Below are 55929 nucleotides of genomic sequence, written 5' to 3' on the forward strand. Positions count from 1 at the left end.
AGGAAGCTCCTGGTCGTCCTCAACGCTATCATTCGCGACAAAACCGCATTCGCGTGAACACAGTTGCCATTCCGTGAGATTGATGCTTCGCTACGGTGCGGAACAAGGCTTCTAAAAGCCCCTCTGCCCCCTCTGCGGCGTCGCATTCTTCGGCAGAGGTAACGGAATGGATCCTAGGGTCTTCGCTCCGCTTCGCGGAGCTTCGCCCTAGGATGACGACATTGGCCTATAGCGGCACGACCTTACCCTCGGCCAACGTCACGCGCCGGTCCATGCGCGAGGCCAGCTCGTGGTTGTGGGTGGCGATCAGCGCCGCGAGGCCCGATTGCCTGACCAGCGCCTCCAGCGCATCGAACACATAGGAGGCGGTGACCGGATCGAGATTGCCGGTCGGCTCGTCGGCCAGCAGCACCAGCGGCGCGTTGGCGACCGCGCGGGCAATGGCGACGCGCTGCTGCTCGCCGCCGGAAAGCTCGGCCGGCCGGTGCTGCGCGCGCTTGCCGATCTGCATGTAGTCGAGGAGCTGCGCCGCGCGCTCGGATGCTTCCTTGCGGCCGAGCCCCTTGATCAGTTGCGGCATCATGATGTTCTCGAGCGCGGAGAACTCCGGCAGCAAATGATGGAACTGATAGACGAACCCGACATCGTTGCGGCGGATCGCAGTGCGCTCCTCGTCCGACAGCCGTCCGCACGCACGGCCGGCGAGGATCACGTCGCCGGCGTCGGGCCGCTCCAATAGCCCCGCCGTGTGCAAAAGCGTCGACTTGCCGGTGCCCGACGGCGCCACCAGCGCCACCATCTCGCCGCGCCTGAGCGAAAAGTCGGCGCCGTTCAAAATGGTGAGCTTGCGCGGCCCCTGGACGTAGTGCCGCTCGACGCCCTTCAACTCGATAATGGCCTCGGCCATCATTCGTACCTCAAGGCTTCGACGGGATCGAGCCGGGCGGCCCGCCAGGCCGGGAACACCGTCGCGAGGAACGACAGGCCAAGCGCCATGATGACGACATAGGTCGTCTCGCGCGGATCCATCTTCGCCGGCAGCTGGCTGAGGAAATAGAGCTCGGGATTGAACAGGATCCTGCCGGTCATCCAGGAGAAGAACTGGCGGATCGATTCGATGTTGAGGCAGATGACGACGCCAAGCAGCACGCCGGCGATCGTCCCGGTGACGCCGATCGCCGCGCCAGTCATCAGGAAGATGCGCAGAATAGCGCCGCGCGAGGCGCCCATCGTGCGCAGGATGGCGATGTCGTGGCCCTTGTCCTTCACCAGCATGATGAGGCCGGAAATGATGTTGAGCGCCGCCACCAGCACGATCAGCGTGAGAATCATGAACATGACGTTGCGCTCGACCTGCAGCGCCGAGAAGAAGGTCTCGTTGCGCTGGCGCCAGTCGACGAGGTCGACCGGCCGCTGCGCCGCCTGCTCGACCAGCGGCTTCAGCGCGTCGACATTGTCGGGATTGTCGACATAGATCTCGATGGTCTGGGCTCGCCCGTCCATGTTGAAATAGAGCTGCGCTTCCGAGAACGGCATGTAGACGATCGAGCTGTCATATTCCGACATGCCGACCTCGAAGATTGCCGCCACCTTGTAGCCCTTCATGCGCGGCGTGGTGCCGAGCGGCGTCACATCGCCGTCCGGCGAGATCAGCGTGATGGTGTCGCCGAGCACTAGCCCGAGGCTTTCGGCCATGCGCTTGCCGATCGCCACGCCGTCGCCGGTGTCGAAGCCGTCGAGCGTGCCCTGCTTGATGTTGCTGGCGACGATCGAAATCTTGCCGAGATCCTCGCCGCGGATGCCGCGCACCAGGGCGCCCGTGCCGCCGCCGACATTGCCTTGCGCCAGGACCTGGCCGTCGATCAGCGGGATGGCGTATTTGACGCCCGAAACACCGTTGATGCGGCTCGCCACCTGGGCGTAATCCTCCAGCGGCGAATCGAGCGGCTGCACGATGAGATGGCCGTTGACGCCGAGGATGCGGGTCAGCAATTCGGCGCGGAAACCGTTCATCACGGCCATGACGACGATCAACGTCGCGACGCCGAGCATGATGCCGAGAAAGGAGATCGAGGCGATGACCGAGATCACCGTCTCCTTGCGGCGCGATCGCAGATAGCGCCACGCCACCATGCGCTCGAAGCCGGAGAAAGCGCCCGCCGCTGACCTGGCCGCAGCCGCCGCCTCGTTCATGCGGCGATACCCAGGCGTTTCTTGGCCTCGGCGATCGGCAGCGTCTCGCGCTCGCCCGACCTGCGGTTCTTGATCTCGATCTCGCCCGTGGCCACGCCTCGCGGACCGACGATCACCTGCCACGGCAGGCCGATCAGGTCGGCGGTGGCGAACTTGCCGCCCGGCCGCTGGTCGGTGTCGTCATAAAGCACGTCCTTGCCGGCGGCAGTCAGCGCCGTGTAGAGCTCGTCGCAGACACGGTCGCATTCGCCGTCGCCGACCTTCATGTTGATCAGGCCGATATCGAAGGGCGCCACCGCTTCCGGCCAAATGATGCCGTTCTCGTCATGGCTGGCCTCGATGATCGCCGCGACCAGGCGCGATGGACCGATGCCGTAGGAGCCGCCAGAGGCGAAGTGATCCTTGCCGTCAGGGCCGGTCACCTTGGCGCCCATGGGCTTGGAGTATTTCTCGCCGAAGTGGAAGATGTGGCCGACCTCGATGCCGCGCGCCGAGACCTGCTCGCTTGGCGGAACGTTCGCCCAGGCCGCCTCGTCATGCATCTCATCGGTGGCGGCATAAGGCGTCGTCCACTTCTTCACGATATCGCCGATCTCGGCATCGTTTGAGAAGTTGGTGCCGGCGCCCGGCACGTCGAGGGTGAGATAAGCGCGGTCGCAGAACACCTGGCTCTCACCGGTCTCGGCCAGGATGATGAACTCATGGCTGAGATCGCCGCCGATCGGACCGGTGTCGGCGCGCATTGGAATGGCCTGCAGGCCCATACGTGTGAACGTCCTGAGGTAGGAGACGAACATACGGTTGTAGGCGGCCTTGGCGCCCTCGAAATCGAGGTCGAAGGAATAGGCGTCCTTCATCAGGAACTCTCTGCTGCGCATGACGCCGAAGCGAGGGCGCACCTCGTCGCGGAACTTCCATTGGATGTGGTAGAGGTTGAGCGGCAGGTCCTTGTAGGACTTCACATAGGCGCGAAAAATCTCGGTGACCATCTCTTCGTTGGTCGGCCCGTAGAGCATGTCGCGGTCCTGGCGGTCCTTGATGCGCAGCATCTCCTTGCCGTAGTCGTTGTAACGGCCGCTTTCGCGCCACAGATCCGCCGACTGGATGGTCGGCATCAGGATTTCCAGCGCGCCGGCGCGGTTCTGTTCCTCGCGGATGATCTGGCAGACCTTGTCCAGCACGCGCTTGCCCAATGGCAGCCACGAAAAGCTGCCCTGCCCCTGCTGGCGGATCATGCCTGCGCGCAGCATCAGCCGATGCGAGACGATCTCGGCCTCGCGGGGATTTTCTTTGAGAATGGGCAGGAAATAGCGCGACAAACGCATGGACTGGTCCGTGAGTGAAAATGGCGGCGCGGGAATCGGCGCAACCGAGGCTGCTTGCCCGGGCTTCATAGCCATTTCATGGCCGAATGGAAACCCGAGTGCCCCAAAGTATCGAGCCTTCTGCACCTTACCAAAAAGGCGATTTTGGCTGCAAAGTGCCGCAAATGGCTATTTGATCGATTCACAAGCAAGCCCTGCCGCACTATTGTGCAGTGCAGCACGATATTGCCTGTTTCGAGGCAAAATTCTTCGTGACATTTTCACCTGCCTTGGTCTAGTGTGCGCCGATAACCGAGAGGGCGGAGAAAAATCTGCTCTCCTACGCGGTCAAAGTCTTGGGAGGATGCGATCTAGGCGCGGTAACTCGCTGCCGCCGGACACCGGAAACGGATCGGACGCGTTTAAATTGCAAGGCCTTGTGCCTTGCATTTTTTTTGTGCAATCATCTGCTTAGCGCGATCATCTGCCAAACAGCGTCAGCCATGGTTAGCCGTCGAATTCGGAAGCCGGCTTCCGAATTCAACCTTGGCGCGCATATGCTGCTTAATACTTGCGGAGACTGTATCTTCAGCGTCAGTGATGGGCATTCGGACTAAAGTCCGGCATGATCCGCATGATATCGTCGAAGCTGAATCCCAGGCCCATCGTCAGGCCGTAGAGAATGCCCATCACGACCACCGTCACGGTCGTCGCGCGGGCGAAGGCGCGCAGCATGTGCGGGCCGCGCGGTGCGCTGGAAACGGTGCCGAGCGTGACATCCTGGTCGTCGTCCTGGGTGCGCAGGCTGAACGGCAGAACGACGAACAGCACCAGCCACCAGGTGACGAAGAACAGCGCGGCGAACAGGATCCAGTTCATGCCTGCTCCAGTTCGACCAGCGTGCCGAAGAAATCCTTGGGATGCAGGAACAGCACCGGCTTGCCATGCGCGCCGATCTTCGGATTGCCGTCGCCAAGCACACGCGCGCCGCTTTGCTTCAAATGATCGCGAGCGGCCAGGATATCGTCGACCTCATAGCAGACGTGATGCATGCCGCCCGAAGGGTTCTTCTCGAGGAACGCGGCGATGGGCGATGCCTCGCCCAGCGGTTCCAGCAACTCGATCTTGGTGTTGCCGACATCGACGAACGCCACGCTCACACCATGCTCCGGCAGCGCCTGCGGCTCGCTCAGCCGCGCGCCCAGCGTATCCCGATAGGCTGCCATTGCCGCGGCCAGATCCGGCACAGCAAGCGCGACATGGTTCAGGCGTCCAAGCATCGGCCGTTTCCTCAGGCAGTAGGCAGTAGGCAGTAGGCAGTAGAGAAGAAGCAAATTTGGCGAGCTAAAAAGCAATCGCCTTTCCTATTGCCTACTGCCTAGTCCCTACTGCCTACTCCCTCATCTCGTAACAAACACCGTCACCAGCGGCTTCTTGCCCCAGGCTTCGTTGGCGGCGCCGCGCACTGCGCGGCGCACCGCCTCCTGGACCAGGTCGAGGTCTTTTCGGCGCTGACGCGGAATGGAGTCCACCGCGCCGATTGCCGCATCGAGCATCAGATCCTCCAGCGTCTCGCCGCGGGCATCCGCTTCGGCGACGCCGATCGCCACCAGGTCGGGGTCGCCGGCAAGCTCATATTTGTCGTCGAGCACGACATTGACCGCGACATGCCCGGCGAAGGAAAGCTTGCGACGGTCGCGTATGCCCATCGCTTGGTCGGTGCCGATCAGCGAGCCATCCTTGTAGAGCCGCCCGAACGGCACCTGGTCGATGATCGTCGCCGGCCCTGGCCAGAGCCTCAGCATGTCGCCGTCGCGCACCTGCGCCACCTGGCCGATGCCCGACATCGACATCAGCGAGCCCTGCGCCACCAGATGCGCCGCCTCGCCATGCACGGGAACGCCGATCTGTGGCCGCACCCATTCATACATCTTGCGCAATTCGCTGCGGCGCGGGTGGCCGGAGACATGCACCAGCGCGTCGCCGTCCTCGATGATCTTCATGCCGAGATCGATCAGCCGGTTCTTGATCTCGAGGATTCCCTTCTCGTTGCCGGGAATGGTGCGCGAGGAAAACACCACCGTATCGCCAGCCGTCAGCGCCACCGACTTCATCTCGTCGCGCGAAAGCTTGGCAAGGGCAGCCAAGGGCTCGCCCTGGCTGCCGGTGCAGATGATCACCAGGTTCTCGCGCGGGATATAGCCATAGTCTTCCTCGGCGATGAACTCCGGCAGCCCGTCCATGTAGCCGAGCTCGCCCGCCACATCGATAACGCGCTTCAGCGATCGGCCGAGCACGAGGCATTGCCGGCCGGCATCGCGCGCCGCCTTGGCGATCGAGACGATGCGCCCGACATTGGAGGAGAAGGTCGTGACCGCGACGCGCCCCTTCGCGCTCTCGATGACGCCCTTGAGGCCTTCGCCGACAGCGACTTCCGACGGCGACTCCCCTTCCCTCAGCGCGTTGGTGGAATCGCAGATCAGCGCCAGCACGCCCTTGTCGCCATAGGCGCGGAAACGCGCCTCGTCGGTCTTCGGGCCGATCGTCGGCGCCGGGTCTATCTTCCAGTCGCCGGTGTGGATCACGGTGCCGGCGGGCGTGGTGATCGCCAGCGACATCGGCTCGGGAATCGAATGCGCCACTGGAATGGCCTCGATCTCGAAAGGTCCGATGGTGAATTTCTCGCCGGCCCGGTAGATCGACGCCGGGATCTTCGGCGCGCCCTGCTCGCCCTGTCGCTTGGCTTCGAGCAGGCCGGCGGTGAACGGCGTCATCCAGACCGGGACTTTAAGCTTCGGCCAGATATCGAGCAGCGCCCCGTAATGATCCTCATGCGCATGGGTGATGACGATGCCGCGCAGGCCGTCGATATTCTCCTCGATGAAGCGCGTGTCGGGCAGGATGAGATCAACGCCGGGATGTGCCGAGTCCGGAAAGGTGACGCCGACATCGACGATGATCCATTCGCGCGCGTCGGCAGGCCCATAGCCGTAAAGGGCGAAGTTCATGCCGATCTCGCCGACGCCGCCCAGCGGCGCGAAGACGAGCTCGGCGTTTTCTCTATTCGCCATCAATTCTTTCCTTCCTGGCCGCTTTGGCCAAGTCGTTGGCGCAAACCCGGGAAAAGCGTGTCACCGCTTTCCGTCCGGAATTGCACAGAACAAAATTATGCCCGGGCCGAGGCGACCGCGCCGAAATGCACGTCGCCGGCCGCGATCGTCAAAACCGATCCCTCATCGTCGCGGATCACAAAACGGCAGTCCTCGTCAATGGTTTCGAAGACGCCGCGCACCACATTGCCGTCAATTCTGACAGCAACTTCGCCGCCGAGCCCTGCCGCGCGGGCAAGCCAGCGCTTTCTGATAGCATCGAGCCCGCGCCCGTCATCCCATAGGCGGGCATTCTCGCTCCACGCATCCGAAAGCGCCAGGAACAGCGTTTCGGCATCGCAAGTCGCGCCCAGCGCCTGCAGCGACGTCGCCGGATAAGGCAAATCCTCAGGGTAAGCCACGACATTGACGCCGATGCCGATGGCGACGGCGAAGCGGCCGCCATCGAGCATCGCCGATTCCAACAGGATGCCGGCAAGCTTGGCGCCCGACGCCAGCACGTCGTTCGGCCATTTCAATTCGAAGCGGTTGCGGCCCTGGCTCGCGCCGTCGACGGCGACGGCGATCCGGCCCTTCGGCACGACGGCGTCGAGCGCGTCGGCCAGCGCAAGCCCGGCGACGAAGCCGAGCGTCGCGGCAAGCCGGAGCTCGCCGCCCGGAACCAGAAGCAGCGTCGCCGCGAGATTGCCCTCCGGCGTTGCCCAGGCGCGGCCACGCCGGCCGCGGCCGCTCTCCTGCTTCTTCGAAACGACCCAGAGCTTGCCGGGATCGCCGGCGCGCGCGTGTTCCAGCGCCAGCGCGTTGGTCGAGCCGACGCTGTCATGCGCCTCGAGCCGGAACCCCTCCGACGCCGCGGTTGGAGCCAGCCGAAATGCCATCCCGTCAGAAGAAGGTCTTGGCGGCGGCTTCGGCATAATTGCCGATCGGCCCGCCGATCAGCACATAGAACAGCACGAAGGCGCCGCTGACGCCGAGCACGAGGCGTAGCTCGCTGGCCATCGGCACGAAGCCGCCGACCGGCTCGTCGAACCACATGATCTTGATGATGCGCAGGTAATAGTAGGCGCCCACCACCGAGGCCAGCACGCCGATAATCGCCAGCGCGTAGAGATGCGCGTTAATGGCGGCGAGGAACACGTACCACTTCCCCCAGAAGCCGGCGAGCGGCGGAATGCCGGCCAGCGAGAACATCAGGATTGTGAGGATTGTGGCCATGATCGGGTTGGTCGAGGCGAGACCGGAAAGATCGCTGATCTGCTCGACATTGCCTTCCTTGCGCCGCATGGCGAGGATGAAGGCGAAAGTGCCGAGCGTCATCACCAGATAGATCAGCATGTAGATGGCGACGCCGCGCACGCCGGCCTGGCTGTTGGCGGCAAGGCCGACCAGCGCGTAGCCCATATGGCCGATCGAGGAATAGGCCATCAGGCGCTTGATGTTGGTCTGGCCGATGGCCGCGAAAGCGCCAAGCGCCATCGAGGCGATCGAGATGAAGACGACGATCTGCTGCCAGTCCGAGGCAATCGGCTTGAAGGCGCCCATGGTGACGCGCACGATCAGCGCCATCGCCGCCATCTTCGGGGCGGCTGCCAGGAACGCGGTGATCGGCGTCGGCGCCCCCTCATAGACATCCGGCGTCCACATATGGAACGGCACGGCCGAGATCTTGAAGGCGAGGCCTGCCAACACGAACACCAGGCCGAAGACGAGGCCGAGCTGGCGCTCGCCGCTGCCAAGCGCCGTCGCGATTTCCTGGAAGCCGGTATTGCCGGTGTAGCCGTAAACGAGGCTGATGCCGTAGAGCAGCATGCCCGACGACAGCGCTCCGAGGACGAAGTATTTCAGGCCGGCTTCGGTCGAGCGCAGATTGTCGCGGTTGATCGCCGCCAGCACATAGATCGCCAGCGACTGCAGCTCGAGCCCGAGATAAAGCCCTATCATGCCGTTGGCCGAGATCATCAACAGCATGCCGAGCGTGCAGAGCAGCACCAGCACCGGGAATTCGAACTTGTCAAAATGCTCCTGGCGCGCGAAGCGCATCGACATGATGAGCGTCACCGCCGATCCGATCAGCGCCAGCATCTTCATGAAGGCGCTGAAGGAATCCTGCACGAAGGCGCCGCCATAAGCAGCGCCTTGCGTGCCGGAGAAGCCAAGCCAGAGGCCGGTCATCACCAGCACGAGGACGGCCAGGCCGGTTACGGTCATGGTGCTGTTGGAGCGCGAATAGGCCCCGATCATCAGGAGCGCGAGCGCACCGACGGCGAGGATCAGTTCCGGCGTCGAGAGCGAAAGGCTGGAGAGAAGGTCCGGCGTCATGGTCTATTCCCCAGTCAGTTCGCCGCCGCGGTCTGCGCGGAATTGATGGATGCGGTGACGTTGGTGACGAGCGTCTTGACCGACTGGGCCGTCGCGTCGAACACCGGCGCCGGGTAGACGCCGAAGAAGATGACCAGCACCACCAGCGGGTAGACGATCGCCTTCTCACGCGGCGAAAGGTCGAGCAGGTTTTTCAGGCTGTCCTTGCTCAGCGCGCCGAAGATCACCCGGCGATAGAGCCACAGCGCGTAGGCCGCCGACAGGATGACGCCGGTGGCGGCGAAGAACGCCACCCAGGTGTTGAGCTTGAACACGCCGAGCATGGTCAGGAACTCGCCGATGAAGCCGCTGGTGCCGGGAAGGCCGACATTGGCCATGGTGAAGATCATGAACACGGTGGCGTATTTCGGCATGTTGTTGACGAGACCGCCATAGGCGTCGATCTCGCGCGTATGCATGCGGTCGTAGATGACGCCGACGCACAGGAACAGCGCGCCCGAGACGAGGCCGTGGCTGAGCATCTGGAAGATCGCGCCCTGCACGCCTTCCTGGTTCATAGCGAAGATGCCCATGGTGACGAAGCCCATATGGGCGACCGACGAATAGGCGATCAGCTTCTTCATGTCCTCCTGCATCAGCGCTACCAGCGAGGTATAGATGATGGCGACGACCGAGAGCGTGAACACCAGCGGCGCGAACATCGCCGACGCCTCCGGGAACATCGGCAGCGAGAAGCGCAGGAAGCCGTACCCGCCCATCTTCAGCAGGATGCCAGCCAGGATGACGGAGCCCGCGGTCGGCGCCTCGACGTGGGCGTCGGGCAGCCAGGTATGTACCGGCCACATCGGCATCTTCACTGCGAAGGAGGCGAAGAAGGCGAGCCACAGCCAGGTCTGCATGTTGGCCGGGAAATTATGCGTCAGGAGCGTCGGGATATCGGTGGTGCCCGATTGGAAGAACATCGCCATGATGGCGAGCAGCATCAGCACCGAGCCGGCGAGCGTGTAGAGGAAGAACTTGAACGAGGCATAGACGCGCCGCTTGCCGCCCCAGACGCCGATAATGATGAACATCGGAATCAGGCCGGCCTCGAAGAAGACGTAGAACAGGACGATGTCGAGCGCGCAGAACACGCCGATCATCAGCGTCTCGAGGATCAGGAAGGCGATCATATAGGCCTTGACCCGCTTCTCGATCGCATCCCAGGAGGCCAGTATGCAAAGCGGCATCAGGAAGGTGGTCAGGATGACGAACAGCATCGAGATGCCGTCGACGCCCATGTGGTAGGAAATGCCCGAATCCAGCCAGGCGTGCTTCTCGACAAACTGGAAGCCGGCCTGCGAATTGTCGAAGCCCGTCCAGATGAACAGCGAGATGACGAAGGTGAACGCCGTCGTGATGAATGCGATCGCGCGGATGTTGCGGCGCGCGTTTTCGCTGTCGTCGCTGATGAACAGGATGAGCAGAACACCAACCAGAGGCAGGAAGGTGACCAGCGAGAGGATTGGCCAGTCGGTCATCAGAGCATCATCCAGGTGACGAGAGCGGCCACGCCGATCAGCATGGCGAAGGCATAGTGATAGAGATAGCCGGTCTGCAGCTTGACGACCCTGTTGGTGACGTCGACGACGCGCGCCGAGATGCCGTCGGGGCCGAGGCCGTCAATGACGGCGCCGTCTCCGGTCTTCCACAGGAACCTGCCGAGGCGCTTCGCCGGCCGCACGAACAGGAAGTCGTAGAGCTCGTCGAAATACCACTTGTTGAGCAGGAACGCATAAAGCAGGCGATGATTGGCGGCGACGCTTCGGGGAAGTTCCGGCGAGCGGATATAGAATTTCCAGGCCACCGCGAGGCCGATCAGCATGGCGACGAACGGGGCGAGCTCTACCCAGAGCGGCAATTCGTGGATCTCATGCAGGATGTGGTTTTCCGGCAGCGTGAACAGCGAAGCCTTCCAGAATTCGGCGTAACCCTCGCCGATGAAGGCGCCGTGGAAGATGATACCGGCAAACAGCGCGCCGGCGGCCAGCACATAGAGCGGCACCAGCATCACCGGCGGCGATTCGTGGACATGGTGCATGACCTCGTGGCTGGCGCGCGGCTCGCCGTGGAAGGTCATGAAGATCAGCCGCCAGGAATAGAAGCTGGTGAAGCAGGCGGCGACCACCAGCAGGATAAAGGCGAAGCCGGCGACCGCATTGTGGCTGGCGAAGGAGGTCGCGATGATGGCGTCCTTGGAGAAGAAGCCGGCGGTGCCGATCACCGTTGCCGGAATGCCGACGCCGGTCAGCGCCAGCGTGCCGACGATCATCATCCAGTAGGTCGCCGGGATGAGCCTGCGCAGGCCGCCCATCTTGCGCATGTCCTGCTCGTCGGACACGGCATGGATGACCGAGCCGGAGCCGAGGAACAGCAGCGCCTTGAAGAAGGCGTGCGTGAAAAGGTGGAAGATCGCCGCGCCATAAGCGCCGACGCCTAGCGCCACGAACATGTAGCCGAGCTGCGAGCAGGTCGAATAGGCGATGACGCGCTTGATGTCGTTCTGGACGAGGCCGACGGTCGCCGCGAAGAAGGCGGTGAATGCGCCGATGAAAGTGACGACGGTCAGCGCCGAATGCGACAGCTCGAACAGCGGCGAAAGCCTCGCCAGCATGAACACGCCGGCGGTCACCATGGTCGCCGCGTGGATGAGCGCGGAGACCGGCGTCGGGCCTTCCATCGCGTCCGGCAGCCAAGTGTGCAGCGGCACCTGCGCCGACTTGCCCATGGCGCCCATGAAGAGCAGCAGGCAGACCACCGTCAGCGCCGTCTGTTTGTCGAGCGCTTGGCCGAGGAAAGTGAGCACGGCAGCACCCGCCGGCGCGCCTTCGGCCGGCAGGAAGGATGCGGCATTGGCGAACACGGTGCTCAGATTGACCGAGCCGAACAGCACGAACACGCCGAAGATGCCGAGCGCGAAGCCGAAGTCGCCGACGCGGTTGACGACGAAAGCCTTGATGGCGGCGGCATTGGCCGACGGCTTCTTGTACCAGAAGCCGATCAAGAGATAGGAGGCGAGACCGACGCCCTCCCAGCCGAAGAACATCTGGATGAGATTGTCGGCGGTCACCAGCATCAGCATCGCGAAGGTGAACAGCGACAGATAGGCGAAGAAACGCGGCCGGTTCGGATCGTAGTGCATGTAGCCGATCGAGTAGATATGGACCAGCGCCGACACGGTGTTGACGACGACCAGCATCACCACCGTCAGCGTGTCGATCCTGAGCGCCCAGGAGGCGTCGATGCCGCCCGACTGGATCCAGCGCAGCACCGGCACGGTGAACACTTCGCCATGGCCGAAGCCGACGGTGAAGAAGGCAACCCACGACAGCACCGCCGCGATCACCAGGAAGCCGGAGGTGATGTATTCGGAAGCCTTGGCGCCGAGCGAATTGCCGAACAGGCCGACGATCAGGAAGCCAAGCAGCGGAAGGAAGACGATAGCCTGATACATGATGGTTCCCGTCAACCCTTCATCGCGCTCACGTCTTCGACCGCGATCGAGCCGCGGTTGCGGAAGAAGACGACAAGAATGGCAAGACCGATCGCGGCTTCAGCGGCTGCGACCGTCAGCACGAACAGGGCAAAGACCTGTCCGACGAGGTCGTGCAGAGCCGCCGAGAAAGCGACGAAGTTGATGTTGACCGCAAGCAGGATGAGCTCGATCGACATCAGGATGACGATGATGTTGCGGCGGTTCAGGAAGATGCCGAACACGCCGAGCGTGAACAGGATCGCCGATACGGTCAGGTAATGTGCAATGCCGACGACCATCTCAGATACCCTCGCCCGATTTGACCTTGCGGATTTCCATGCCCGTCGCCGGCGTGCGGGCGACCTGCGCGGCGATCGACTGCCGCTTGACGCCTTCCTTATGGCGCAGCGTCAAGACGATGGCGCCGATCATGGCGACCAGCAGCACAAGGCCGGAAATCTGGAAATAATAGAGGTAGTCCGTGTAGAGGATGTCGCCGAGCGCCGCCGTGTTGGAGCGCGTGGCGAGATCCGGCGTTGCCTTGGCGACCGTCGAGGCGAGCTGCGGTGCGAATGTGTAGCCGCCGAGCACGACGATCAGCTCGGCCGCCAGGATCAGCCCGACCAGCGCGCCGATCGGCGCGTATTGCAGCGCGCCCTCTTTCATCTCGGCAAAGTCGACGTCGAGCATCATGACGACGAACAGGAACAGCACCATAACCGCGCCGACATAGACGACCAGCAGGATCATCGCCAGGAACTCGGCGCCGGTCAGCATGAACAGCCCCGCGGCGTTGAAGAAGGTGAGGATCAGGAACAGCACGGAATGCACGGGGTTGCGCGACGAAATGACCATGAAGGCCGACGCCACGGCGATAAAGGCGAAGAGGTAGAAAAAGGCCGCCTCTAGTCCACTCAGCATGGGTTCCCCCGGGTTCCAAATTCCGACTCCGACCCGCCTCCGGTTCGAAACCGCGTGTTCCTTAGACGGACGACGTTGCGCCGTCCACTTTCTTGTTCTTTCTCCCCGTTTACGGGGAGAAGGTGGCCCGAAGGGCCGGATGAGGGGCACGCCAAGTTTCCAGAAGCTGGCGCCGCCCCTCATCTGCCTGCCGGCATCTTCTCCCGGTTTACGAGGAGAAGCACGCTAATCACCTATACGGCGCATCCAGCGCGATGTTGCGCGCCAGCTCCCGCTCCCAGCGATCGCCGTTCGCGAGCAGCTTTTCCTTGTTGTAGTAGAGCTCCTCGCGCGTCTCGGTCGCGAATTCGAAATTCGGCCCTTCGACGATGGCGTCGACCGGGCAGGCTTCCTGGCAGAAGCCGCAATAGATGCACTTCACCATGTCGATGTCGTAGCGCACGGTGCGGCGCGTGCCGTCATTGCGGCGCGGGCCGGCCTCGATGGTGATCGCCTGCGCCGGGCAGATCGCCTCGCAGAGCTTGCAGGCGATGCAGCGTTCCTCGCCGTTCGGATAGCGGCGCAGCGCATGCTCGCCGCGGAAGCGCGGGCTGATCGGCCCCTTCTCATGCGGATAGTTGATCGTTTCCTTCGGCGCGAAGAACTGGCGCATCGACAGGAAGAAGGCGCTGACGAAATCCTTCAGCAGCAGCGATTTTGCGGCCTGGGCCAGAGCGGACATCACGCAAACCCCGTGATCTTGAGGAAGGCCGCGGTGGCCACGACCATGAACAGCGAGATCGGCAGGAAGACTTTCCAGCCCAGCCGCATCAGCTGGTCGTAGCGGTAGCGCGGCACAAACGCCTTCACCATGGAGAACATGAAGAACATCAGGCAGATCTTCAGCACGAACCAGATCACCCCAGGTATCCAGGTGAAGGGCGCGAAGTTGAACGGCGGCAGCCAGCCGCCGAGGAACAGGATGGTCGCCAGCGCGCACATCAGGACGACGGCGACATACTCGCCGAGGAAGAAGAGCAGGAACGGCGTCGACGAATATTCGACCATATGACCGGCGACGAGTTCCGATTCCGCTTCCACCAGGTCGAAGGGCGGACGGTTCGTCTCGGCAAGCGCGGAAATGAAGAACACCACGAACATCGGCAACAGCGACAGCCAGTGCCAGTCGAGGAAGGTGTTGGGCAGGCCAAGCCGCGTGCCGAGACCGTCTTGCTGCGACATGACGATGTCGGAGAGGTTGAGCGAGCCGACGGTGAGCAGCACGGTGACGATGACGAAGCCGATCGAGACTTCGTAGGACACCATCTGCGCGGCCGAGCGCAACGCGCCGAGGAACGGATATTTCGAGTTCGATGCCCAGCCGCCCATGATCACGCCATAGACCTCGAGCGAGGAGATGGCGAAGACATAAAGGATGCCGACATTGATGTTGGCGATCGCCCAGCCCTCATTGACCGGAATGACAGCCCAGGCCGAAATCGCCAGCACCGCCGAGACCAGCGGCGCCAGAAGGAACACGCCCTTGTTGGCGCCCGACGGGATCACCGGCTCCTTGAAGACGAATTTCAGAAGGTCGGCAAAGGCCTGCAGCGTTCCCCATGGACCGACGACGTTCGGCCCACGCCGCAATTGCACCGCCGCCCAGATCTTGCGGTCGGCATAAAGCAGATAGGCGACGCCGATCAGAAGCACGACGATCAGCACGACCGACTTCAACAGGATCAGCAGCGTCGGCAGCACGTAGAAGGAGAAGAAGGTGTCCATGCTTATTCCGCCGCCTGCTTGAAGCCGCTCTTGGCCAGCGCCGAGCATTCGGCCATCACGGCCGACGCCCGCGCGATCGGGTTGGTGAGATAAAAATCCTTCACCGGCGAGGTGAAGGTGCCCTTGTTAAGCCGGCCGCCGAGCTTCGCCACCTTGGCGATGTCGTCGCCGCTGCCCGCCTGCACCTGGTCGATGCGGGCGAGATGCGGGAATTCGCCATAGAGCTTGGCACGCAGCTGCGCCAGCGAATCGAAGGGCAGCTTCTTGCCGAGCACGTCGGAGAGCGCCCGCAGGATCGCCCAGTCCTCGCGCGCCTCGCCAGGGGCGAAGCCGGCGCGGTTGGTCTGCTGCACGCGGCCTTCCGTGTTGACATAGGTGCCCGACTTCTCGGTGTAGGCCGCGGCCGGCAGGATGACATTGGCGCGGTGCGCGCCGGCATCGCCATGCGTGCCGATATAGACAACGAAGGCGCCGCCGGTCTTGGCCATGTCAATCTCGTCGGCGCCGAGCAGGAAGAGCACATCGGTGTCGCCCAGCATGCCGGCGACGTTCTTGCCGCCCTCGCCCGGCACGAAACCGACATCGAGGCCGCCGACTCTTGCCGCTGCGTTGTGCAGCACCGCAAAGCCGTTCCACTCGGCTGTGACCGCGTTGACGGCGGCCGCGAGCCTGGCTGCCTGGCCGAGCACCGCCGCGCCGTCGGTGCGCGCCAGCGCGCCCTGGCCCACGATGATCAGCGGATGCGTGGCCTTGCTCAGCACCTCGAAGAACTTGCCGTTGCCGTCGGCAAGGTCCTTGAGCGATTCCGGGCCGGCGCCGATCAGCTCATAGTCGTAGCGTGTATCGCCGATCTCGCCGATGACGCCGACCGGCAGATTGCCGACGCGCCAGCGCTTGCGGATGCGGGCATTGAGCACCGAGGCCTCGAAGCGCGGATTGGCGCCGATGATCAGCACCGCATCGGCCTGCTCGATGCCTTCGATGGTCGGGTTGAAGATATAGCTGGCACGGCCGAGCGACGGGTCGAGCGCTGCTCCATCCTGGCGGCAGTCGATGTTCTTCGAGCCGAGCGCGGCCATCAGCAGCTTGAGCGCGTAGATTTCCTCGACCGCGGCGAGATCGCCGGCGATGGCGCCGATCCGCTCGGGCGCGGTCTTTGCAACCTCGTCCTTGATCGCCGCGAAGGCTTCCGCCCAGCTTGCCGAAACGAGCCTGCCATTCTTGCGCACGTAAGGGCGGTCTAGGCGCTGCGTGCGCAGGCCGTCCCAGATGAAGCGGGTCTTGTCGGAGATCCACTCCTCGTTCACCGCCTCGTTGACGCGCGGCAGGATGCGCATCACCTCGCGACCGCGGCTGTCGACGCGGATCGCCGAGCCGACTGCGTCCATGACGTCGATCGATTCCGTCTTGGTCAGTTCCCACGGCCGCGCCTGGAAGGCGAACGGCTTCGAGGTCAGTGCGCCGACCGGGCACAGATCGATGACGTTGCCCTGCAGCTCCGACGTCATCGCCTGTTCGAGATAGGTGGTGATCTCGGCATCCTCGCCGCGGCCGATCAGGCCGAGCTCGGAAATGCCGGCGACCTCGGTGGTGAAGCGGACGCAGCGCGTGCAATGGATGCAGCGGTTCATCACCGTCTTGACCAGCGGGCCGATATACTTGTCCTCGACCGCGCGCTTGTTCTCATGATAGCGCGAGGAATCGACGCCGAAGGCCATTGCCTGGTCCTGCAGGTCGCATTCGCCGCCCTGGTCGCAGATCGGGCAATCGAGCGGATGGTTGATCAACAGGAATTCCATCACGCCTTCGCGGGCCTTCTTGACCATCGGCGTGTTGGTGAAGATTTCCGGCGGCTCGCCATTCGGGCCCGGGCGCAGGTCGCGCACGCCCATGGCGCAGGAGGCCTGCGGCTTGGGCGGACCGCCCTTCACCTCGATAAGGCACATGCGGCAATTGCCAGCGATCGACAGCCGCTCGTGGAAGCAGAAGCGCGGCACTTCCGCGCCGGCGTCCTCGGCCGCCTGCAGCAGCGTGTAATGGTCGGGTACCGTGATCTCTTTCCCGTCGACCTTTAGCTTTGCCATTCGCCTCAAACCTCTGCGGATGTCCCGCAATCTATCCTTCCGGGCGCGACTGAAGCCGCGCCCGGCATTTCAATTCACTTCTTCGCGGCGAGCGCCGCGGCCTGGGCAGTCCAGTTGTCGCGGCCGATACGGCCGGCGAGCGACAGGTAATCTTCCACCCAGGCGATCTCTTCCGAGGTCCAGGCGGCGATCTGGCCATAGGTCCAGATGCCGAGACCGTTGAGCACCTTTTCCAGCTTCGGTCCGACACCCGAAATCGCCTTCAGGTCCGACGGATTCGCCGGCTTGTCGACGGCCTTAGGCTGCCTGAAATCCTCAGGCATCAGCCTCGTTGCGGCCGGTTGGGCGACAATATCGGCCCCGGTCGCGTCGAGCGCTTTCTCGGTCGCGTTCGCCGCTATGTCGGTCACATCCTGGGCGAAGGTCTGAGCCCTGGCGATCAACGTCTCGGTCGCCTTGCGCGCCTTGGAGGCGTTGGCGGCCGCTTCATGCTGCGCCTCGAGATCGTCGAGGAAAGGCTGGAACATGCGCTGCGAAGCCTCCAGCGCGCCGGTGAACGCGCCCATCCACATGCCGACGGCGTGGTTGGCCAGACCGATGCTGAGCGCCGACATCGCGGCGGCGCCCGCGACTGGATGCGCCAGAAGGTTGACGGCGCTGGCCATCTCCTTCGGCATCATCTTGGTCAGGTCCTGGTTCATCTTCTCGAGTTGGTCCAAATCAGGCACGAACGGATAGGGTATCGAATACGGCGCCATAGAGATCTCCTGGTCGTTTCTTCGTATGCCCGCCCCAGTTTTTCAGTCTTCGGGCCAAGCCCGTATTTCGTAGTCTTATTCCGCCGCCACCATCACCGGCTCGACCCGGTGCGCGTTGCGCGAAAACTCGTCGATGCGGCGTTCCACCTCGCCGCGGAAATGCCGCATCAGGCCCTGGATCGGCCAGGCAGCCGCGTCGCCCAGCGCGCAGATTGTGTGGCCCTCGACCTGCTTGGTGACGTCGAGCAGCATGTCGATCTCGCGCTTCTGCGCCTCGCCGCGCACCAGCCGCTCCATCACCCGCCACATCCAGCCGGTGCCTTCGCGGCACGGCGTGCACTGGCCGCAGCTCTCATGCTTGTAGAAGTAGGACAGCCTGGCGATCGCCTTCACGATATCGGTCGACTTGTCCATGACGATGACGGCCGCCGTGCCGAGCCCGGATTTCAGGTCGCGCAGCGCGTCGAAATCCATCGGCGCATCGATGATCTGCTCGGCCGGCACCAGCGGCACCGAAGCGCCGCCCGGAATGACCGCGAGCAGATTGTCCCAGCCGCCGCGGATGCCGCCGCAATGCGTCTCGATCAGCTCGCGGAACGGGATCGACATCGCTTCTTCGAAAGTGCACGGATTGTTGACGTGGCCGGACACGCAGAACAGCTTGGTGCCGGCATTGTTCGGGCGGCCGAAGGACGAGAACCAGGCGGCGCCCCGGCGCAGAATGGTCGGCGCCACCGCGATCGATTCGACGTTGTTGACGGTGGTCGGGCAGCCATAGAGGCCGACATTGGCCGGGAATGGGGGCTTCAGCCGCGGCTGGCCCTTCTTGCCTTCCAGGCTTTCGAGCAGCGCCGTCTCCTCGCCGCAGATATAGGCGCCGGCGCCATGATGCATGTAGATGTCGAAGTCGTAGCCGGATGTGTTGTTCTTGCCGATCAGCTTGGCCGCGTAAGCCTCGTCGATGGCGCGCTGCAGCGCCTCACGCTCGCGGATGAACTCGCCGCGCACATAGATGTAGGCGGCGATCGCGCCCATCGCGAAGCCGGCGACCAGCGCGCCCTCGACCAGCGTGTGCGGATCGTTGCGCAGGATATCGCGGTCCTTGCAGGTGCCGGGCTCGGATTCGTCGGCGTTGATGACCAGATAGCTCGGCCGTCCGTCGCTCTGCTTGGGCATGAACGACCACTTCAACCCGGTCGGGAAGCCGGCGCCGCCGCGCCCGCGCAGACCCGACGCCTTCATTTCGTTGATGATCCAGTCGCGCCCCTTGGCGACGAGGCCTGGCGTATCGTCCCAGATGCCGCGCGACTGCGCGCCGGCCAGCGACTTGTCGAACAGGCCGTAGATGTTGGTGAAGATGCGGTCTTTGTCCTGAAGCATTTGTCGTCCCTCAGACCGGCTTCTTGCCGAAGACGCGGATGTATTCGGCGACGCCGCCCTTGGCGAGCGCCTTGGCCTGCTTCACCCAGTCGTCGCGCTCGATGCGGCCGCGGAAATTGAGATAGCCGTCGACCCATTCGCGCTCAGCCTTCTTCCAGGCGGCGACCTGCGCGAAAGTGTAGATGCCCAGCGAATGGAGGGTGCTTTCGATCTTCGGGCCGACGCCTGAGATCAGCTTGAGATCGTCGACCGTTGCCGGGCGCTCGATGCCGGCCGGCCGGTTCTTGTCATCGAGCGAAGGCTTCGTCGTCTTGGCGACAGGCTGCTTGGTCTCCGGCGCCTTGAAAGCCGTGGCCGGCTCGGCCTTGGTCTTCGGCCCGCTGCGCGGCTTTGAAACCGCCTCGACTTCCGGAGAAGCCTGATTGGCGTTGGCGGCCGAATGGCGCGGCGCCCTGACGCTGGCGCCATTCTCGGTGGCCGGGGCGACCTTGACCGGCGACGGCGTGTTGAGCGCCGGGCTGGTTTCAGCCGCATGAGTCTTCGGCTTGCTGGATTTTGACGGCCCAACCGGGCCGGAGGCGGCCGGAGCCGGCGCCGAACTTGCCGGCGCAGCGGGTGCCGGGGCTGCGGCGGGAGCTGCAGGCGGCGCCGACGCGAGAGCTTCCTTGGCCGCTTTCGCCGCCGCCCTGGCTTCCTTGTCGCGCGTTGACTTCAGGATCGCCTTTTCGCTGGTCAGCGTCGTCAGCCCGGTAGCCGGCTCGGACCCGTGGCGGCCGTTCTGCGGACCAGGCTTCACCTCGGCGCCCTTGCCGGCGTCGTAGAGATCGATGATCTCGGCCAGCCGCTCGGGCGTCAGGTCCTCGAAAGTGTCCTTGAAGATCATGACCATCGGCGCGTTGACGCAGGCGCCGAGGCATTCGACCTCCTCCCACGACAGCGTGCCCTTGTCGTTAGTATGGAACTGGTCGTGATGGATTTTCGAACGGCACACATCCATCAGCGCTTCGGAGCCGCGCAGCATGCAGGGCGTGGTGCCGCAGACCTGGATATGCGCGCGCGTGCCGACCGGATTGAGCTGGTACTGCGTATAAAAAGTCGCGACTTCGAGGCCACGGATGCGCGGCATGCCGAGCATGTCCGAGATCGTCTCGATCGCCGCCTTGGTGACCCAGCCTTCCTGCTCCTGCGCGATCATCAGCAACGGGATGATCGCCGACTGCTCGCGCCCCTTCGGGTATTTGGCGATCCACTGCTGGGCGGCCGCCGCGTTCGCCTCGTTGAAGGCGAAGGTGGCAGGCTGGAGGCTGGCTTCTGCAAGACGGCGGACTGACATTTAGCGATCGACCTCACCAAACACGATGTCGAGGGAGCCAAGCACGGCGGTGACGTCGGCCAGCATGTGGCCGCGGCACAGGAAATCCATGGCTTGCAGATGCGCGAAACCGGGCGCGCGCAGCTTGCAGCGATAGGGCTTGTTGGTGCCGTCGGAGACCAGGTAGACGCCAAATTCGCCCTTCGGTGCCTCGACGGCCGCATAGACCTCGCCGGCCGGCACGCGGTAGCCCTCGGTATAGAGCTTGAAGTGATGGATCAGCGCTTCCATCGAGCGCTTCATCGCGGCGCGCTTCGGCGGCACGACCTTGCCGTCGAGGTTCGACACGGGGCCGGCGCTTTCCTTGCCGAGCAGCAGATCGACGCACTGGCGCATGATCTTCGCCGACTGGCGCATCTCTTCCATGCGCACAAGGTAACGGTCGTAGCAGTCGCCGTTCTTGCCGATCGGGATGTCGAAATCCATCTCGGAATAGCATTCATAGGGCTGCGATTTGCGCAGGTCCCAGGCGGCCCCCGAGCCGCGCACCATCACGCCCGAAAAGCCCCAGGCCCAGGCGTCGGCCAGCGACACCGTGCCGATATCGACATTGCGCTGCTTGAAGATGCGGTTGCCGGTCAAGAGCGCGTCGAGATCGTCGATCGACTTCAGGAACGGGTCGATCCACTTGCCGATGTCCTCGACCAGCTTCTGCGGCAGGTCCTGGTGCACGCCGCCCGGCCGGAAATAGGCCGCATGCATGCGCGAACCGCTAGCGCGCTCATAGAACACCATCAGCTTTTCGCGCTCGACGAAGCCCCACAGCGGCGGCGTCAGCGCACCGACGTCCATGGCCTGCGTCGTCACATTCAAGATGTGCGACATGATACGGCCCATCTCGGAATAGAGCACGCGGATCAATTGGCCGCGCTTCGGCACCTCGATGCCGAGCAGGCGCTCGGCCGCGAGCGCAAAGGCATGCTCCTGGTTCATCGGCGCGCAATAGTCGAGCCGGTCGAGATAAGGCACGGCCTGCAGATAGGTCTTGGCCTCGATCAGCTTCTCGGTGCCGCGATGCAGCAGACCGATATGCGGATCGACGCGGTCGACCACCTCGCCGTCCAGCTCCAGCACCAGGCGCAAAACGCCATGCGCCGCAGGATGCTGCGGGCCGAAGTTGATGTTGAAGTTGCGGACGGAGGTTTCAGCCATCGTGGCGCCTCTGGCGACGAGTCAGTAGTGAGTAGTGAGTAGTGATCATCAATCTCAATGCCTGCTTCATTCCGCCTGCTTGGCCTGCACCGTCCGAATGAGAGATCTCGTCATCTTTCCAATCTCTTCGCATCGCACCAGCAGTTCAATCTCATTGTCTTTTTCTAACAAGCCAACCCGGCATGCCAGGAGTATGTGCGTTTCCAGTTCCTTCAACGAACCCTGCGCCATGCGCAGAAATTGAACGAATGAACCTCTGTTCTCACGACCATACCCCTCAGCGATATTGGCGGCGATAGATGCCGCCGAGCGGCGCATCTGGGAGGTCATTCCATAGATCTCGTCCTTCGGAAAACCTTTGGTGACGCGATAACAATCTTCGGCAAGGACCATCGCCGATTGCCACACCATCAGGTCGCGATAAGATTCGATCCGCTTTTCCAATTCCTTCCCTACTGACTACTCACTACTCACTACTTCCTACTCACTGTTTCGCCTTCTCATCCCCGGGAAGCACGTAATCCGTTCCTTCCCACGGGCTCAAGAAGTCGAAATTTCTGAATTCCTGCTTCAATTCCACCGGCTCGTAGATCACCCGCTTGGCCTCGTCGTCGTAGCGCACCTCGACGAAACCGGTCAGCGGGAAATCCTTGCGCAGCGGATGCCCCTCGAAACCATAGTCGGTGAGAATGCGGCGCAGGTCCGGATGGCCCGAGAACAGCACACCGTAAAGGTCGTAGGTCTCGCGCTCGAACCAGTCGGCACCCGGATAGACGCCGGTCAGCGACGGCACCAGCGTCTCCTCGTCGGCCTGGACCTTGAGCCTGATGCGGACATTCTGCTTCGGCGACAATAGGTGATAGACGACGTCGAAGCGCTTGGCGCGCGACGGGTAGTCCGCTCCGCAGACATCGATGATCGAGATGAACTGGCAGCGCGGATCGTCGCGCAGGAAGGTCGCGACCTCGATCAGGTTGCCCGGTTCAACCGAAACCGTCAGCTCACCATAGGCAAGCACGGCTTCGCCGATGCGGCCGGAGAGCTTCTCGCCGAGATAGGTGGAGAGTTCGTTCAGCGCCAGGGTCATCGGCTCACCGTTCGATCGTGCCGGTGCGGCGGATCTTCTTCTGCAGAAGGAGAATGCCGTAGAGCAGCGCCTCCGCGCTCGGCGGGCAGCCGGGCACATAAATGTCGACCGGCACGACGCGGTCGCAGCCGCGCACCACCGAATAGGAATAGTGGTAGTAGCCGCCGCCATTGGCGCAGGAGCCCATCGAGATGACGTAGCGCGGCTCCGGCATCTGGTCGTAGACCTTGCGCAGCGCCGGCGCCATCTTGTTGGTCAGCGTGCCGGCGACGATCATAATGTCGGACTGGCGCGGCGACGCGCGCGGCGCGACGCCGAAACGCTCCGAGTCATAGCGCGGCATCGAGGTGTGGATCATCTCGACCGCGCAGCAGGCGAGGCCGAAGGTCATGAACATCAGCGAGCCGCTGCGCGCCCAGGTGATCAGCGCCTCGGTCGAGGTGACGAGAAAACCCTTGTCGGCCAGCTCATTGTTAATTTCGAGGAAGAAGGGATCGTCCTCCCCCACCGGCCTGCCGGTGTTGGGGTCGATGATGCCCTTGGGCTTCGGCGCGACGAGGGTGCCTGAACTATCGTTCAATCCCATTCCAGCGCTCCTTTTTTCCATTCATAGGCAAAACCGATGGTCAACACCGCCAGGAACACCATCATCGACCAGAAGCCGAGCATGCCGAGCTTCGAGAAGGACACCGCCCACGGGAACAGGAAGGCGACCTCGAGATCGAAGATGATGAACAGGATCGACACCAGGTAGAAGCGGATGTCGAACTTCATGCGGGCGTCGTCGAACGAGTTGAACCCGCATTCATAGGCGGAAAGCTTTTCCGGGTCGGGATTGCGGTAGGCGACAAGGAACGGAGCAATGATGAGCGCCAGACCGACGATCATCGCCACGGCGATGAACAGCACGATAGGCAGGTACGAACTTAGGAGTGCGCTCATGCGGCGACTTTCCTTCGGCGGGGGCAGTTCATTTTGATTACAGCAACGAACTCTAATGCGGAAGCGTGACAGATTAACCGCTGAACCGTTTTAAGGGGCCCATGCTGCAACGCGGCGAGGGTTAGCGCAGCGGTTTCGGTGACGCAAGTCAAACGTTGTTCAAATCGCGGCTCTGGACGCCTTATCGGAAGAAACTGGTCCGATCCGCTCCTGTTTGATTTCCTTCAGTTTTTACTCCAGTTTTCTCTCCTGACATATCTACCGCTATTTGCCTGCTAGCATGACAGGAATCACCGGCTAAAAATCCAACGGACGATCGGGGCAAGGACACCTGATGAAGGACAAGATTTCGCTGGCCATGGCGAGGCGCGTCGCGCTCGGCGCGCAAGGGTTCAACGACCCTAGGCCCAGTGGTGTTCCGGATCGCCGCCACCTTGCGCGGGTACTTTCGCGAACCGGCCTTCTGCAGATCGATTCCGTGAGCGCGGTGGTGCGCGCGCATTACATGCCGCTCTATTCGCGCCTCGGCCCCTACCCGCTTACGCTGCTCGACAATGCCGCAGTCACCCGCAAGCGCGCCGTGTTCGAATACTGGGCGCATGAGGCGTCGTTCCTGCCCGTCGAGACCTATCCTTTGATGCGCTGGCGCATGCAGCGCGCCGAGCGGGGCGACGAGATGTATCTCGGCCTAGCGAAATGGGGTCGTGAACGCAAGGAAATGATCGACGAGATATATGGAGAAGTCGCCGATCGTGGTCCGATCGCCGCCTCCGATATCGAAGGCCACAAGGGCAATGGCGGCTGGTGGGGCTGGAGCGAGGCCAAGCACGCTTTCGAATGGCTGTTCTGGGCCGGTCGCATCACCACCGCCTACCGCCGCGGCTTCGAACGCTATTACGACTTGCCCGAGCGCGTTTTGCCGCAGGCGGTGCTCGACCTTCCCGTCCCCTCGGTCGAGGACGCGCATCGCGAATTGCTGCGCATTTCCGCCCGCGCCCATGGCATCGCCACCTATGGCGACCTGCGCGACTATTTTCGTCTCGCGCCGGGCGACACGAAGGATCGCATCGAGGAACTGGTCGAAGCCGGCGAATTGCTGCCGGTGAAGGTCGAAGGTTGGGACAAGACCGCCTATCTCCACAAGGACGCCCGTTTCCCGCGCCGGATAGAAGCGCGCGCCCTGCTCGCCCCTTTCGATCCCGTCGTCTTCGAACGCACCAGGACGGAGAAACTCTTCGATTTCCGCTACCGCATCGAGATCTACACGCCGGCCGAGAAACGCCAATATGGCTACTACGTGCTGCCCTTCCTGCTCGGCGATCGGATCGTCGCCCGCGTCGATCTGAAAGCTGACCGCCCGGCCAGCATCTTGCGCGTCCACGCCGCCTACGCCGAGGCCGGCGCCCCGTCCGAAACGGCCGCCCAGCTCTTCAACGAGTTGAAGCAGATGCAGGGCTGGCTCGGCCTGGAGGCGATCGAAGTGACGCCGGCCGGCGACCTCGGACCGGCGCTGGCCGACATCGCGGTGTCGTAGCTGCGCGTTGACAGGGAGAGTGAACAAAAATAGAACATCCCAACTGTGGTTAGGATCGGTTGCGATGGTTTTCAGGCGCTCGATATGTCTGGTCTTGGCCTACCTGACCTTAGCGTCGCCATCATATGCGACAGGTGCTTACCGAGAGGAATGGGTAGAGGTCACGCGTCCAGTCATTTTCTGTGGCGGCCACATTGCACCCGGTATGCAGCCAAAAGAAGTGACGGCGCTTCTTCTGCGGTGGTTGGAGTTTGGAACGATCGACAAGCAGATCGCAGGCGCCTGTGGCTTATTGCCGGTAGGGCAGCGCTATATAATAGTTCATGAGCCGAAGTTCGACGCCAATCGCTTCGTCTTGATGTGGGAACCGGTTTGCCAGCACGGCTGTTCGTTAAGTATGGCGCCCGTGGCCTCACCGCCTCGCAAACTTGTGGGTCCATACCTCAAACCCATAAAGCCGCCAAAAGGCTGGTACTAAGCCAGTCGTTGACTCCAGCCCCCTGAACCCTCTAAATCCTGACCCAGACGGTCTTCTCCCGGCAAAGGGAGGAGCCAAGAGGGAATGCGGTGCGGGCCAACACCCAAATCCGCGGCTGTCCCCGCAACTGTAAGCGACGAGCCTCTGCCGAAAACCACTGGGCTGTTCCCGGGAAGGCGGCATTCAGGGTGACGACCCGCGAGCCAGGAGACCTGCCGTCTGAGACTTTAAATATCCGAATGCCCGGCGGGTTTTCCGGGCAAGGAGCATGGTTTTGGATCGCAACGGCAGTTTCCCGGCAAACAGTGCGGACATTCCGTCCGAGCCCGATGCTTTGGCTGGCGTCACCGTCATCGTCTGCTCATCCTGCCGCGACGAGACCGGGTCGGATGCGCATCCGCGCGCCGGCGCGCTGCTTGCCGAAGACACGCGTCGGGCTGCTTGCGGCGAAAAGATCGACATCCGTACCGTCGAATGCCTCGGCAACTGCAAGCGCCGGCTAAGCGCCGCGCTGCTGCGCGACGGCTGCTGGAGCTACGTCTTCGGCGATCTGAACACGACCAGCGGCGCCGATCTCGTCGCCGGCGCAAAGCTCTTCGCCACCTCGACCGATGGCCTCATCCCCTGGCGCGGCCGGCCCGATTCTCTCAAGCGCGGCCTGGTTGCCCGCATCCCTCCCCTCGACATGCTGAAGGACCGACCATGAACGCATCCGTTTCCCGCGTGCCCTGCACCGTCGTCACCGGCTTTCTTGGCGCCGGCAAGACGACGCTGATCCGCAACCTGCTCGAAAACGCCAAGGGCAAGCGGCTGGCGATCATCGTCAACGAGTTCGGCGATGTCGGCATCGATGGCGAGATCCTGAAGGGCTGCGGCGTCGACACCTGCCCGGAGGAAAACATCGTCGAGCTCGCCAATGGCTGCATCTGCTGCACCGTCGCCGACGATTTCGTGCCGGCGCTCGACCAGATCCTGTCCCGCACGCCGAAGGTCGACCACATCCTGATCGAGACCTCCGGTCTCGCTCTGCCGAAGCCCTTGGTGCAAGCCTTCCAGTGGCCGACCGTGAAGAGCCGCGTCACCGTCGACGGCGTCATCGCCGTGGTCGACGGCCCGGCGCTGGCCGACGGCCGCGTCGCTTCCGACATGGACGCGCTGAAGGCGCAGCGTGCCGCGGACGATTCGCTCGACCATGACGATCCGGTCGAGGAGGTGTTCGAGGACCAGATCGCCTGCGCCGACCTGATCATCCTGTCGAAGAGCGATTTGATGGATGCGGCGGGCTCTGAGCGCGCCAACGCCGTCATCGGCGAGCATGTGGCGCGCGCCGTGAAAGTCGTGCCGACGTCGCAGGGCAAGGTCGATCCCTCGGTGCTGCTCGGCCTCGGTCTCGCCGTCGAGGACGACATCGAGAACCGCAAGACCCATCACGACGACGAGCTCGACCACGAGCACGACGATTTCGATTCCTTCGTCATCGACATCCCGTCGATCGCCAATCCCGACGAGCTGGCCAAGCGCGTCGCCCTTGCCGCAGAGCAGGAAAACGTCTTGCGCGTCAAAGGCTTCGTCGAGGTCGGCGGCAAGCCGATGCGGCTCCTGCTGCAGGCTGTCGGCCCGCGCGTCAATCATTACTACGACCGCGCCTGGACGGCTGAGGACGATCGCCGCTCGCGGCTCGTCGTCATCGGCCTCAAGGGGCTGAACCGTCCGGAGATCGAGCGTATCCTCGCCGGCTGAGGCCAAAAAGCGATGCATATCCTCGCCACCACATCAGCTTCGCTCGACGATCTCGCCGAGCCGATCGACCTCAGGCAGACGCCTGCGGATGTGGTGGCGCTGTCCTTCACCGACAGCGACCTCGCCGGCCTGGCCACCGCCTGGAAGGCGGATGCGGCGCGGCTGCCCTCAATGCGGCTTGCGGCGCTGCGTGACCTTCGCCACCCGATGTCGGTGGACCTGTGGATCGACAGCGTCGCCCGCCACGCCAGGGTCATCCTCGTCCGCATCCTCGGCGGCTATGACTGGTGGCGCTATGGCTGTGACCAGCTCGCCGCAGTGGCGCGCGAACGCGGCATCAAGCTGGCATTGCTGCCCGGCGAAAGCCATGACGAGGACCTGCGGCTGGTCGAAGGCTCGACCCTGCCGCGCGCCGAATTGGACGCCCTGCTCGGCTATTTCCGCGAAGGCGGCCCGGCCAATATGCGCGCGCTGGTGCAAAGGCTGGCAAGGTTGGCGGGGTCGGATGCGGCCGTGGCCGAACCGGTCAGCGTGCCGAAGGCGGGGTATTATGAGCCGGGAGTTTGTGTCGTCGAGAAGCCGAACCTTTTAAAGGCGGAACTCGACTCCTACAATTTCGCCGTCATCCCCATCCTCTTCTACCGCTCGATGCTGCTTGGCGCCGACGTGGCACCGATCGACGCACTCGTTGACGCCCTGTGTTCGCAAGGCCTAGCGCCTGTGCCGATCTTCGTCTCCAGCCTCAAAGACGCGGCATCCCTGGCCTTCGTCGAAACCGCCCTCACCTTCCTGAACCCCTCCGCCATCGTCACCGCCACCGCCTTCGCCTCCGGCGCGGAACCCGGTGCCGAGACCCTCTTCGACCGCGCCGGTGTGCCCGTCTTCCAGATCATCGTGGCCACGACGAGGCGCGAGGTCTGGCAAAAGAACCAGCGCGGCCTGGCTCCTGCCGACCTTGCCATGCATGTGGTGCTGCCCGAGCTCGACGGCCGCATCCTGGCCGGCGCGATCTCGTTCAAGGGCGAGGTCGAGACCGATCCGGCACTCGCCTTCCGCGCCTTCGCCAATCGGCCGGAGGCGGATCGCGTGGCGCAGGTGGCCAAACGGATCGCGGCGTTTATACGCCTGCAGCGGACCGAGCGGGCCAAGCGCAAGCTCGCGATCCTGATCCCTGATTATCCGAGCGCGCCAGGGCGAACCGGTTACGCCGTTGGGCTTGATGTGCCGTCGAGCGTGCTCGCCATGCTGCAGGACCTGAAGGAACAAGGCTACGCGGTTGAAGGGATTCCGCAATCGCCGCGCGCGTTGCTGGATGCGCTGGAGGTAGGTGGGCACGGCCTTACGTTGACGGATTACGTTGCCTTTTTAGCGGAACTGCCGAGGGAAGCGCGAGCTTCAGTTGAGGCGACATGGGGCAAGGCAAAGGGGATAGGTTCGCGCGAGGCACCCCCCTCTGTCCTGCCGGACATCTCCCCCGCAGGGGGGGAGATTGATCTGTCGCCACCGCTTTCGCCAATCGGCAGTGTTGTAGGTGGAGCGCCGGCGCCCGAACTGCCAATCTCCCCCCTAGAGGGGGAGATGTCCGGCAGGACAGAGGGGGGCGCGACAGAACGCCAGCCTTGGCAGCTAGCGGGTGAAACAACCTTCCCCTTCCGCGCCGCGACCTTCGGCAACGTCACCGTGGCGCTGGCCCCCGACCGCGGCCGCTCGGCCGACCGCCGCGCCGACTATCACGACCCGACGCTGCCCCCGCGCCACGAGCTGATCGCCTTCGGCCTGTGGCTGCAAAAATCGCTCGGCGTGCATGCCATCATCCATGTCGGCGCGCATGGCACGCTCGAATGGCTGCCGGGCAAGACGGTGGCCCTCTCCGGAACCTGCTTCCCGGAGATCGTCACCGGATCGCTGCCGGTCATCTATCCATTCATCGTCTCCAATCCGGGCGAGGCGGCGCAGGCCAAGCGCCGCATTTCGGCCGTCACCCTCGGCCATCTGCCGCCGCCGCTGAGCGGCGCCGGCCTAGACGAGGCGCAACAGAAACTCGAGCGGTTGGTCGACGAATACGCGCAGGCCGACGGCCTCGACCGCCGCCGCCGTGACCAACTTGCAAAGCTGATCGTCGAGACCGCGCAGAAGACTGGCCTCGCTTCTGAAGCGGGCGTGGCCAAGGCTGATCAACCCGACGAAGCGCTGCGCCGCATCGACGCGTGGCTTTGCGATCTCAAGGATTTCGCCGTCAAGGATGGGCTGCACGTCTATGGCCGCGCGCAGGAACACGAAACCGATCCGCTGCGCCGGCAAAGCGCGGAAACCGAAAAGGCAGCCCTCCTCGCCGCGCTCGACGGCCGTCACATCAAGGCCGGCCCTGCCGGCGCCCCGGCGCGCGGTCGCTCCGATGTGCTCCCCACCGGCCGCAACCTCTTCACCTCCGATCCGCGCACAATGCCGACGCCAACCGCCTATGACCTCGGCCAGGCGGCGGCGGAGGAAGTGGTGCGCAGCTATATGCAAAGCCATGGCGACTGGCCGCGCTCGCTGGTCATCGACCTCTGGGGTTCCGCCTCGTTGCGCACCGGGGGCGAGGAGATCGCGCAAGGTCTGGCGCTGATGGGCTGCCGGCCGCAATGGGATGCCGCCACCGGCCGCGTCACCGGCATCGAGGTGCTGCCGCCGGCCACGCTCGGCCGCCCGCGCGTCGACGTCACCTGGCGCATCTCCGGCCTGTTCCGCGACATGTTCCCGACCCAGATCGCGCTGATCGACGCCGCCGCCAATGCGGTCGCCAGCCGCGACGAAGATGACGCGGAAAACCCCCTCGCCGCGGCGACCCGCGCGGAAGGCAAGGTCGGACCGCGCATTTTCGGCACCTCACCGGGAACTTATGGCGCCGGCGTCGAGGACTTGCTGTCGCGCGGCGAATGGGGCGCGCGCGAAGAGATCGGCCGCGCTTATCTCGACGCCACCTCGCACGCCTATGGCGGCGCCGATGGCGAAGCGATCTCGGCGCCCGGCGCTTTCGAAGACCGCATCGCCGAAGCCGATCTCCTCGTCCACACCGGCGATGATCCGGGCCGCGACATCCTTGAAGGCTCGGCCGACGTCGCCTTCATCGGCGGCTTTTCGGCCGCCCTTGCCACGCTCGGCCGCAATGCCGACGTGATCGTGCTCGACACGACCGACCCGAAAAAGCCGAAGCCGCGTTCGATCGGCGAAGCGGTATCGCGCGTGGTCCGCGCCCGCGCCGTCAACCCGCGCTTCATCGCCGGCCAGATGCGGCATGGCCCGCGCGGCGCCTCGGAATTCGCCGAGACCGTCGACCGTCTGGTCGGCTTCGCCGAAACCACCCATGCCATTTCGGGCGCGCTGATCGAGGCCGTCCATGACGCCTATGTTGGCGATCCGGACGTGCGCGCCTTCCTGCTGCGCGAGAACCCGGCGGCTGCCAAGGTCATCGCCGAACGGTTCCTCGCCGCGCGTCGGCGCGGCCTCTGGCATCCGCTCAGGAATTCCATCGACGACGATCTCGCGGCCCTGATTGCCGAGGCCCAGGCAAGCGAGGTGGCGGCATGAATGCATTTTCGCGCCGTGGCGCCTGCCCGGCCCTGAGCGCCCCGATGCAGACCGGTGACGGGCTGCTCGTGCGCCTCAATCCGGTCGCAGGAGGACTCGCGCCCAAGTCGCTCATCGGACTCGGTGAATCCGCTTTGCGCCACGGCAACGGCATCATGGAAGTGACCGCGCGCGGCAGCCTGCAGATCCGCGGTTTGACGGCCGAAAGCGCCCGGCTGCTGGCGGACGAAGTAGATGCGCTAGGCATCGCGGTGCGCAGTGGCGTTCCGGTCGAGACCGGACCGCTGGCGGGAATCGATCCAGAAGAGATCGTCGATCCGCGCCCGTTGGCAGAGCGAATCAGCGCGGCGATCGAGGAAGCCGGGCTGACGGCAAGGCTGGGGCCGAAGGTGTCGGTGGTTGTCGACGGCGGCGGACAGCTGACGATGGATGCGGTGACGGGCGATGTGCGGCTGAAGGCGGTGCAGGTTGCGGCGGGCATCTGGTGGAGCGTGTCGATTGCCGGCGACGGGCGGAGCGCGAAGCCGCTCGCGGCGGTCGATGCGGATGCTGGGCGTGACATTACAGTTGCTGCACTCCGGATGGTCTCGGAAAAGGGCCGGGAGGCGCATACCCGCGATTTGTCGGAGCGGCAGTTGGCCTCTCTCGCCAGCTGGCATTCCTTCGCGCCCCCCTCTGTCCTGCCGGACATCTCCCCCTCTAGGGGGGAGATTGGTAGTTCCCGCGCCGGCTCTCCACTTTCAGCGTTGGAGATTGGCGAAAGCCGCGGTGACAAGGCAATCTCCCCCCTTGAGGGGGAGATGTCCGGCAGGACAGAGAGGGGGGTGCAGGAACGCCAGCCCGCGAGAAGTCCCATTGGCCTATTCAATCTAGGCAACAACACCGCCCTAGGCATCGCCCTGCCCTACGGCAGCATGCCGGCGCAAAACCTCATCGGTCTCGCCGCCCAAGCCGCGAACCTCGGCGCCTCCGAAATCCGCCTCGCCCCAGGCCGAGCCCTGCTCTTCCTCGGTCTCTCCGCCCCCTCCACGCTCCAATCCTCCGCCGCCGCGCTCGGCTTTGTCACCGACCCCGCCGATCCGCGCACCCGCATCGCCGCCTGCCCCGGCACGCCGGCCTGCGCGTCCGGCCGCATCGCCACCCGTGCCATCGCCGAAACGATCGCAAAAGAAAGCGCGGACCTCCTTGACACCTCGCTGACCCTGCACGTTTCCGGCTGCGCCAAGGGCTGCGCGCATCCCGGCACCGCTGCGCTCACCCTGGTCGGCGACGAAAACGGAGCCGGACTTGTCGTGGACGGGACGGCAAAGGCCCTTCCTGCCGCGTACAGGCCGGGCTATGACGCCGCGCGCGGGGTCGCCGGCATCCTTGCCGCGATCCGCGACGGAAGACATCAGGGCGAAACCGCCGCCGCCTGCCTGAAAAGATTTGGCGCGGCCGGCATCGCCGAACTCTATCGACGGAACCAGTGAATGGCCGCCTACGACTATATCCATGACGGAACGGCGATCTACGAGCGGTCTTTCGCCATCATCCGCGCCGAGGCGGATCTGTCGCGCTTCTCGGAGGCGGAAGCCGATGTCGCGATTCGAATGATCCATGCCTGCGGCCAGGTCGAAGCCGCCAGCCATTTCGTCTTCTCGAATAATTTCGTTACCGCCGCCCGGACCGCGCTCGCCGCCGGCGCGCCGATCTTCTGCGATGCCGAGATGGTGGCGCACGGCGTCACCCGCGCCCGTCTGCCGGCCGGCAACGAGGTGATATGCACGCTGCGCGACCCGCGCACGCACGACATCGCCAGGCAAATCGGCAACACCCGCTCGGCCGCCGCGATCGACCTCTGGGGCGAGCGCATGGCCGGCTCTGTCGTCGCCATCGGCAACGCGCCGACCGCGCTCTTCTATCTGCTTGAGAAGCTGCGCGACGGCGCGCCGAGGCCGGCCGCGATCATCGGCATGCCCGTGGGCTTCGTGGGTGCTGCCGAATCCAAGGATGCGCTGGCCGAAAATTCCTACGGCGTGCCCTACGCTATCGTGCGCGGCAGGCTGGGCGGCAGCGCCATGACCGCCGCCGCGCTCAATTCGTTGGCGAGGCCTGGCCTGTGAACGCGATCATGAAAGGCCGTCTGGTCGGCGTCGGCACCGGCCCCGGAGATCCGGAGCTTCTGACACTGAAGGCGGCGCGCGCGTTGGCAGAGGCGGACGTCGTCGCCTATTTCGCCAAGCGCGGCAACAACAGCAATGCGCGTGCCATCGTCGAGGCGCGCTTCCGGCCGGACATGATCGAGCTGCCGCTGCTCTATCCGGTGACGACGGAGATCGATAAGGATCACGACGACTACCGCGCGCAGATCGCCGATTTCTACGAGCAATCGGCCGAACAGGTGGCCGAGCATCTCGGCGCCGGCAGGATCGTGGCGGTGCTGTCGGAGGGCGATCCGCTCTTCTACGGCTCCTACATGCATCTGCATGTGCGGCTGGCGCACCGCTTCCCGACCGAGGTCATCCCCGGCGTCACCGCCATGTCCGGCTGCTGGTCCGCCACCGGCTTGCCGATCGTCCAGGGCGACGACGTGCTGAGTGTGCTGCCCGGCACGATGAGCGAGTTCGAGCTGACCCGCCGCCTCGCCGACACAGATGCCGCCGTCATCATGAAGGTCGGCCGCAACCTGCCAAAAATCCGCCGCGCGCTGGAAGCGACCGGCAAGCTGGCGAAGGCCGTCTATGTCGAGCGCGGCACCATGCCGGGCAGCGTCTCGATGCGGCTTGCCGAAAAGCCGGACGACAAGGCGCCCTATTTCGCCATCGTGCTGGTTGCCGGCTGGTCTGCCCGCCCGGGGGCCGCCGGAGCAAAATCATGAGCGGCCGTCTTACCGTCATCGGTCTCGGGCCCGGCAATGCCGACCAGGTCACGCCGCAGGCTGCCAATGCCGTGGCCGAGGCTTCCTTCTTCTATGGCTACAAGCCCTATCTCGACCGGCTGGAACTGCGGCCGGACCAGACCCGCATCGCCTCCGACAACCGCGAGGAACTCGCCCGCTCCAACGAAGCGCTGGCCAAGGCCGCAGGAGGCCACAATGTCGCCGTCGTTTCCGGCGGCGATCCCGGCGTCTTCGCCATGGCCGCTGCCGTCTGCGAGGCGATCGAAGCCGGCCCTGAAGAATGGCGTGCCATCGACATCTCGGTTGTCCCGGGCGTGACTGCGATGCTGGCCGTAGCCGCCCGCATCGGCGCACCGCTCGGCCATGATTTCTGCGCCATCTCGCTCTCCGACAATTTGAAGCCGTGGGAGCTGATCGAATTGCGCCTGCTGGCAGCGGCCGGCGCCGGCTTCGTCGTCGCGCTCTACAATCCCATCAGCAAGGCTCGCCCCTGGCAGCTTGGCCGCGCCTTCGAATGCCTGAAGGCGATCCTGCCCGGCACCACGCCGGTGATCTTCGGCCGGGCTGCCGGCCGGCCCGACGAGCGTATCGAAGTGTCTCTGCTGGCGGATGCCGATGCGGCAAAAGCCGACATGGCGACCTGCATCATCATCGGCTCGCCGGAAACCCGCATCATCAAGCGCGGCGAAAAACCAGCGCTGGTCTACACGCCGCGTTCTGCAACGGGGTCGAAATGATGATCGATCTTTGCCGCCAGCGCATCGACGGTCTCAGTCGAAGGAACGTCCGGCAAACGCGGTCGGCGGATCATGATCACTTCGATACCAAGCGCCCGCGCAGCAGCGATCTTGCCATAGGTCGCCTCGCCGCCGCTGTTCTTCGAAACGACGGCATCGATACCGTATTTTTCGAGCAACGCCCTTTCGTCCGCTTCCGGAAACGGTCCGCGCGCCAGCAAGTAGAGCGCATCGGGCACGCCAAGCTCCGGCTCGATCGGGTCGACGCTGCGGATCAGGTAGCGGTGCTGCGGAGCGGCCTCGAACGCGCCGGCCTCCTGCCGGCCGATCGCCAGGAAGACGCGACGCGGCGCCGTGCCGAGCGCACGTGCCGCCTCGGTGACGCTGTCGACCAGCGTCCAGCGATCACCGGCCACGGGCTCCCATCCAGGACGCCGCAGCGCCAGGACCGGCACGCCAGCCTGCGCAGCCGCTTCCGCGGCGTTGGCCGAGATACGCGCGGCGTATGGATGCGTGGCGTCGATCAGCAGATCGACGTGTTCTTCCCCAAGATAGGCAGCCAGCCCATCTGCGCCGCCAAAGCCGCCGGCACGCACCGGCACGCCTTGCGCGACCGGGCTTTCAGTGCGGCCGGCCAGCGACAGCGTGACCGAAAAATCGTCGCGACGGGCGAGCTTCCCGGCCAATTGCCGGGCTTCCGTCGTTCCGCCGAGGATCAGAATACGGTGGGTCATCATGCCTGCTAAGGGTCCGCGCGCCGCCAAGCCAGCCTCAAAATGGCTCACCATCGTCGGCATCGGCGAGGACGGTGTAGCGGGTCTCGGCGACGAGGCCAAGCAGCGGATTGCCGAGGCCGAGATCGTCTTCGGCGGCAAGCGGCATCTCAGCCTTGTCGCGTCGCTGGCCAAGGGCGAAGCGCGCCCGTGGCCGACGCCCTTCGATGCCGAAATGCGCGACGTGCTGGCGATCGCGGGCAAAAAGGTCTGCGTGCTGGCGTCCGGCGACCCGTTTTTCCATGGTGTCGGCGCCACGCTGGCCCGCAAGGTCAAGCCGGAGCAAATGCTCGTCCTGCCGGCGCCCTCGTCTCTGTCGCTGGCCGCGTCCCGTCTCGGCTGGGCATTGCAGGACGTGGAGACAATCTCGCTGCACGGCCATTCGATCGACCTGATCCGGCCTCTGCTCCATTCCGGCGCGCGTATCCTGGCGCTCACCTCCGACGCCGACGCGCCGGCGGCCATCGCCGCACTGCTCGACGAGCTCGGTTTCGGCCCTTCGCGACTGACGGTCCTCGAAGCACTCGGTGGGCAGGATGAGGCACGCCGCACCGCTCGCGCCGAAGCCTTCGATCTCGAAAACGTCAATCCGCTCAACGTGCTGGCGATTGAAATTGAATCAACACCGGATGCCCGCGTCCTGCCTCTGACCGTCGGCCTTGCCGATCATCTGTTCGAGCATGACGGCCAGATCACCAAGCGCGAGATCCGCGCTATCACGCTGTCGGCACTGGCGCCGCGGCGCGGCGAATTGCTCTGGGATATCGGCGCCGGCTCGGGCTCGATCGGTATTGAATGGATGCTGGCGCATTCCTCGCTGCGCGCCATCGCCATCGAGGCTAACGCAGAACGCGCCGCCCGCATCGCCCGCAACGCCGCGCATTGCGGCGTGCCCGGCCTCGTCGTGATCGAGGGCGCCGCGCCTAAGGCGCTGGCAAAATTGGAGACGCCCGATGCCATCTTCATCGGCGGCGGCGGCAGCGATGCCGGCGTGCTGGAGAAGGCAATCAAGGCGCTCCGTCCCGGCGGCCGGCTCGTCGCCAATGCGGTGACGCTGGAGATGGAGGCGCTGCTGCTCGACCAGCACAACAGACGCGGCGGCGACCTGACCCGCATCGCCCTGTCGCGCGCGGCGCCTGTCGGCTCGATGCAGGCGTGGCGACCGGCCATGCCGGTCACGCAGTGGAGCTGGGTCAAGCCATGATGGTCGCAGGTATCGGCAGCCGCAAAGGTGTGACGGCGGGCGACGTTCGCGCCGCGATCGAGACCGCGCTTGAGGCGCATGGGCTTACGATGACGGCGCTTTCTGCATTGGCGACGGGTGAAATCAAGCGCGATGAGCCGGCGATCTTCCTTGCCGCCCGAGACCTCGACCTCCCCGTGCTCGTCATCTCCGACGCCGCACTGCAATCCGTCTCGTCCGGCACAGTCAGTCGCTCCGACGCGTCGCAGGCCGAGGCCGGCACGCCTTCGGTTTCGGAAGCCTCGGCCCTGGCCGCGGCCGGAAAAGGTGCGAAACTGTTTGGACCGCGCATCGTGCTCGGTCCGGTCACCTGCGCCATCGCCATCAGCGGAGATGCGCCATGACCATCCATTTCATCGGCGCCGGTCCAGGTGCGGCCGATCTCATCACTCTGCGCGGCGCCCGGCTGCTGGCCAGTTGCCCGGTCTGCCTCTATGCCGGCTCGATCGTGGCTCCGGAGCTGCTCGAGCATTGCGCGCCAGGCACCAAATTGATCGACACTGCGCCGATGTCGCTTGACGAGATCGAGGCCGAATATGTCGCCGCGCACAAGGCCGGCCAGGACGTCTCGCGCCTGCATTCCGGCGATCTTTCGGTGTGGAGCGCGGTGGCCGAACAGATCAGGCGCCTGGAAAAGCACGGCATCCCCTACACATTGACCCCAGGCGTCCCCTCCTTCGCGGCGGCGGCGGCCGCGCTTCGCCGCGAGCTCACCATTCCCGAACTCGCGCAAAGCCTGGTGCTGACCCGCGTCTCCGGCCGCGCCTCGAAAATGCCGCCGGGCGAGACGCTGGCCGGCTTCGGCCGCACCGGCGCCACGCTTGCCATTCATCTCGCCATCCACGCCATCGACCGCATCGTCGCGGATCTGACGCCGCTTTACGGCGCCGAGTGTCCGGTCGCGGTCGTCTTCCGCGCCTCCTGGCCGGACGAGCGCATCCTGACCGGCACGCTGGGCACCATCGAAGCGCAATTGGCGGAAAACCCGATGGAACGCACGGCGATCATCTTCGTCGGCAGCGCTCTCGCCGCGCAGGATTTCGGCGAAAGCTCATTGTACGACGCCCATTACCAGCGGCGTTTTCGTGGACGGGACGGATTGTGAACGGCAGCGCCAATACGAACGGACGGGCAAATGTGGAGCAGGCGCTGGCGCGGCTGAACTTCAAGCTGCGCGAGCTTGAGCCAGGCCATGTCTGGCTGGCAGGCGCCGGCCCCGGCGACCCCGGCTGCCTGACGCTGGAGGTGCTGGCGGCACTTGGGCAATGCGATGCGCTGGTCTATGACGCGCTGGTCTCGCCCGACGTCGTGGCGGTCGCTCAAGGCGCCGAGCTCTTCTACGCCGGAAAACGCGGCGGCCAGCCCTCGATGAAGCAGGACGACATCAACGCGCTTCTCGTGCGGCTGGCGCGCGAAGGCCGCCGAGTCGTGCGCCTGAAGGGCGGCGACCCCTATATTTTCGGCCGCGGCGGCGAAGAAGCTCTGGCGCTCGCCGGCGAAGAAATTCCGTTCCGGGTGCTCTCCGGCCTCACCTCCGGCCTCAGCGCGCTGGCTGCCACCGGCATTCCCGCCACCATGCGCGGCATCAACAAGGCCGTGATCCTCGCCACCGGCCACGCCGCCGGCACCGATGACGATGTCGACTGGACCGCGATCGCCCGCACCGGACAGCCGGTCGTCGTCTATATGGGCATGGCCAATTTGCCGGTGATCGCGGCAAAGCTGCTCGAGGGCGGCCTCGCGCCATCGACCCCGGCCGCCGTGATCGTGGCGGCAACCACGCCGCAGGAGCGCATCGTGGTCGCCACGCTCGCCAACATCGCTGACGAGGCCGCGGCCGCCGGGCTCGCTTCGCCGGCGCTGATCGTTGTCGGCGGCATCGTCGCCATGCGCGCGGCACTGACGGGCGGCGCATGACGGCGCGCGCAATCATCATCGGCGCGCCGCGCTCCGGCTCGGGCAAGACCAGCGTCACCATCGGCCTGTTGCGTGCGCTTGCGCGGCGCGGGCTGAAAGTGCGCGGCGCGAAGTCCGGACCGGACTATATCGACCCGGGCTTCCACGCCGCCGCGACCGGCCTGTCAGGCGTCAACCTCGACAGCTGGGCGATGTCGCCTTCTCTGCTCAATGCGCTAGCGGCCGAAGCCGCGGACGACGCCGAATACATTATCCTTGAAAGCGCGATGGGCCTGTTCGACGGCATCCCCGCGCCGCAAGGCCGCACCGGCTCGGCTGCCGATCTCGCCCGCCTCTACGGCCTGCCTGTACTTCTGGTGCTCGACGTTTCCGGGCAGTCGACCACGGCGGCGGCAGTGGCCAAGGGGTTTGCCACCTACGATCCGGACGTGCGCATGGCCGGTGTCATTCTCAACCGGCTCGGCAGCGAACGCCATCGCCGCCTGTCCGGCGACGCCATCGAGGCGATCGGCCTGCCCGTGGTCGGCGCCATCCTGCGCGATCCGACGCTCAACCTGCCGGAGCGGCATCTCGGCCTCGTCCAGGCCGGCGAATACGAGAACCTGATGGCGCATCTCGACCGGCTGGCCGACATGGTCGAGAAGTCGCTCGACATCGACGCCATCCTGGCGCTGGCCACCCCGCTGGAACCGGCGACCGGCGATTTTGGCGATGCCTTGCGGCCGCCCGGGCAGCGCATCGCGCTCGCCGAGGACGCCGCCTTCACCTTCCTCTATCCGCATGTCGCCTCGCATTGGCGCAAGGCAGGCGCCGAGATCGTGCCTTTCTCGCCGCTTGCCGACGAGGCGCCCTCGCCCGACTGCGATGTCTGCTGGCTGCCCGGCGGCTATCCCGAGCTGCATGCCGGCAAGCTCGCAGCCGCGACCAACTTCCAGGCAGGAATGGCGCGCTTTGCGGCGGCAAAGCCGGTTCACGGCGAGTGCGGCGGCTTCATGGTGCTGGGCGAAGTGCTGGAAGACGCGGAGGGCGAGAGCCACAAGATGCTTGGCCTGCTTGGCCATTCGACCAGCTTCGCCAAACGCAAGATGAATCTCGGCTATCGCGAGGCGCGGCTGCGCGCCGCCTGTCCGTTGGGACCGGAGGGCACGCTGATCCGCGGTCACGAATTCCACTACGCGCAGATGACGGGCACCGGCAATGACGAGCCCTTGGCCGATCTCGCCGACGGCCAGGGCAATCCGCTCGGCGCCTCCGGCTACCGGCGCGGCCATATCAGCGGCACCTTCTTCCATGCCATTGCGAGGGGCGCATGAGCGGCCCTTCCGCGCCCCGGCAAGTGCTTGACGATATCGGCCTCAGCCTCGTCTTCTTCACCAGATTGAGATTGCCCTCAAGCGATTTCGGCGGCCGCAGCCTCGCGGATGCGATCTGGGCGGCGCCCTTCGCCGGTCTCGCGGTGGCGATCATCGGCGCGCTCGTCTACGCCATCGCCTACAGTTTGGGTCTTGCCAGCGGCCCGGCTGCGGCGCTCACCCTCGCCGCGACGATGCTCGTCACCGGCTGCCTGCACGAGGACGGGCTTTCCGATATCGCCGACGGCTTTTGGGGCGGCAGGACGCGCGACAGGAAACTGGAGATCATGCGCGACAGCCGCATCGGCGCCTATGGCGCGGCCGCGCTTGGGCTGTCACTGCTCATCCGCTGGAGCGCTCTTTCCGCACTCGCCGGTCCAGGCCACGTATTCCTGGCGCTGCTTGCCGCGCATGCCGGCTCGCGCGGCCTGTTCGGCGCCTTTATGCATCTTCTGCCGCCGGCCCGCAGCGACGGCCTGTCGGCGGGCGCCGGCACCGTCACCGCCGAAACCGCAGTCATCGGCGCCGCGCTCGGCGCCGTGGCGCTGCTGGCGCTCGGCCTTGGCGGCACGATCGCGGCGCTGATCCTGCTCGGCCTGGTCTTCATGGCGTTCCGCGCTCTTTGCCTCAGCCAGATCGGCGGGCAGACCGGCGACACGATCGGCGCGCTGCAGCAGCTCGGCGAGATCGCCGTGCTGCTCGTCGCTTCCATCTGCCTTTCCTGATTCACTTTCGGAGACCTTGCCCCCATGAGCTTCAAATCCCTCGAAGACCTTCGCGCCGCCTGCCTCGACCTCCCGTCCGGCAGCGATGCGGCCGCCAGCGCCGTCGCGAGGCGCCAGGACACGCTGACCAAACCGCAGGGCAGTCTCGGACGGCTGGAAACGATCGCCGCCTGGCTCGGCCGCTGGCAGGCCCTCGACATGCCGAAGCTCGACCATGTGAAGGTCGTCGTCTTCGCCGGCAATCACGGCGTCACCGCGCAGGGCGTGTCGGCCTATCCTTCGGAAGTCACGGTACAGATGGTGGCGAACTTCGCCGGCGGCGGCGCGGCCATCAACCAGCTTGCCCGCATTGCCGGCGCCAAGCTCGACGTCATCCCGCTCGATCTCGACCATCCGACCGGCGATTTCACGCAAATGCCGGCGATGGACGAAAAGGCGTTCCTCGCCGCCGTCTCGGCCGGCTACGACACGGTAACCAAGGATCTCGACCTCGTCTGCTTCGGCGAGATGGGCATCGGCAACACCACGCCGGCGGCGGCGATCTCGACGGCGCTTTTCGGCGGCGGCGCGGAAAAATGGACCGGCCGCGGCACCGGCGTCGACGATGCCGGGCTGCTGCGCAAGGTCGTGGCCATCGAGGCCGGCCTCAAGCGCCATGCCGATGCGCTCTCCGACCCGCTGAAGATCGCTGCCGCCCTTGGCGGGCGCGAGCTGGCTGCAATCCTCGGCGCCACACTCGCCGCACGCAAGAACAACGTGCCGGTGCTGCTTGACGGCTTCGTCTGCACCGCAGCCGCAGCACCTCTGGCGAGGCTGCATCCGACCGGGCTGGCCCACACCATCGCCGCCCATGTCTCGGCCGAAGCCGGCCACCGCCGCCTGCTCGAGGCGCTCGGCCTGCCGCCGCTGCTCGATCTCGGCATGCGGCTCGGCGAAGGCTCCGGCGCCTGCCTTGCCGTCAACATCGTGCGTTCGGCACTGGAATGCCACGCGAAGATGGCGAGCTTTGCCGAAGCCGGGGTTTCTGAAAAGTGAAGGTTCCCTAACTATCTAGCTCATCTGCGAGCTTGCGAGCGCCACGACTAGTCATTTCGAACTCGGCTCCTGTAGGGCCGATTTTGGCTTTGGTTGATGCCCGAAGAAGAGAGCTAAGCGTTTCTGATCCGTGACTATCAGGCGACCTGTCTCCTTCGCCAAACAGATTTCTCGAAACACCCGCAACCAATATGTCCGGAATAGTCGATCCATCGTGTTTGGCTTCCATTATCGTTTCAACGGCCCAACTAGCTCGGTTGAGGTCGATAGAATATCGTTCAAGGTCGCGATGAGCGCGTAGTCGATCATGATAGATGTTCTTGAGCCAGGCAATCGCATAGACAAGGAACGCAACCGCACCAATCCCCGTAACTGCAGCTCTTGCGAGAACGACCCACGCCTGGTTGGATTGAACGCGCGCAATAGCGAGTTTGTCGTCCGGCGACTCCATTTTCGAAGCAGCGCTTTGAACTGCGGTTTGCAAGATCTGAGAAAATTCCTGCAGTGAGTACATTGATGTGATCGCAAGAAACGTCGCTCCAATCAGCGTGAGTATGAGAACGCTCCATCCAATTAATGAGGTTCGCGTTGGAACCATCGAACTCATGAGACGAGTCGCTATCCCACTCGTTATCTGCTCTCTCAGTTGGCGCCTTGCATGAATGTGATCTCTGTCATCTAGCTCTTTGGCTCGAGTCTGTAGTTGCTCCTCTCGTTGCGTCAACGATTTACGCGCGTCGTCTAGCGACTGTTCTGCCAGGGTTTTCCGCTTTTCGAAGTCTGCTTCAAGAACCGTCATGCGTTGAGCGACTTCCTTTTCAAGGCGAATTCGCTCTGAAACAACCTGCTCCCCAACGGCGATAACGGATTCCTGCATTCTCTCGATCATCCGCTGATGTGAGGAGAGAAGCTCTTTATAGGTATCTGGATCCGAATATATTTGGGCGGAAGCTTCAACAGAACTCAGGAATAGCGTACTAGTAAGATTATTTACCTTCGACAAAGTATCTTCGTCAATTGGATTGCCGACGGGCGGATGGTCACTTTGTGCATTGTGAGTTCTGATTCGGTCAAAAATGAAATTTTGAGAATCACCATCTCGCGAAACTGAAACGGTGAATCTATTACGCGACACAGAAATATTTTGTATTGTATAGGCGCTTGAACTCGCATACGGTTCAAATTCTGTGTTATCGCCTCCCAAATCTATCTGCACTCCCTTGGCGGAGCCGAATTGTCGAACAAAAACCACCTCGGCCTCCAAGAGCGCGGCAAGCTGACGAAAGAACGCTATTAGTCCATGATCTTTTACCCTCGGTACTTGTAAATAGTGCTCTACAGCCATCGTTCTCCCCCACTAAGAATCCCAAGGCGTTGAAGGAAGCACACGTAGAGCTTACCCACAAGGAACAACGCTTAATGCAGCTAGAGTCTGTAAATTGCGACTGCTCACCATACGATCGAATTGACCTCGGCGGGTTAAGCAATGATCTGAACGCGGTCTGACCGCAAAGCGGCTCGCGCTTTGGCTAATCTGGAACCGTCTTTCGAAGCAAAGGAAAATGGTGGGTGTGCACAGGATCGAACTGTGGACCCGCTGATTAAGAGTCAGCTGCTCTACCAACTGAGCTACACACCCACACCGCCGGAAAACTCAGCGTCGGCGGCGCATATAGCCGCCGCTTTCGGCTGTGTCTAGGCCCTGCCGGATCATTTCCCGACAAATCGACACGGCATGATCGCGAAAAGTGGATTCCGGTTTTTCGGGAAAAGATCATGCCTGCCAAAAAAGCCCGCAGGTGTCACACGAATAGCTTGCCTTCAGCCACCTTGACCGCGTGGCCGCCAATGCGCGCGGAGGCCAGTTTCCCGCCATCGACATTGAGCTCGAGCCGGATGCGCGACGGCCGGCCCATTTCCAGCCCCTGCTCGATCCAGAGCTGCGAGATGCCGTCGGTCGGGGCGTCGAAATGCATGATGGCGCCAGCAAAGGCGGCTGCGGCGGAACCCGTTGCCGGGTCCTCATAGGAAGGGGTGCCGGGCACGATCATGCGCACATGGAAGGCGCTGTCGTGATGCACCGTCTCGCGACAATAGACATAGGGGCTGGCGAAGGCCCATTCGCTTTTGCGGGGTGCCAATTCCGACCATACCTGGTTGTCGAGCCTGATCTTGGCCGCTTCTTCCAACCCGGCAACCGGAATCGTCACATAAGGCACGCCGGCCGACCAGAAGGCGACGCGGTGATTCTCGAAGCCGATCTCGTGCGGGGCAAGGCCGAGCGCCGCGCCGATCGCTTCCGGGTCAGCTTTGAGCTCCAGCGGTTCAGGCAGTTTCGCCAGGTCGAACTCGGCGAAGGTCGAGCCGTCATGCTTGCTCACCGCGCAACGCACCGGTCCGATATTCTCCTCCAACACGAAGATGCCGGCGGCCTCCCCGGCGAGTTCGGCCAGCGCGATCGCCGAGCCGACCGTCGGATGCCCCGCGAAAGGCATCTCATAGTCGGGCGTGAAGATGCGTATGCGGTTGCGATGCTTCGGATTGTCGGGAGGCAGCACGAACACTGTCTCAGACAGATTGAATTCGCGCGCGACCGCCTGCATGCCGGCAATGTCGAGCCCGTCGCTGTCCAGCACCACCGCGAGCGGATTTCCGGCCAGCCTTTCGGTGGTAAACACATCGTAAAGCAAGTAATTGCGCGCCATGGAGAAAACCTTTCGCCTCGCCCCGAATTTCTGCCTCACTCCCAACATGAGGGAAATTTAATTTGAAATTCGAACCTTAAGGCCTGATTTGTGGACGGATAGGGACATCCATTTTCAGCATAGGGGTCCGGCGTGGACCAGCTTGTCAATCCGCCAAACGCGGAATCCGGTACTTCCATAGAGGCAGCGCTCGGGCTCGACCGCAAGGGAGTAAGCCGCAAGCGTCGCCGCTTCTGGCTCTACGCGCTGCTGGCGATAGCGATCATCGCCGCCGGCATTGCCCTCTATCGATGGTATGCCGCAGCACCTCCCAGGATCGAATACACCACAGTGCCCGCGGCGATCGCCGACCTCACCGTCGCGGTATCGGCCACCGGCACGCTGCAGCCGCTGACCCAGGTCGATATCTCCAGCGAGCTTTCCGGCATCGTCCGCTCGGTCGCGGTCAATGAAAACCAGCAGGTCAAGAAGGGCGACGTGCTGGCGACGCTCGACACCGCCAAGCTCGAAGTCCAGATCGAGCGCGCCACCGCCTCCGCCAGGGCGGCGGAGGCCGCCGTCGAGGACGCCAAGGTTACCTTGCAGGAGAACGAGAACGCGGTTGTGCGCGCAAGCGCGCTGACCAAGCGCGGGATGGCGACGGACCAATCGCTCGAAGCGGCGACTGCGACGCGCGACCGCTCGAAGGCGGCGCTCGACAGCGCCGAAGCCAATCTCGCCATCGCCCGGGCAGATCTCAAGGCACAGCAGACCGATCTCGCCAAGAGCACCATCTATGCGCCGATCGACGGCATCGTGCTGACGCGCTCGGTCGATCCCGGCCAGACGGTCGCGTCCTCGCTGCAGGCGCCGGTGCTCTTCGTCATCGCCGCCGACCTTCGCAACATGGAATTGCAGGCCGCGGTCGACGAGGCCGATATCGGCCAGGTCAAGCCAGGCCAGCATGCCCGATTCACCGTCGACGCGTTCGCGGACCGACCCTTCGACGCCGAGATCCGCGACATCTCCTATGCCTCGGTCACCACCGACGGCGTTGTCACCTACAATGCCCGCCTCGAAGTCGACAATGGCGAGCTTCTCTTGCGGCCCGGTATGACGGCCACGGTCTCGGTTGTGACCCGGCAGGCCAAGGGCGTGCTTACCGTTCCCTCTACCGCCTTCCGCTATCGCCCGATGCAACAGGCGACGCGCGGCTGGAGCCTTAGCGACCTCTTCACCGGCCGCATGGGCCGCCCCAATCGGCAGCGCGAGGCAACGAAGGCGCCGACCGACGGCTCGCGCACGCTCTATGTGCTGGAGAACGGCCGGCCGCGTCCGGTCAACGTCAGGATCGGCTCGACCGACGGCGAGCTGACCGAGATCACCTCCGGCCTCGACGAAGGCGCGCAAGTCATCACCGGCGCGCAGCAGCGGAGCTGACGAAATGTCGGCTCCCCTGCTCATCACCTTCGACAAGGTCTGGAAGAGCTATGGCGAGGGCGAGGCTCGCGTGCACGCGCTGGCCGGCGTCGATCTCGCCATCCGGCGCGGCGAATTCGTCGCCATCATGGGTCCCTCGGGCTCGGGCAAATCGACGGCGATGAACATCATCGGCTGCCTCGATACGCCGACGGCCGGAACCTACTGTTTCATGGGCATCGATGCGGGCCGCCTCGACCGCAACCGCCGCGCGCTTTTGCGCAACCTTTATGTCGGCTTCGTCTTCCAAGGCTACAATCTGCTGCCGCGCACGACCGCCGCGGAAAATGTCGAGCTGCCGCTGATCTATCGCGGCGTTGCCGCGCGCGAGCGCCGCGATCTCGCCATGCAGGCGCTGGCCGAGGTCGGACTGGTCGGGCGCGAGCACCACACGCCGGCCGAGCTTTCCGGCGGCCAGCAGCAGCGCGTGGCGATCGCCCGCGCCATCGTCACCAGGCCGACGCTGCTTGTCGCCGACGAACCGACCGGCAACCTCGACACCGCGCGCACGCACGAGATCATGGAGCTGCTGACCAGGCTCAATGCCGAGTTCGGGCTCTCCATCGTCATGGTCACGCATGAGGCCGACGTCGCGAACTATGCCGGCCGCACCGTCCGTTTCCTCGACGGCCATGTCGCCTCCGACACCTTAGCGGAGCAAGCGGCATGACCTGGGAGACCGTCCGCCTCTCGCTGCGCTCGATCCGCCGCAACGTATTGCGCTCGTTCCTGACGCTGCTTGGCATCGTCATCGGCGTCGCCGCCGTCATCGCCATGCTCACCATCGGCTCCGGCACGACGGAGAAGGTCAAGGCCGATATTTCCAAGCTCGGCAGCAACCTGCTCGTCGTCCGCGCCGGCCGGCCGGCAGGCCCCGGCGGACCGGGAGGGCTCGACCAGGCGGTGCGGCCGCTGGCCGAAAAGGATGTCGCCGCGCTCGTCGCGCATCTGAGCGGCGCCCGCGCGATTTCGGCGGCCTCGCAAAAGCAGGTCCGCGTCATCTTCGGCACCGAAAGCCTGACCTCGGGCGTGACCGGCACCGACAGCGCCTATCTCGACGCCCGCGACTGGAAACTGGTCTCCGGTCGGCCGTTCAGCGATTCCGAAACGCGCGCCGGCGCGGGTGTGTGCCTGATCGGCGAAACCGTGCGCCAGCAATTCTTCGGCGCCGGCGATCCGGAAGGCGAGATCATCCGCGTCAACCGCACCTCCTGCAAGATCATCGGCCTGCTCGAGCCCAAGGGCTATACCGGCTTCGGCCAGGACCAGGACAATGTCGTGCTGATGCCGCTGCACGCCTATCAACGGCGCATCGCCGGCAACCGCGATATCGACAACATCTATATCGCCGCCGACGACCGCACCCCGACCACCGAGCTGCAGCCGCGCGTCGAGGACATTTTGCGCGACACACGCCGTATCACGCCCGACCGCGATCCCGATTTCGCCATCCGCGACATGACCCAGATCGCCGATGCGATGACCAGCGCCACCACCACCATGACCGGCATGCTGGGCGCAGTCGCCGGCGTCAGCCTGCTGGTCGGCGGCATCGGCATCATGAATATCATGCTGGTCTCGGTCACCGAGCGGACGCGCGAGATCGGCATCCGGCTGGCGATCGGCGCGCACGAAAAACATATCCTCATCCAGTTCCTGGTCGAGGCGACGGTGCTGTCGCTCTTTGGCGGCATCATCGGCATCCTGATCGGCCTGTCGCTGGCCGGCCTCGCCTCGATGGCGCTGACGATACCGTTCGCGCCAAGTCCCGCCGTCGTCCTGCTCGCCGTTGGCTTTTCGGCGCTGATCGGCATGGTGTTCGGCTTTTTCCCGGCGCTGCGCGGCGCCCGCCTCGATCCGATCGATGCGCTGAGGCATGAATAGTCAGAAAACAACGTTCCGCGCCTGTGCCCCCTGATCTTGCGGTGAGGCGGCGCTGAAAGAGCGGGGGGTGCTGCTAACGATCGCCGCCGAAATGCCACTCGACCAGCGGCTTCATGTGCGGCATCAGGCCGGCGGGCAGATCGCCGGCGTGGCGGATGATCACCGGCCCTTCGATCTCCGGGTCTGTTTCGGTAGCGACGAAGGCGCTGATGCGCCGCGCCAGCTCGTCGGCCGGCTCGGCCACCCGGTAGCGGCGGAAGATCACCGTGCCGCTTGCCATCGATAGCGCGTGATAGCGCTGTCCGCGCTCGGCCGCAGAAAGATCGAGCCCGGTCTCCTCCCTCACCTCGCGGATCATGTTGAAGTCGACATCGACCAGTCCGTCGCGGAAATCGATCGGCTCGAAGGAGCCGGCGGCGAAATAGACGCGGCCGGCATTGACAGTGTGCGGCCCCATGCGGATCGCGACCAGCGCATTGTCGCCGGCGACCAGCACGGCATGCGCGTAGGCGTGCTCGGCGCCGGAATTCTCGCGCCGCTTGCGCCACAGCATGAACGTCGAATAGTTGACTGCGTGGCAGCGGCCGACGAGGCGACCGTCGCGGTAGGCAAGCTCGGCAAGCAGCACCACAGCGCCATCGAACAATGCCGGATTGGCGGCGATCTCCCGCCGCCAGTTCTCGGCGATGGCTGCCGCATTGCTCAGCGCGAAGGGATGTGGGCCGGGATCGAGGCGGACGTCGACCGCATCGACCGGAAGGATGACGTTGCGCGGCAGGTCGAAACTCAACAGCTTCATGCCATGTCCAGTGTGATCGCCACCGGGCAGTGGTCCGACGCTTTCGGCCTGTCCCAGCCCGCGCGCGGGAAACGTTCGACCTCCTGTCCGGGCGGAAAGATGGTGCGCCAGGGCTGGCCATTGCGGATGATGTCGGGAACGGCGGTGGCGTTCTTCGCGGCCAGCGCCTTCGACAGCAGGATATAGTCGAGCTGGCAAAGGTGCCGCTCCTCCGGGCCGCGCGTATGGTAGAAGCTCCAGCGGTCCATCTCCGGACGCCGCTCGACAACATTCTCGCAAAAGCCACCGGCGGTGAGCACATCGATCGAGGACCGGGCTTCGTCTATGACCTCGAAACGGTAGCCGTCGATGGCGTCGCCATCGATCTTCACGCGCTGCCGGTAATCGTTCATGTCGCCACAGATCGCCCAGCGTTTGTCGGCGGCATGGTCCTTGCCGAAACGCTCCTCGACGATGCGGCGCACCGCTTGCGCTTCCGCGATGCGCAGCGGCATCGACGCCTGGCGGCCATCCAGCCCGTTGCGCGGCGGCCCCATCGATTTGAAATGCACCAGATAGAGCGTCAACGGCGCGCCGCCGACCCTCAGGTCGATCTCCAGGCAGTCGCGGCGAAAGACACGCTCATTGGCGAGATAGCCGAGCGCGGCGAGCTCCGGCGTGAACAGGCCGAACTGTTCGAAGGTGACATAGGCATGGCTGGTCATGCGCACGAAGTCGATCGGCTGCCCTTGCGCTGTTTCGTTGCGCATCATCACCGCGACATCGATGCCGCGCGTATCGTTACCGGCGGTGGTGTATTTCTGCCGGTAGCCCTGGCCGATCATCTTGAACAGATAGCCATATTCGAAAGCCTTCAGCGCCTCGATATTGTCGACCTCCTGCATGCAGATGATGTCGGCGCGGGTGGCTGCTATGGCGAGCGCCGTCAGCTGGCGCGTGTCGTCGGACTGGGCGATGGCACGAGCCTGCTCGAGAAACCGGTATTCGGCCTCGCTCTGGATATCGAACAGCGCCAGCGTGCGGTCTTCATTGAGCTGGTTGCGATAGCCCGAGAAATCGAACCTGCTCATCAGGTTCTCGACGTTGAAGGTGGCAAGCCGAAGCGACATGGCCGTGACCTTTGCCCGCAAGCGGGGACGAAAACAAGAGCCAGGCGCGATACTCGTTATGGTTGATGGAACCTTTCCGTTCATCCTCCGTTCAGACGGAAAGTTCCAACAATGGGCCTCTTCCCGGGGTGTGCTGGGCGTGGGGCCTTCTCCTTGGAGAGTGAAATGAAACCGCTTTTCTCTTCCCTTCGATCCGGGCTCCTGGCCCTCGGTTTCGTTGCCGGCGTGACGGCACCGTCGGTGGCCGGCCCGATCCTGCAACCCGATCTGTCGACCGCAACCAGCACGGCGGCAACCATCATACCCATCCGCGACAGCTGGGCCGGCGGCAACGACCGGCGGGGGATGTATGATTGGCGCTGGCGGCGCGGTGGCGACTGGCGGGGCCGGGATTTCAGATGGCGCGGCGACGACTTCCGCTCTCGTCATTTCTCCCGCAATTGGGATGGCGGCGACTGGCGCTGGCGGCATCATCGCCATCATCGGCGTTTCGACAATGGTGACGCCGCCCTTCTGGGGCTTGGGCTAGGCCTGGGCCTGGGTAGCCTCGCCTACAACAACTACTACGATCCATATTATTACGACCCCTACCCGCGCTACGTTCAGCCGCGGCGCATCTACCGGACCGAGCGGCTTTCCCGGGCCCATGTCCAATGGTGCTACGACCGCTACCGGTCCTATCGGGCCTGGGACAACACGTTCCAGCCCAATTACGGCCCGCGCCGGCAGTGCATCTCGCCTTATATCTGAGCCCTTCGGCAGGAAGGATGAGACGGCGCCCTTCGCGGCGCCGTTTTATTTTGCCGAACCTGTGTCCGCCATTGGCCGATAACCCTAAATTCATCGGCGGCGGCTATTCATCCATGCCGTTGTCCCTCAATATGACGATTCGCGCGAACGGGGTGCGAGACGTGCACGCCATGGCCGAAAACGAACACAGAAACCAACACAGGCAACGCGTGCTCAAAGGCGCGGCGATCCTGACCGGCATCAACAATTCCGAGGTCAGATGCACGGTGCGCAACATGCATGCTAACGGCGCAGAGTTGAAAGTGCCGATCGATGCGCGCGTGCCGGACGAATTCCTTCTCTATGTGCCGATCGACGGCATCGGCTACAGGGCGGTGGTGCGTTGGCGCCGCGAGGACCGCATCGGCGTCGAGTTCACCGGCACCGAGCCCAAGCCGCACTGGCACTACGGCTAGTCTAGATCCCGGACCCGACCAGCTTGCTTGGCAAAGGAAGGCCGGCGGATCGCTCCGCCGGCCTATGGGATGCAACGGTGAAATCGAAGATCAGTTCTTCGCCTTGTCGACCAGCTTGTTCTTGGCGATCACCCGCGCGACCGCAGGGCGAAGCCCGAGGACGCGCAGGCAAAAAGATGTGGATCGCCTTAGTTCTTCGCCTTGTCGACCAGCTTGTTCTCGGCGATCACCCGCGCGACCGCAGGGCGAAGCCCGAGGACGCGCAGGCAAAAAGACGTGGATCGCCTTAGTTCTTCGCCTTGTCGACCAGCTTGTTCTTGGCGATCCACGGCATCATCGCGCGCAGCTTGGCGCCGACTTCCTCGATCTGGTGGCTGTCGTTGCCACGGCGGATGCCCTTGAAGCGCGACAGGCCGGCGCGATATTCCTGCATCCATTCCGAGGTGAACTTGCCGGTCTGGATGTCCTTCAGGATGCGCTTCATCTCGGCCTTGGTCTCGGCGGTGATGATGCGCGGACCCGAGACATATTCGCCCCATTCGGCGGTGTTCGAGATCGAGTAGTTCATGTTGGCGATGCCGCCTTCATAGATCAGGTCGACGATCAGCTTCACCTCGTGCAGGCACTCGAAATAGGCCATTTCCGGCGCGTAGCCGGCTTCCACCAGCGTCTCGAAACCAGCGCGGATCAACTCGACCAGGCCGCCGCACAGCACCACCTGCTCGCCGAACAGGTCGGTCTCGCATTCCTCGCGGAAATTGGTCTCGATGATGCCCGAGCGGCCGCCGCCGACGCCGCAGGCGTAGGAGAGCGCGAGGTCGAGCGCGTTGCCCGAAGCGTCCTGGTTGACGGCCACCAGGCACGGCACGCCGCCGCCCTTCTGGTATTCGCCGCGCACCGTGTGGCCCGGGCCCTTCGGCGCGATCATGACGACGTCAACCGAAGCCTTCGGCTCGATCAGGCCGAAATGCACGTTGAGGCCGTGCGCGAAGGCGATCGCGGCGCCGTCGCGGATGTTCGGCGCGATCTCGTTTCTGTAGATGTCGGCCTGCAATTCGTCGGGCGTCGCCATCATCATCAGGTCGGCCCATTTGGCGGCGTCCGCCACGCTCATCACCTTGAGCCCGTCGGCCTCGACCTTCTTGGCGGTCGCCGAGCCGGCCTTCAGGCCGATGGCGATCTCCTTGACGCCGGAATCCTTGAGATTGAGCGCGTGCGCCCGGCCCTGGCTGCCATAGCCGATGATGGCGACCTTCTTGCCCTTGATGAGGTTCAGATCGGCGTCACGATCGTAATAGACACGCATTGTGGTCTTCCTTCCCGTTTTGAAGATCAGAGGGCCTGCGGCCCGGTTTTTGCTCCGAAAAGAGCGAGAAACTGTTGCGTCGCGCGGCGGGCATCGCCGCCGATCGTCGCCCCAGTCAAATCCACCCGATCGCCGAGCAGCAGACGAATCTGCACGTCCCGGCCGACCAGGCCGAAAAAGGTCCGGAACGCCGTCTCGGCGTCCTCGAAATCGAGCAGTCCTGCCTGGCGTCCGGCTTCGAGCACAGGCTTCAGGCGCTTCGCCAAGGCAAAGCGGCCGTTCTGCAGCACGACGGCGCCGAGATCGTCCTTGCCCGAGCCGGCATGGCTGACCGCGACACGGTTGAGCGCGATCGAGGTGTCGCTGGAAATTACCTTGAGCCAGTCGGATGCGAAGCGTTCGAGGCTCGCGGTCAGCGAAGCAAGGTCGAGCCCTTCGCGATCGACCGGCGCCACGCGCACTTTGGACGCCTGCCACTGCACTGTCGCCGTCAGCAGCCCGTCGCGGTCGCCGAACCATTTGTAGAGCGTTTCCTTGGAGCAGCTTGCCCGCCGCGCCACCGCGGTCATCGTCAGGTTGTCGCCCTCCTCGACCAGCAGGCGAAGCGCCGCATCCAGAACGGCCTGCTGGCGCTCGGTGAGCGTCTCGCTGTTGTCGATGTCGGCGCCTGCCTGCAGCACGTTCTGTCCTGTTTTTCCGGTCGCCCGGATGCGTACCGTACGTTACGGTTCGGCTTATTGCGCATTCCGGTTTCGGATGCAAGGGGCGCGGCGAAAAATGACCGGCGGAAACAGCGAAAAGCTCGGCAGCTAATCGCTCGTCGGTGGATCGCGAAGCCGTCCGAGCAGGCTGGCCAATGTCTTCAGGTCCTGGGCCGGAAGCCTGTCGCCCATCAGTTGCGCGATCGAAGCGCCATAGACGGCCCAGATGCGGCGGCGCATGTCCCGACCGCTTGGCGTGATGCGCACGGTCTGGCCCCGGCCGTCATCGGAGACCGGCAGCTTTTCGACCAGGCCATTCGCTTCCAGCCGGGCCAGCAGCCTTGAAACGCCGTACTGTGCCAACAGAACGCGATCGATCAGCTCGAACGGCCGCAGCCCTCCCTCGCCCGCTTCCGCCAGCTCGTGCAGCACGTCATACCAGCCTAGCGGCGGCAGCCCGCTGGCCTTCAGCGCGTCCTCGGTCTTTTCGACCAGTTGGCGCGAGACGCGCATGAGGCGCGCCCAGGCGGTGACGGCTTCGGGCGATGGGGATTTCTTCGTCATCGGCGCAGCCTAGCGGATAGATGCAAATGCATCAAGCTTGACGATCGATGCAAATGCATCTATATAGATGCAAACGCATCGATATGGAGTTCTCCGATGAAACATGAAATCTGCAAGATCGCCGATATCCCGCAAACCGGCAGCCTGATCGCGCCCTTCTTCGGCCGCGAGGTCCATGTCTGGCGCAGTGGCGAGCGCATCCGCGCCGCGGCCAATGCCTGCCTGCATTTCGGCGGGTCGCTGGAATGCAAGGACGGCTCACTTGTCTGCCAATGGCACGGCGCGAAATTCGACATGGCAAGCGGCGAGCGCCTGGAAGGCCCGGCGCCGAAGGGCTCCCGCCTGATGTTCCTGTCGACCCGCGTCGAAGACGGCGCGCTGAACTATGTCTGGGGGGAATGAGATGACCGCCAGGCTCACCCTCGTCAGCCATCACCTCTGCCCCTACGTCCAGCGCGCCGCGATCTCGCTTGCCGAGAAAGGCGTGCCGTTCGAACGGGTCGATGTCGACCTTGCCAACAAGCCCGACTGGTTCAAGGCGGTCTCGCCGCTCGGCAAGGTGCCGCTGCTGCGCGTCCGGCATGGCGACGCGCAGGAAGTCATTTTCGAATCCGCCGTCATCCTCGAATTTCTCGAGGAGACGGAGGCCAATCCCTTGCACCCTGCCGATCCGCTGCTCCGGGCCAGGCATCGCGCCTGGATCGAATTCGGCTCGGCGATCCTCAATGCCATCGGCCGCTTCTATTCCGCTGCCGATGAAGCCGCTTTCCTCCGTGAAAGCGGAGGCTTGTCCGGGATGTTCGCGCGTGTGGAAGCAGAACTCGCGGCAAGGCAAAGCGGTCCGTGGTTCGCCGGAGATCATTTCTCGCTGGTCGACGCCGTCTACGGACCGGTCTTCCGCTATTTCGACACGTTCGACCGCATCGGCGACTTCGGCATTCTGGACGGCAAGCCGCTCGTCCAGGCATGGCGCGCGGCCTTGAGCAAACGGAAATCCGTGAAGGAAGCCGTCGGTCTGGACTATCCGCAGCGGCTGCATGCCTTCCTGCGGGCAAAGGGATCTTACCTGTCCGAGATCATCCGGCTGCAGGCCATTGCAACTCCGCAAGCCCGATCCGCCTGAACGGGTCGACTACCGTACCAGCAACCATGGCCGCAAGGAATTGCGGCCCTGGCGGAACTCTCGCCAGCGCCGCCACCATACGGTCGCGGACAAAGGGCAAGGCCGCGGAGTCCGACTGGTAGAATGGCGTCAGCGACCGCGACAGCGCCTGGAAGACGCGCACATGCCAACGGCGCGCACTTACATAGGTCGCCAGCGCTTCATCTATGCCGTTCGCGTGCTCCAGCGCATGGCTGAGCGCCGCGGCGTCGAGCAGCGCCATGTTCGCGCCTTGCCCGAGCTGCGGGCTGGTCGAATGCGCGGCATCGCCGATGACGGCGAGCCGCCGGCCGGCCGGCAATGTCATCGTATGGTGGCCATAGCGGGCGAGCGAGAGCTGCTCGAAACTGTCGATCTGGCTGGTGAAAGCCTCGCACTCTGGCCACACAGAGACCACCCTCGCTTTCCAGGCATCGAGGCCCTTCGCCTTTATCTGTTCGGCATCGGCCGGCTTGAGACTCCAAAAGAAGGCCGCCATTTCTTGCGCGCCGGGCTCCGGCCGGCCGATCGGCAGCACGCCGACCATGACGCTCGCCTTGTCATAACGCTGCAGCAGCGCGCTTCTGTCAAAGCCGTCCCGCCAGCCAAGCGAGGCCCAGAATGCGCCATAGGCGAGCGGCCGTGGCATGGCGTTATCGCCGAGATATGACCGCAGTTTCGAGCGCGCGCCGCTGGCATCAACAATGAGGTCGAACGGTCCTAGCCGCCTGCCGTTGCCGCAGACCAGCGTCGCGCGCTCGCCGACTTCCAGCGTTTCCACCTCGACATTGGTTTCGATGGCGATCGCTTCGCGCAAGGCAGCGCGGTAGAGCACCCCGAACAGCGCCGCCCGATGCACGGCGAGGCCGAAGCGGCGGCCGCGCCGCGCGTCATAGCGGACTTCGAGCACCGTGCGCCCGCTGCCGGCGTCAGTGCCGTGCAGCCGCTCGATGCGGCTGCCAAGTGAAAGGATCTCATCGAGCAGGCTGAGATCGGCGAGCACGGTCAGCCCGGTCGGCTGCAGGATGAGGCCGGAACCGACAGGCCTCGGCGCGTCGAAACGCTCGAAAATGGTGACCTTGTGTCCGGCCCGCTTGAGGTAAAGCGCTGCCGCCAGCCCGGCCGGACCAGCGCCGGCAATCGCGATCTCGTAAGACTTGCCCATCGTCCCC

Annotated in this window: 54 protein-coding genes, 1 tRNA gene and 1 riboswitch; of the genes, 22 read left to right on the plus strand and 33 right to left on the minus strand. The window is 64.3% G+C overall.

What is annotated here, in order from left to right:
* Positions 1–226: 226 nt before the first annotated feature.
* From LB529_RS10950 to LB529_RS11060, 23 genes are all read right to left on the minus strand, one after another.
* The gene (locus LB529_RS10950) at positions 227–910 is read right to left on the minus strand and encodes an ABC transporter ATP-binding protein (RefSeq protein WP_176476897.1); all 684 of its coding nucleotides are present in this window, start codon (positions 908–910) and stop codon (positions 227–229) included.
* The gene (locus LB529_RS10955) at positions 907–2193 is read right to left on the minus strand and encodes a lipoprotein-releasing ABC transporter permease subunit (protein WP_140839951.1); all 1287 of its coding nucleotides are present in this window, start codon (positions 2191–2193) and stop codon (positions 907–909) included. The genes LB529_RS10950 and LB529_RS10955 overlap by 4 nt, the downstream gene beginning before the upstream one ends.
* A complete protein-coding gene (proS, locus tag LB529_RS10960) occupies positions 2190–3518 on the minus strand; it encodes a proline--tRNA ligase (protein ID WP_224711078.1) in 1329 nt (442 codons plus the stop codon). Before proS ends, LB529_RS10955 begins: the two co-directional genes overlap by 4 nt.
* Before the next feature lie 573 nt (positions 3519–4091).
* The gene (locus LB529_RS10965; RefSeq protein ID WP_224711079.1) at positions 4092–4376 is read right to left on the minus strand and encodes a DUF1467 family protein; all 285 of its coding nucleotides are present in this window, start codon (positions 4374–4376) and stop codon (positions 4092–4094) included.
* A complete protein-coding gene (gene mce / locus LB529_RS10970) occupies positions 4373–4777 on the minus strand; it encodes a methylmalonyl-CoA epimerase (RefSeq protein WP_140542006.1) in 405 nt (134 codons plus the stop codon). The genes LB529_RS10965 and mce overlap by 4 nt, the downstream gene beginning before the upstream one ends.
* A gap of 120 nt (positions 4778–4897) precedes the next feature.
* Complete coding sequence (locus tag LB529_RS10975; RefSeq protein WP_224634293.1) at positions 4898–6568, minus strand: ribonuclease J; 1671 nt, start codon at positions 6566–6568, stop codon at positions 4898–4900.
* Positions 6569–6663: 95 nt separating this feature from the next.
* Positions 6664–7485: a biotin--[acetyl-CoA-carboxylase] ligase gene (locus LB529_RS10980; protein WP_224711080.1), complete on the minus strand. Its 822-nt coding sequence runs from the start codon at positions 7483–7485 to the stop codon at positions 6664–6666.
* Positions 7486–7489: 4 nt separating this feature from the next.
* Positions 7490–8926, minus strand: a complete 1437-nt coding sequence (gene nuoN, locus LB529_RS10985; RefSeq protein WP_224711081.1) for an NADH-quinone oxidoreductase subunit NuoN — start codon at positions 8924–8926, stop codon at positions 7490–7492.
* A 14-nt stretch (positions 8927–8940) separates the two neighbouring features.
* Positions 8941–10446: an NADH-quinone oxidoreductase subunit M gene (locus LB529_RS10990; protein WP_224711082.1), complete on the minus strand. Its 1506-nt coding sequence runs from the start codon at positions 10444–10446 to the stop codon at positions 8941–8943.
* The gene (gene nuoL, locus LB529_RS10995; RefSeq protein WP_140839938.1) at positions 10446–12419 is read right to left on the minus strand and encodes an NADH-quinone oxidoreductase subunit L; all 1974 of its coding nucleotides are present in this window, start codon (positions 12417–12419) and stop codon (positions 10446–10448) included. Before nuoL ends, LB529_RS10990 begins: the two co-directional genes overlap by 1 nt.
* 11 nt (positions 12420–12430) lie before the next feature.
* A complete protein-coding gene (nuoK, locus tag LB529_RS11000; protein ID WP_027168992.1) occupies positions 12431–12739 on the minus strand; it encodes an NADH-quinone oxidoreductase subunit NuoK in 309 nt (102 codons plus the stop codon).
* Position 12740: 1 nt separating this feature from the next.
* A complete protein-coding gene (locus LB529_RS11005; RefSeq protein WP_140545674.1) occupies positions 12741–13361 on the minus strand; it encodes an NADH-quinone oxidoreductase subunit J in 621 nt (206 codons plus the stop codon).
* 229 nt (positions 13362–13590) lie between these two features.
* On the minus strand, positions 13591–14082 hold the full coding sequence (nuoI, locus tag LB529_RS11010; RefSeq protein ID WP_095764866.1) for an NADH-quinone oxidoreductase subunit NuoI: 492 nt from the start codon (positions 14080–14082) through the stop codon (positions 13591–13593).
* The gene (gene nuoH / locus LB529_RS11015) at positions 14082–15125 is read right to left on the minus strand and encodes an NADH-quinone oxidoreductase subunit NuoH (protein ID WP_095764865.1); all 1044 of its coding nucleotides are present in this window, start codon (positions 15123–15125) and stop codon (positions 14082–14084) included. The genes nuoI and nuoH overlap by 1 nt, the downstream gene beginning before the upstream one ends.
* Before the next feature lie 2 nt (positions 15126–15127).
* Positions 15128–17209, minus strand: coding sequence for an NADH-quinone oxidoreductase subunit NuoG (gene nuoG / locus LB529_RS11020; protein ID WP_224545458.1), 2082 nt, complete (start codon positions 17207–17209; stop codon positions 15128–15130).
* 74 nt (positions 17210–17283) lie between these two features.
* Positions 17284–17967 (minus strand): NADH-ubiquinone dehydrogenase, encoded by a 684-nt coding sequence (locus tag LB529_RS11025; RefSeq protein ID WP_224600897.1) that lies wholly within the window; start codon positions 17965–17967, stop codon positions 17284–17286.
* Between the two features lie 75 nt (positions 17968–18042).
* Positions 18043–19347: an NADH-quinone oxidoreductase subunit NuoF gene (gene nuoF, locus LB529_RS11030; protein WP_095764862.1), complete on the minus strand. Its 1305-nt coding sequence runs from the start codon at positions 19345–19347 to the stop codon at positions 18043–18045.
* A gap of 10 nt (positions 19348–19357) precedes the next feature.
* Positions 19358–20680: an NADH-quinone oxidoreductase subunit E gene (locus LB529_RS11035; protein ID WP_224711083.1), complete on the minus strand. Its 1323-nt coding sequence runs from the start codon at positions 20678–20680 to the stop codon at positions 19358–19360.
* A complete protein-coding gene (locus tag LB529_RS11040; protein ID WP_095764860.1) occupies positions 20681–21871 on the minus strand; it encodes an NADH-quinone oxidoreductase subunit D in 1191 nt (396 codons plus the stop codon).
* Positions 21872–21937: 66 nt separating this feature from the next.
* A complete protein-coding gene (locus LB529_RS11045; protein WP_140839930.1) occupies positions 21938–22315 on the minus strand; it encodes a four helix bundle protein in 378 nt (125 codons plus the stop codon).
* Between the two features lie 40 nt (positions 22316–22355).
* Positions 22356–22958: an NADH-quinone oxidoreductase subunit C gene (locus tag LB529_RS11050; RefSeq protein WP_224600895.1), complete on the minus strand. Its 603-nt coding sequence runs from the start codon at positions 22956–22958 to the stop codon at positions 22356–22358.
* 4 nt (positions 22959–22962) lie between these two features.
* Complete coding sequence (locus tag LB529_RS11055) at positions 22963–23544, minus strand: NuoB/complex I 20 kDa subunit family protein (protein WP_015317338.1); 582 nt, start codon at positions 23542–23544, stop codon at positions 22963–22965.
* The gene (locus LB529_RS11060; protein ID WP_042643187.1) at positions 23535–23900 is read right to left on the minus strand and encodes an NADH-quinone oxidoreductase subunit A; all 366 of its coding nucleotides are present in this window, start codon (positions 23898–23900) and stop codon (positions 23535–23537) included. Before LB529_RS11060 ends, LB529_RS11055 begins: the two co-directional genes overlap by 10 nt.
* 334 nt (positions 23901–24234) lie before the next feature.
* On the opposite strand from LB529_RS11060, the gene LB529_RS11065 reads away from it, so the two are divergent.
* The 8 genes from LB529_RS11065 to LB529_RS11100 all read left to right on the plus strand — a co-directional run bounded on the left by LB529_RS11065 (position 24235) and on the right by LB529_RS11100 (position 34840).
* Positions 24235–25434, plus strand: a complete 1200-nt coding sequence (locus LB529_RS11065; protein WP_224711084.1) for a winged helix-turn-helix domain-containing protein — start codon at positions 24235–24237, stop codon at positions 25432–25434.
* 509 nt (positions 25435–25943) lie between these two features.
* A riboswitch (cobalamin riboswitch) is annotated at positions 25944–26147 on the plus strand.
* 39 nt (positions 26148–26186) lie between these two features.
* Positions 26187–26618, plus strand: a complete 432-nt coding sequence (locus LB529_RS11070; protein ID WP_224522892.1) for a DUF1636 family protein — start codon at positions 26187–26189, stop codon at positions 26616–26618.
* Positions 26615–27652: a cobalamin biosynthesis protein CobW gene (gene cobW, locus LB529_RS11075; protein ID WP_224711085.1), complete on the plus strand. Its 1038-nt coding sequence runs from the start codon at positions 26615–26617 to the stop codon at positions 27650–27652. The genes LB529_RS11070 and cobW overlap by 4 nt, the downstream gene beginning before the upstream one ends.
* A gap of 12 nt (positions 27653–27664) precedes the next feature.
* Positions 27665–31222: a cobaltochelatase subunit CobN gene (locus LB529_RS11080; RefSeq protein ID WP_224711086.1), complete on the plus strand. Its 3558-nt coding sequence runs from the start codon at positions 27665–27667 to the stop codon at positions 31220–31222.
* Positions 31219–32694 (plus strand): precorrin-3B synthase, encoded by a 1476-nt coding sequence (gene cobG / locus LB529_RS11085; RefSeq protein WP_224711087.1) that lies wholly within the window; start codon positions 31219–31221, stop codon positions 32692–32694. The genes LB529_RS11080 and cobG overlap by 4 nt, the downstream gene beginning before the upstream one ends.
* Complete coding sequence (locus LB529_RS11090) at positions 32695–33327, plus strand: precorrin-8X methylmutase (protein ID WP_224522769.1); 633 nt, start codon at positions 32695–32697, stop codon at positions 33325–33327.
* Positions 33328–33335: 8 nt separating this feature from the next.
* Complete coding sequence (locus tag LB529_RS11095; protein WP_263497213.1) at positions 33336–34082, plus strand: precorrin-2 C(20)-methyltransferase; 747 nt, start codon at positions 33336–33338, stop codon at positions 34080–34082.
* Positions 34079–34840, plus strand: coding sequence for a precorrin-3B C(17)-methyltransferase (locus LB529_RS11100; RefSeq protein WP_224711089.1), 762 nt, complete (start codon positions 34079–34081; stop codon positions 34838–34840). The genes LB529_RS11095 and LB529_RS11100 overlap by 4 nt, the downstream gene beginning before the upstream one ends.
* On the opposite strand, the gene LB529_RS11105 is transcribed toward LB529_RS11100, so the two are convergent.
* Positions 34807–35574, minus strand: coding sequence for a cobalt-precorrin-6A reductase (locus tag LB529_RS11105; RefSeq protein ID WP_224711090.1), 768 nt, complete (start codon positions 35572–35574; stop codon positions 34807–34809). The two genes, LB529_RS11100 and LB529_RS11105, sit on opposite strands and share 34 nt — an antisense overlap.
* Position 35575: 1 nt before the next feature.
* On the opposite strand from LB529_RS11105, the gene cbiE reads away from it, so the two are divergent.
* From cbiE to cobT, 7 genes are read left to right on the plus strand one after another with little or no spacing between them, the layout of a single operon-like run.
* Entirely contained in the window at positions 35576–36817 is a 1242-nt protein-coding gene (cbiE, locus tag LB529_RS11110) for a precorrin-6y C5,15-methyltransferase (decarboxylating) subunit CbiE (protein ID WP_224711091.1), read from the plus strand.
* On the plus strand, positions 36814–37200 hold the full coding sequence (locus LB529_RS11115; RefSeq protein WP_224516301.1) for a cobalamin biosynthesis protein: 387 nt from the start codon (positions 36814–36816) through the stop codon (positions 37198–37200). The genes cbiE and LB529_RS11115 overlap by 4 nt, the downstream gene beginning before the upstream one ends.
* Complete coding sequence (cobM, locus tag LB529_RS11120; RefSeq protein ID WP_224711092.1) at positions 37197–37961, plus strand: precorrin-4 C(11)-methyltransferase; 765 nt, start codon at positions 37197–37199, stop codon at positions 37959–37961. Before LB529_RS11115 ends, cobM begins: the two co-directional genes overlap by 4 nt.
* Positions 37958–38773, plus strand: a complete 816-nt coding sequence (cobA, locus tag LB529_RS11125) for a uroporphyrinogen-III C-methyltransferase (protein WP_224711093.1) — start codon at positions 37958–37960, stop codon at positions 38771–38773. Before cobM ends, cobA begins: the two co-directional genes overlap by 4 nt.
* Positions 38770–40086: a cobyrinate a,c-diamide synthase gene (locus LB529_RS11130; protein WP_224711094.1), complete on the plus strand. Its 1317-nt coding sequence runs from the start codon at positions 38770–38772 to the stop codon at positions 40084–40086. The genes cobA and LB529_RS11130 overlap by 4 nt, the downstream gene beginning before the upstream one ends.
* Positions 40083–40850 carry an adenosylcobinamide-GDP ribazoletransferase gene (locus LB529_RS11135; protein ID WP_224711095.1) on the plus strand — a complete coding sequence of 256 codons (768 nt, stop codon included), beginning with the start codon at positions 40083–40085 and terminating at the stop codon, positions 40848–40850. The genes LB529_RS11130 and LB529_RS11135 overlap by 4 nt, the downstream gene beginning before the upstream one ends.
* A gap of 24 nt (positions 40851–40874) precedes the next feature.
* Entirely contained in the window at positions 40875–41885 is a 1011-nt protein-coding gene (cobT, locus tag LB529_RS11140; RefSeq protein ID WP_224711096.1) for a nicotinate-nucleotide--dimethylbenzimidazole phosphoribosyltransferase, read from the plus strand.
* Positions 41886–41892: 7 nt separating this feature from the next.
* On the opposite strand, the gene LB529_RS11145 is transcribed toward cobT, so the two are convergent.
* The 3 genes from LB529_RS11145 to LB529_RS11155 all read right to left on the minus strand — a co-directional run bounded on the left by LB529_RS11145 (position 41893) and on the right by LB529_RS11155 (position 44590).
* Complete coding sequence (locus LB529_RS11145) at positions 41893–43230, minus strand: hypothetical protein (RefSeq protein WP_224711097.1); 1338 nt, start codon at positions 43228–43230, stop codon at positions 41893–41895.
* Between the two features lie 218 nt (positions 43231–43448).
* A tRNA-Lys gene (locus tag LB529_RS11150) sits at positions 43449–43524 on the minus strand.
* Between the two features lie 163 nt (positions 43525–43687).
* Positions 43688–44590: a PhzF family phenazine biosynthesis protein gene (locus tag LB529_RS11155; RefSeq protein ID WP_224711098.1), complete on the minus strand. Its 903-nt coding sequence runs from the start codon at positions 44588–44590 to the stop codon at positions 43688–43690.
* Positions 44591–44722: 132 nt separating this feature from the next.
* On the opposite strand from LB529_RS11155, the gene LB529_RS11160 reads away from it, so the two are divergent.
* The 3 genes from LB529_RS11160 to LB529_RS11170 are packed head-to-tail and all read left to right on the plus strand — an operon-like array spanning position 44723 to position 47932.
* The gene (locus tag LB529_RS11160) at positions 44723–46009 is read left to right on the plus strand and encodes an efflux RND transporter periplasmic adaptor subunit (RefSeq protein ID WP_224711099.1); all 1287 of its coding nucleotides are present in this window, start codon (positions 44723–44725) and stop codon (positions 46007–46009) included.
* A gap of 4 nt (positions 46010–46013) precedes the next feature.
* Positions 46014–46718, plus strand: coding sequence for an ABC transporter ATP-binding protein (locus LB529_RS11165; RefSeq protein ID WP_224711100.1), 705 nt, complete (start codon positions 46014–46016; stop codon positions 46716–46718).
* Positions 46715–47932 (plus strand): ABC transporter permease, encoded by a 1218-nt coding sequence (locus LB529_RS11170; protein ID WP_224711101.1) that lies wholly within the window; start codon positions 46715–46717, stop codon positions 47930–47932. The genes LB529_RS11165 and LB529_RS11170 overlap by 4 nt, the downstream gene beginning before the upstream one ends.
* 73 nt (positions 47933–48005) lie before the next feature.
* Here the strand turns inward: LB529_RS11170 and LB529_RS11175 are convergent, their stop codons facing one another.
* Positions 48006–48722 (minus strand): hypothetical protein, encoded by a 717-nt coding sequence (locus tag LB529_RS11175; protein WP_224711214.1) that lies wholly within the window; start codon positions 48720–48722, stop codon positions 48006–48008.
* A 5-nt stretch (positions 48723–48727) separates the two neighbouring features.
* Positions 48728–49840 carry an endonuclease/exonuclease/phosphatase family protein gene (locus LB529_RS11180; protein WP_224711102.1) on the minus strand — a complete coding sequence of 371 codons (1113 nt, stop codon included), beginning with the start codon at positions 49838–49840 and terminating at the stop codon, positions 48728–48730.
* Positions 49841–50005: 165 nt separating this feature from the next.
* On the opposite strand from LB529_RS11180, the gene LB529_RS11185 reads away from it, so the two are divergent.
* Complete coding sequence (locus LB529_RS11185; RefSeq protein WP_224634266.1) at positions 50006–50590, plus strand: BA14K family protein; 585 nt, start codon at positions 50006–50008, stop codon at positions 50588–50590.
* 170 nt (positions 50591–50760) lie between these two features.
* A complete protein-coding gene (locus LB529_RS11190; RefSeq protein WP_095764807.1) occupies positions 50761–51045 on the plus strand; it encodes a PilZ domain-containing protein in 285 nt (94 codons plus the stop codon).
* 286 nt (positions 51046–51331) lie between these two features.
* Here the strand turns inward: LB529_RS11190 and ilvC are convergent, their stop codons facing one another.
* The 3 genes from ilvC to LB529_RS11205 form a co-directional block, all read right to left on the minus strand.
* Positions 51332–52351, minus strand: coding sequence for a ketol-acid reductoisomerase (gene ilvC, locus LB529_RS11195; RefSeq protein ID WP_224711103.1), 1020 nt, complete (start codon positions 52349–52351; stop codon positions 51332–51334).
* A gap of 26 nt (positions 52352–52377) precedes the next feature.
* Positions 52378–53028 carry a TetR/AcrR family transcriptional regulator gene (locus LB529_RS11200; RefSeq protein ID WP_263490954.1) on the minus strand — a complete coding sequence of 217 codons (651 nt, stop codon included), beginning with the start codon at positions 53026–53028 and terminating at the stop codon, positions 52378–52380.
* A 132-nt stretch (positions 53029–53160) separates the two neighbouring features.
* Positions 53161–53616 (minus strand): MarR family winged helix-turn-helix transcriptional regulator, encoded by a 456-nt coding sequence (locus tag LB529_RS11205; protein ID WP_224600866.1) that lies wholly within the window; start codon positions 53614–53616, stop codon positions 53161–53163.
* A 96-nt stretch (positions 53617–53712) separates the two neighbouring features.
* On the opposite strand from LB529_RS11205, the gene LB529_RS11210 reads away from it, so the two are divergent.
* Both LB529_RS11210 and LB529_RS11215 read left to right on the plus strand, forming a co-directional pair.
* Entirely contained in the window at positions 53713–54018 is a 306-nt protein-coding gene (locus LB529_RS11210) for a Rieske (2Fe-2S) protein (protein ID WP_224711104.1), read from the plus strand.
* Position 54019: 1 nt separating this feature from the next.
* The gene (locus tag LB529_RS11215) at positions 54020–54739 is read left to right on the plus strand and encodes a glutathione S-transferase family protein (RefSeq protein WP_224711105.1); all 720 of its coding nucleotides are present in this window, start codon (positions 54020–54022) and stop codon (positions 54737–54739) included.
* Here the strand turns inward: LB529_RS11215 and LB529_RS11220 are convergent.
* Positions 54693–55922 carry an FAD-dependent oxidoreductase gene (locus LB529_RS11220; RefSeq protein WP_224711106.1) on the minus strand — a complete coding sequence of 410 codons (1230 nt, stop codon included), beginning with the start codon at positions 55920–55922 and terminating at the stop codon, positions 54693–54695. The genes LB529_RS11215 and LB529_RS11220 overlap by 47 nt on opposite strands.
* Positions 55923–55929 lie beyond the last annotated feature (7 nt).

Source organism: Mesorhizobium sp. CA5, from assembly GCF_020165105.1.
In the GTDB taxonomy this organism is placed as follows: domain Bacteria; phylum Pseudomonadota; class Alphaproteobacteria; order Rhizobiales; family Rhizobiaceae; genus Mesorhizobium.

What these genes read in the sequence shown, in the direction of transcription:
- LB529_RS11090 (WP_224522769.1), top strand. Translation starts at nt 32,695, where the DNA reads ATGGCCGCCTACGACTATATCCATGACGGAACGGCGATCTACGAGCGG.
- nuoH (WP_095764865.1), bottom strand. Translation starts at nt 15,125, where the DNA reads ATGGACACCTTCTTCTCCTTCTACGTGCTGCCGACGCTGCTGATCCTG.
- nuoF (WP_095764862.1), bottom strand. Translation starts at nt 19,347, where the DNA reads ATGCTTCAGGACAAAGACCGCATCTTCACCAACATCTACGGCCTGTTC.
- LB529_RS10965 (WP_224711079.1), bottom strand. Translation starts at nt 4,376, where the DNA reads ATGAACTGGATCCTGTTCGCCGCGCTGTTCTTCGTCACCTGGTGGCTG.
- LB529_RS10950 (WP_176476897.1), bottom strand. Translation starts at nt 910, where the DNA reads ATGATGGCCGAGGCCATTATCGAGTTGAAGGGCGTCGAGCGGCACTAC.
- cobG (WP_224711087.1), top strand. Translation starts at nt 31,219, where the DNA reads ATGAATGCATTTTCGCGCCGTGGCGCCTGCCCGGCCCTGAGCGCCCCG.
- LB529_RS11135 (WP_224711095.1), top strand. Translation starts at nt 40,083, where the DNA reads ATGAGCGGCCCTTCCGCGCCCCGGCAAGTGCTTGACGATATCGGCCTC.
- LB529_RS11180 (WP_224711102.1), bottom strand. Translation starts at nt 49,840, where the DNA reads ATGTCGCTTCGGCTTGCCACCTTCAACGTCGAGAACCTGATGAGCAGG.
- LB529_RS11050 (WP_224600895.1), bottom strand. Translation starts at nt 22,958, where the DNA reads ATGACCCTGGCGCTGAACGAACTCTCCACCTATCTCGGCGAGAAGCTC.
- LB529_RS10975 (WP_224634293.1), bottom strand. Translation starts at nt 6,568, where the DNA reads ATGGCGAATAGAGAAAACGCCGAGCTCGTCTTCGCGCCGCTGGGCGGC.
- LB529_RS11055 (WP_015317338.1), bottom strand. Translation starts at nt 23,544, where the DNA reads ATGGGATTGAACGATAGTTCAGGCACCCTCGTCGCGCCGAAGCCCAAG.
- proS (WP_224711078.1), bottom strand. Translation starts at nt 3,518, where the DNA reads ATGCGTTTGTCGCGCTATTTCCTGCCCATTCTCAAAGAAAATCCCCGC.
- LB529_RS11105 (WP_224711090.1), bottom strand. Translation starts at nt 35,574, where the DNA reads ATGACCCACCGTATTCTGATCCTCGGCGGAACGACGGAAGCCCGGCAA.
- LB529_RS10955 (WP_140839951.1), bottom strand. Translation starts at nt 2,193, where the DNA reads ATGAACGAGGCGGCGGCTGCGGCCAGGTCAGCGGCGGGCGCTTTCTCC.
- LB529_RS11100 (WP_224711089.1), top strand. Translation starts at nt 34,079, where the DNA reads ATGAGCGGCCGTCTTACCGTCATCGGTCTCGGGCCCGGCAATGCCGAC.
- LB529_RS10980 (WP_224711080.1), bottom strand. Translation starts at nt 7,485, where the DNA reads ATGGCATTTCGGCTGGCTCCAACCGCGGCGTCGGAGGGGTTCCGGCTC.
- cobM (WP_224711092.1), top strand. Translation starts at nt 37,197, where the DNA reads ATGACCATCCATTTCATCGGCGCCGGTCCAGGTGCGGCCGATCTCATC.
- LB529_RS11155 (WP_224711098.1), bottom strand. Translation starts at nt 44,590, where the DNA reads ATGGCGCGCAATTACTTGCTTTACGATGTGTTTACCACCGAAAGGCTG.
- LB529_RS11185 (WP_224634266.1), top strand. Translation starts at nt 50,006, where the DNA reads ATGAAACCGCTTTTCTCTTCCCTTCGATCCGGGCTCCTGGCCCTCGGT.
- cobT (WP_224711096.1), top strand. Translation starts at nt 40,875, where the DNA reads ATGAGCTTCAAATCCCTCGAAGACCTTCGCGCCGCCTGCCTCGACCTC.
- LB529_RS11190 (WP_095764807.1), top strand. Translation starts at nt 50,761, where the DNA reads ATGGCCGAAAACGAACACAGAAACCAACACAGGCAACGCGTGCTCAAA.
- LB529_RS11035 (WP_224711083.1), bottom strand. Translation starts at nt 20,680, where the DNA reads ATGTCAGTCCGCCGTCTTGCAGAAGCCAGCCTCCAGCCTGCCACCTTC.
- mce (WP_140542006.1), bottom strand. Translation starts at nt 4,777, where the DNA reads ATGCTTGGACGCCTGAACCATGTCGCGCTTGCTGTGCCGGATCTGGCC.
- LB529_RS11205 (WP_224600866.1), bottom strand. Translation starts at nt 53,616, where the DNA reads ATGACGAAGAAATCCCCATCGCCCGAAGCCGTCACCGCCTGGGCGCGC.
- LB529_RS11005 (WP_140545674.1), bottom strand. Translation starts at nt 13,361, where the DNA reads ATGCTGAGTGGACTAGAGGCGGCCTTTTTCTACCTCTTCGCCTTTATC.
- nuoN (WP_224711081.1), bottom strand. Translation starts at nt 8,926, where the DNA reads ATGACGCCGGACCTTCTCTCCAGCCTTTCGCTCTCGACGCCGGAACTG.
- nuoK (WP_027168992.1), bottom strand. Translation starts at nt 12,739, where the DNA reads ATGGTCGTCGGCATTGCACATTACCTGACCGTATCGGCGATCCTGTTC.
- nuoG (WP_224545458.1), bottom strand. Translation starts at nt 17,209, where the DNA reads ATGGCAAAGCTAAAGGTCGACGGGAAAGAGATCACGGTACCCGACCAT.
- LB529_RS11065 (WP_224711084.1), top strand. Translation starts at nt 24,235, where the DNA reads ATGAAGGACAAGATTTCGCTGGCCATGGCGAGGCGCGTCGCGCTCGGC.
- LB529_RS11165 (WP_224711100.1), top strand. Translation starts at nt 46,014, where the DNA reads ATGTCGGCTCCCCTGCTCATCACCTTCGACAAGGTCTGGAAGAGCTAT.
- cobW (WP_224711085.1), top strand. Translation starts at nt 26,615, where the DNA reads ATGAACGCATCCGTTTCCCGCGTGCCCTGCACCGTCGTCACCGGCTTT.
- LB529_RS11060 (WP_042643187.1), bottom strand. Translation starts at nt 23,900, where the DNA reads ATGAGCGCACTCCTAAGTTCGTACCTGCCTATCGTGCTGTTCATCGCC.
- LB529_RS11170 (WP_224711101.1), top strand. Translation starts at nt 46,715, where the DNA reads ATGACCTGGGAGACCGTCCGCCTCTCGCTGCGCTCGATCCGCCGCAAC.
- nuoL (WP_140839938.1), bottom strand. Translation starts at nt 12,419, where the DNA reads ATGTATCAGGCTATCGTCTTCCTTCCGCTGCTTGGCTTCCTGATCGTC.
- LB529_RS11145 (WP_224711097.1), bottom strand. Translation starts at nt 43,230, where the DNA reads ATGGCTGTAGAGCACTATTTACAAGTACCGAGGGTAAAAGATCATGGA.
- LB529_RS11095 (WP_263497213.1), top strand. Translation starts at nt 33,336, where the DNA reads ATGAAAGGCCGTCTGGTCGGCGTCGGCACCGGCCCCGGAGATCCGGAG.
- LB529_RS11080 (WP_224711086.1), top strand. Translation starts at nt 27,665, where the DNA reads ATGCATATCCTCGCCACCACATCAGCTTCGCTCGACGATCTCGCCGAG.
- LB529_RS11025 (WP_224600897.1), bottom strand. Translation starts at nt 17,967, where the DNA reads ATGGCGCCGTATTCGATACCCTATCCGTTCGTGCCTGATTTGGACCAA.
- LB529_RS11040 (WP_095764860.1), bottom strand. Translation starts at nt 21,871, where the DNA reads ATGGCTGAAACCTCCGTCCGCAACTTCAACATCAACTTCGGCCCGCAG.
- LB529_RS11115 (WP_224516301.1), top strand. Translation starts at nt 36,814, where the DNA reads ATGATGGTCGCAGGTATCGGCAGCCGCAAAGGTGTGACGGCGGGCGAC.
- ilvC (WP_224711103.1), bottom strand. Translation starts at nt 52,351, where the DNA reads ATGCGTGTCTATTACGATCGTGACGCCGATCTGAACCTCATCAAGGGC.
- LB529_RS11220 (WP_224711106.1), bottom strand. Translation starts at nt 55,922, where the DNA reads ATGGGCAAGTCTTACGAGATCGCGATTGCCGGCGCTGGTCCGGCCGGG.
- LB529_RS11215 (WP_224711105.1), top strand. Translation starts at nt 54,020, where the DNA reads ATGACCGCCAGGCTCACCCTCGTCAGCCATCACCTCTGCCCCTACGTC.
- LB529_RS10990 (WP_224711082.1), bottom strand. Translation starts at nt 10,446, where the DNA reads ATGACCGACTGGCCAATCCTCTCGCTGGTCACCTTCCTGCCTCTGGTT.
- cbiE (WP_224711091.1), top strand. Translation starts at nt 35,576, where the DNA reads ATGCCTGCTAAGGGTCCGCGCGCCGCCAAGCCAGCCTCAAAATGGCTC.
- LB529_RS11130 (WP_224711094.1), top strand. Translation starts at nt 38,770, where the DNA reads ATGACGGCGCGCGCAATCATCATCGGCGCGCCGCGCTCCGGCTCGGGC.
- nuoI (WP_095764866.1), bottom strand. Translation starts at nt 14,082, where the DNA reads ATGTCCGCTCTGGCCCAGGCCGCAAAATCGCTGCTGCTGAAGGATTTC.
- LB529_RS11210 (WP_224711104.1), top strand. Translation starts at nt 53,713, where the DNA reads ATGAAACATGAAATCTGCAAGATCGCCGATATCCCGCAAACCGGCAGC.